The organism is Armatimonadota bacterium (assembly GCA_029907255.1).
Lineage (GTDB): Bacteria > Armatimonadota > UBA5829 > DTJY01 > DTJY01 > JAIMAU01.
The window spans coordinates 115,344-164,764 of sequence record JARYMF010000008.1 but is presented as its reverse complement, the minus strand read 5'-3'; the positions used below and the strand labels follow the sequence as shown (position 1 = coordinate 164,764).

The window sequence follows — 49,421 nt, the reverse complement described above, 5'->3', positions numbered from 1 at the left end:
GAGATTCCCGACCCCCTTGCACCTAAACCATCAGGCGTTTCAGTGATTTTTAGGGGTTCTGTATCCGTTGGAATTTTCATCGAGATACCCAATGCAACCCGCTCTGCCAAGATCACTGGTGTTCGCATCACGGCTGAAAAAGTTGCCGTAACGTTGAAAAACGATGGCAATATTCCCCTTAAAGTAAATGGCACGTTTGAGTTTTACAAACCTGGCGAACAGAATCCAGTTGCTACGGTGCAAATTGGCGGTGAACCACTGCTACCGGAGCCGGTGAATACATGCGAATTCAGCGCTCCCCTACCCAATCCTAACATACTACCGTCTGGCACATATAAAGTCAGAGTAATCATTGACGTTGGTCTTGACTACCTGATGGGAGCCGAGAAAGAACTACAAATCAACAGACCGGCAGACACCGATGGGAGGTAATGCCAACGATTCGAGCTTTTCTTTGCATTACCGCCATCATTGGCGTCATATGTTTTTTTTCACGTGCGGGCAGCCACGCTGAACGCTCATCATGGGAAGTGTTTTACGAAGAGACTGACCTAACTCAAGCAGCCTCTCCTATACCCGTAGCAGGGAGCGTACTTCTAAACTCCACGGGTATTGGCCCACCACTTGGTATTCATACCTCAGTTGAAGGGCAAAGTCTGCTACTTAGAAGTGTGGATGGCAGATTGTGGCAGTGGACTGACGGCGCCGGGGTACTGAGCTGTCGTGATGAAGTAACACCGCTAACCCTTCCCGCGATGAGACAGGGTTTTTGCTTATTTTTGGATCCCCATGCCATCGCAAAACTAAGCGGTCTCGTAGTTACAGTAGATTCTTCCAACAAGCGCGTCACCTTCAGCCGCCCTATATTGCCTATACCTGGACTAAACGAACAAAACGATATCGGCGACGGATGGCGAGCACTTATTATCCCAAAGCCTAGGACCCAACAAAAAAACATGCCCCAAATTACCAAGAATAAACCCTCCAGCATCAATCTACCTCCGACAAAGGAGAAGCTCAATATTGGCGTTGGCATTGGGCACGTGCAAGGCTTTGATTGGGGATTTGAACTGACGGCAAACGGCAAGGTTTGGGGTGGTGAGACAGACTTATGGGCGCTAGTTACCAAAGGAAACCAAGGTACACGGTTGCATAATAGCCATTTCAGATGGCTTGACAAAGAAGGTGGCCGTGGCTTTGAGGGAGGCGACTTGTATAGCGAGATATGGGGTCTAGTGAAAGGAATCCGCTACACTTGGGACGCCGGCGGCAGGTGGCCCTACCTTGGTGCTTATATGAAAACAGAAAAGACAACGAATCCCGAAGCAATAGTAACATACAGAGACGCCGTGCGTTTAAACGAATATGTGCAGCTCAATGGGGAAATAGCGACGGACGAATCGAGATACTTATCAGTTCGATGTGATAAGAATCCATTTGAAGTTTACGCATTCCTACGCCACTTGCCTTCTGGATTTGGTCATTCGTCGGGTATATTTGCATCTTTTCAAATCACACCAACCACATCTATTTTTTATGGTTATAGCTCCTCTACCGATGCCAACGACCAAGAGTCTTTATTCCGAACCCTCGGATTAAGGTTTCCTTTGTTGAAGCGCTGGGCTCTAACACTTGACCGCACAGAACACAAAGTTTTAAACCAGTCTTCAACAGGGCACGGCGTCGGAGTTACGATACCACTTTCAAACAAAGCAAACCTCTTTGTGCGCTACCAAGAAAACTCCTCCAAGGTAGACAGCCTTACGGGTCGAAATCTGGAAATTCACAATTCTGGCAGTAGCTTAATAAGCTCGCTCTCGATGCTGCTAAACCAAAGAGTGCATATTGACTATCAATTAACTAGGCACTCTCAAGGCGGCTGTGCAGCTAATCAGCAACAGCTCATCGCAAGCTTCAGGCTTTCCAAGCAGACCACCCTGCAGACCATAAGCGGATTTCCTAATTTAGCGGATTCTGATCTTCTAAGAGTTCGTCTAGACCATCAGCTTTCAAACGGATTATCTCTAATACTTGACTACGGCCGTTTAAGCCCTTACCAATTTGTAGATAACTTGCGTGGTAAGCGAGGTTTCCTCGTGATGCTCAAGAAGACCTGGCCTACATGGGTTCCAGCACGCGGCGGGGAAGTTGCGGGAACAGTCACCGATCAATTAGGACAACCGCTCGAGAACATCACAGTTCGCCTGGGTCCATATTCCGCCATAACTGACAAACATGGGCGTTATCTTTTTAAATGCGTTCCAACGGGAGCCTACCAAGCAACTGTTGCTGAAGAAAGTGTCCCAGCGGATTATAAACTCACTAGCGCCATACGGGATATTGCAGTCACACGGGAATCGAAGCAAGAATTGGATTTTCACCTTATACCCCTTGGTTGTGTATCAGGCCGAGTGTATCTAGACAAAAATGGCAACGGCAGATTTGACCTTGACGAAGGTTTGCCAGACATACCGGTATGCATTGCCGACCGTGCAACCGCTACAGGTCGGGATGGGGTATTTACTTTTTGCAATCTAGAACCTGGCCGCTATCGCATTCGAATCGCAGTAGAAGCTCTGCCAAAACGATATATTGTGCGTGGCAACGATAGCGTCGAAATCGAACTCAAACCTGATAAATGCGTAACCGATATTGAATTTACCCTTGACGAAAGGGGGAAGCTGGTGCACATCATGCCAGTAGAATGGCATACAGAATTGTAATGATTAGCATTTGTTCCTGTCAAAAACCAACCATAATACAAATTTCCGTTATGCTAAGCCTTGTGCTGAACATAATCATGCTAGGGAGCGTTAACGGCGACAGTGTCAACATAACTCTACCAGCTTCTATAAGTTTTTTAGTTATGAATGCTGAACTTCCTACAATTGGTACTCCAAATCCAACTATTGCCGAATTTAGTGATGCAATCCTTACACCAGGCTGTGGAATTCGCATGAGTATACAAGCCAATTCAGTGAATTTCACTCGTCCAGCTGAAGGCGGTGAATACATACCTGCATCAAAAATAAGCTGGACAACCAGCTCGGCGGTTAATGGAACAGGTTTTTCCGGCACTCTGAGCTCATCGTCATTCACCCCAGTATTTCAGGGAAATGCGGATGCTACATCCGGCAGTGTAGCCATTACTTGGACGCTTGCGGCGCCTGGTAGCAATATTCTCGCGGGCACTCATACGCTGACGACAACCTGGAAAATCGAATCACTTGCACCTTAAAGCTCCACATTGAGGATAAACTGGCGTCGAAACTCCAGCTACCTAGGTACTATCCACCGCGCAAAAGGATTACATTGACAACCTATAAAGCAAGAAAGCCCGCTAAAGCGGGCTTTGGAATCTTGGTAGCGGAGGGCGGACTCGAACCGCCGACGCACCGGGTATGAGCCGGTTCCTCTAACCAACTGAGGTACTCCGCCTTACGTTAGAATTTTAACATTTATTGAGGGGACAGTCAACGTTGCCATATTGAAATTTCACACTTTTTGCTAAGAGGCCGCTTCGGGCAGATCGCCAAAGATTGGCAGATACATACGCCAATGCTCGTTCCGCGCACCTTCAAGATATTTAGTCATGCTTATAAATGGCACATACCTTGGTCGACGCGGCTGTCGGATAAGTGTCATATTAGCTTCCTTAAGAGTTTTGTCGCCCTTCTTGCTATTGCACTTCCGACAACAGCAGACGAGGTTCTCCCACGTAGACTTGCCACCAAGTCGTTTTGGAATCACATGGTCGAGCGTAAGGTCATGGGACTGTTGACCGCAATACTGACAGGTATAGTTGTCACGAGCGAAAATACTTCTTCGCGATAATTTGAGCTCAGGTATAGGACGCTTCACATGATAGCGCAGCTTGACCACGGTCGGCGAGTCAAACGATCCGTTGAGAGTTGTTATAACCTTCGAGTTCGTGTGAAGAACCTCAGCTTTCCCAAGGTAAACAAGAACAATCGCCCGCCTTAGGTTACAAACATTCAGCGGCTCATAATCATTATTTAGAACTAATACCTCGTGACTCATAGCTGCTATTCCATTCAATTGCTTGAAAAGCCAACAGGAACTTTCAAACGAAAAAACCCGCTTAATGCATAGCACAAGCGGGTTCACGTGCAGACATACTCAAGGACTGATTTACGGTATTTCGACAAATTGTCCTCGACAAGCTTCAATCGGCGGCTTCGAATGCCGCTGATTGCGCTGGTGCAAACCACACCTTCTTTTACTAAACAATAATTGGTTTGGTTGTGAACTCCAAACTGCACGCGAAAAGCTCCTTTGCGACTTTCTAGCTTAATTATACCTGCCTTTGCTTCATTTGTCAACTATAATTGCAGGAAGCATAAACGGTAAGATTTCACAAGAAAGTCTTAAAATATCTAAACGTGCCCTGAAATGATGAAATATATTTTTTTCAATAATAGCCACCCCTAGCCAAGTTTGCTTTGTTGCTATGCGTCACCGATAACCCAACAGCTTCAACATCGTCTATCAGCAGCACCAAAACGCCACTTAGGAACCTAGTGTGATTAAATTCCGTAGTAATACTAGAGCTTAAACTAACGCTAGTGAAAAACCAAGGGGTAGCTGCTATATACAAGGGCGCCACTTGCCTTGACACTATATCAGCTCTTCTGTATACTGAGCCACGGCAGCATTCGCTGCCGTTTTTATGGAACCACTCGGAGGTAATGCATGGGAGTTGCAATCAAAATTGAGGGCTACACCAAAACCTACCGCCTTTATATGCCAAAACGCCTTGTCAACGCAGTTGAAAACTTAAACCTAGAGGTTTACGAAGGCGAAATATTTGGCTTTCTAGGCCCCAATGGCGCAGGAAAGACAACTACAATCAAAATGCTTCTTGGTCTCACGTACCCTACAGCCGGGCAAGCATTCGTACTAGGAAAGCCTGCAGGAGATATTGAGACAAAAAAAGAAATAAGCTACCTGCCGGAGAGCCCCTATTTCTACGAATACATGACGGGGCAAGAGGTTCTCGACTTCTATGGCAGGTTATTCGGCCTCGATGCTGATACGCGAAAACGCCGGGTTGAAGAACTCCTCAAAACAGTAGGGCTTTACGCAGATAGGTTCAAACCCTTAAGCCAATATTCAAAAGGCATGCTTCAAAGAATTGGTATAGCCCAAGCACTTGTAAATGACCCCAAGCTACTCTTCTTTGACGAGCCTACATCAGGTCTTGACCCAATTGCACATATGGACATCCGAGACCTGATTTTGAAACTTAAAGAACAAGGAAAGACAGTCTTCCTAAGCTCGCACCAGCTCTCAGATGTCGAGATGGTCTGCGATCGCATCTCAATACTAAACAGAGGCAGGTTGCTCAAAATCGGATATCTTAAAGACCTTCTAGCCCATGGGAAAGTAGAAATTACTGCTCAAGGATTAGGCGAGCAAGCACTCGCAAAGCTACGCGAGGCATATCCGACTTTGCAAACTAACAATGGTTCGATAGTTGTACATGAAGAAGCAGGGCCGAAAGTTGACGACGCCATAGACATGATTCGGCAAATGAATGGTCGGATAATCTCCGTAATTCCGCAGCGTAGGACTCTTGAAGACCTTTTCGTCGAAACAATCAGGGAGGAACGCAGATGAGCATAATGGTTATTGCAAAGGCCACATTTGGAGAAGCATGGAGAAAAAAGATCCTAAACATATTCTTACTGGTGGCCATTGCCCTAATCGCTTTCTCGGTATCATTCGCGTTTTTCTCCGAGCGCGAAGAGATGATAATCATAAAGAGCATGGGACTAGGCGTTATCGCCATCGCTGGCATGTTTATCGCCGTCGTCATGGGCATCAATCTGATTCCGTCGGAGATAGACAAGCGCACTATTTACACGATTTTGTCAAAGCCTGTTAAGCGGCATGAGTTCTTGTTGGGAAAATTCGTCGGCGGTGTTTTGACGCTTTTGGTAAACTTGTCATTGATGACTGTCGTCTTTATGGCGATGGTCGCCTGGAAGATGGGATGGCATGTAGAATGGGCATTGCTCAAAGGCATTCTTATGATATTCTTCCAGGTATTTCTCCTAACATCGTTGGCGATTCTGTTTTCCGTTTTCACAACCCCTGTCGTAAACTTTTTCCTAACATCGGCGATGTATATAATTGGCAGTCTTTCCTCAGTAACACTCTCCCTGAGCAGACTACCTGAGAAAGCGTTAATCGTGAGATGGTTCTTCGCCTTTCTGCATTACGTAGTGCCGAACTTTGCAAACTTCTTCACCCAAAATCCTTTAATCCACCCAGAAGTAGTAATAAAAAACGAACTAACGTACTATGTTGAAAACATTTTATATGCAATCGTATATGCCTCGGTTGTATTAATAATCGCCATACTACTTTTTGAGAGGCGGGAGGTGTGATGACCAAGTGAAGCCAAGCACTAAAATCATCCTCATATGCATTGTCATCATACTTCTGCCTGTAATCGTTAAGCTGCAAATGGTCATAGACCCCCAACGTGCACAATTCCAACCTGGTCGGGGTGTTGCTTCCGTAGTTACCGAATTTGGGTCGAACCCCGTTGTTCTTCCAAGCCAATTTGTATTCGGAACGGTTATTGGCTTCCGCGAAGTCGTAGCAGGACTCCTTTGGGTTCGCGCGAATGACTTCTTTCATACTGGCAATTATGATGCAATTGTTCCACTTAGCCGAATGATTACCTGGCTTGACCCTCATCAGCTTGTTGTATATTCGGTTGGGGCATGGCACTTGGCTTATAACTTTGTAGATTTTGAAGAGCGTGCAGATAGAAGATATCTTTACCCCGGTATGAAGTTCTTGCTTGAAGGAATTCAAAACAATTCCGAGCTCTGGGATCTTTATTTCGAAATGGGCTTTACGATGTACTTTTTGAAAGTTCTCAACTATGACGAAGCGGCATATTGGCTAAAGCAAGCGCAGGAACGCGGGGCACCCGGGCGCGTCCAAAGATGCGTGGCGCACGCACTTGAAAGGGCCGGAAGGATAGATGAAAGCATTGCTCAATGGAAGCATTGCATAGCCGACGCCAAGCGCAGGCTTAAAAAAAATCCAAACGACCCTGACGCATCGTATGATCTAGCTATTTCAAAGAGGAACTACGATAGAATAGTAATCCAACAAATGGAGCGCAGCAAGCTAGCCAACCATCCATTAGCTGTAAACTTTGAGGCGACATTCCGGCGGCTTGGCCCCAAACAGTTTCTCATAAGCGGGCACACGAACCTCCCGGATGGCGCACGAGTGGAAGTCACGTTAACCGATTTCGGCTACAAAGAACCAACCCTAGAAGAGGCAAGCTGGCAAGTTGATCCAAACCAAACCCTTGTTTACGACACCGGAATCCACGGCATAGTCGTGCGTGGCGGAAAATTCTCGCGCGAATATGACTTAAGCAAAGACCCAAAGCAATATCCGCTAAAAGCCAGTAAATACAAACTTAGCATTTTCTTCAATCCACGCAACGCCGCACGCGATATACAAGACATAGTAGGTTGGAGCGGCGAAGGAATTGTTGTAAAGAATTACCCCGACAACTCGGTCAAGGGCCTCCGAAAAATAAAGAAAGTCATTATCCTAAAGCGCGAAGATATAATCTAGCAGGCTGGTAATATTAAGAACGACCTGGTATAATTATTAAAGTGTTTGATCGTGCTAGACGGGGAGCTAGCGGTGCCCTGTACCCGCAATCCGCTATAGCGGGGTCGAATTCCTGCTCGAGGTCTGGCACTTTGAGGTTCGGCCGCCGCAAGCGGCGTTGATGGCCGGGTCCTGCGCAACGGCCGGCTTATGAACCCCGTCAGGTCCGGAAGGAAGCAGCGGTAAGTAAGTTCGCCCGTGTGCCGCAGGGTTTCCTGGCCGGAGTTGGCTACGTGCGGTATCACTTGGGGTGCCTTATCGAAAGCAGGTGCACGATCAAACAAGTTTGGTAATTTGCTTTGCAGTATCCCCAACAAGGATACTGCTATTTTCGTGTCAACTAAGAAACATGGCATACGTCTCACTCTATAGAAAATACAGGTCGCAAACTTTCGAAGAGGTAATGGGGCAGGAGCACATTACCAGGACCCTTCAGAACGCCATCAAACTCGGGAAGATTGGACACGCATATTTATTTTGCGGGACAAGGGGCACTGGGAAGACCACAACAGCTCGCCTGCTTGCCAAGGCTCTCAATTGTGAGAAGGGACCAACTCCAAATCCTTGCAACGAATGTGCCGCATGCAAAAGCATAAATGAGGGAACAGCAATCGATATTATCGAGATGGATGCTGCTTCCAATCGTGGAGTTGACGATGTTGCAAAGATTCGCGAGAACGTAAAATTTCCTCCGATGGCTCTTCGCTACAAGGTTTTTATCATCGATGAGGCACACCAGCTTTCAGGTGACGCAAAAGATGCATTCCTTAAAACATTAGAAGAGCCTCCATCCTATGTCATTTTTGTCCTTGCGACTACCGAGCCCCATAAAATACCGATTACCATCAGATCTAGATGTCAGCAATTTGACTTCCGACGCGGGTCAATTGCAGATATCCGAGCTCGGCTTGCTTATGTAGCAAATAGCGAAGGCATCAAAGCTGAAGATGCAGCCCTTGACCTGATTGCCCTAAATGCAGATGGTTCGTGGCGAGATGGATTAAGCCTAATGGAACAAGTGCTTGCCTATACGGATGGCGAGCTCCGAGTAGATGACGTCTACAAAGTTCTTGGCACGGTTACCCAAGATTTCCTATTCCGAATGGCCGATGTCATCGCCGAAGGAGATGAGCCTGGGGCATTCGAAATGGCAGCGGAGGCAGTGGCATCTGGAAAAGACCTGCGCCAACTTCTCCGCTCTCTTGCTGAGCACTTTCGAAACCTTCTATTCGCTTCAGTAACAAAGGACCAGTATGTGCTCGGCACAAGCAAGGAAGCATCAGAAAAGTTGGCTCAGCAAGCAGCAAAATTCAAAAAGCCCGAATTGATAAGCCTTGTGGAGACATTCTCAGAAGCCGAGCGTGAAGCCCGCTTAAGCGACCAGCACCGTCTCATCACCGAGATGGCTTTTCTAAAAGCAATCAGAATCGCCAATCCTCAGCAAGCTAGAATAGCTGTTCCTGTCCCTGCGCCGAGCGAACCATCCACCCAAACGGCATCACAGCCCGATAGGCGTGAAAAGCCAACATCGGCTCAGCTTGAAATTCGACAAGCAAGACCTGTATCTTCGGCAAAACAAGCAACCGACGAGAAAAAAATACCAGAATTTGATACAATATTGGAAAAATGGAACCAGGTTCTCCAACACATTCGGAGCATAAGTCTGCCGGCGCACGTCCTCTTCAGTGAAAGCAAACCGGTAGCGATACGTGGAAATGCTCTTGTCTTGCACTTTAAACACGAAGGGCACTGCGTATTAATAATGAACGAGAAGGAGAAGCCTGACATTCCATCAAAACGGCGTGTGTTCCAAATGGCTTTTGAACGAGTTTTTGGGACACCGAACATTCCGATAATTTGCGAGACAGCGTCCGAACAAGCGGCTCCTCGGCGGACAATCCCAAAGCCAGAGGAAGAGGAAGACCTGCCGGACCCATTCCAAGAGCCAGCTGCAGCTACTGATGACAACGAAACACTCCGCAGTGTGCTCGATATGTTTGAAGGAGAGCTTGTGGACGACTAACAGGTTTCCTGGAATTTTAGGAGGATACGATGAGCAATCCATTCGCCAACCTAGGGGGACTAGGAAACCTAGGCGGCATGATGAAGCAAATAAAAAAGCTATATGAAGATATCGAAAGAGCCGCTGAGGAACTCAACGAAGAGAGAGTCGAAGCCACATCAGGCGGCGGCATGGTAAAAGTGGTCGCAACTGGAAAGGGCGAAATTGTAGAAGTAAAGATCGACCCTAAAGTTGTAGACCCCGACGACGTTGAGATGCTAGAGGATCTCGTCACAAGCGCCGTCAGAGAGGCGATAAGCAAAGCAAACGAAATAAAAGCGAAAAAGATGGAGGCGGTCACGGGGGGCTTGCCCATTCCAGGCATCATGTAAAACAAAGAGGCCATAGTCTAAATTTGCAATACTCTGTTTTCTGATTTGTTGGTTGAGTAAATAATGTACTACGCAAAACCGCTAGCTAAATTGGTAGGTGCTCTTGAAAAGCTGCCGGGCATAGGACCGAAGTCAGCGCAAAGGCTTGCATTTTACATTCTACAGGCTCCGCCCGACGAAGTCGCTACTCTAGCAGAAGCTATCAAAGAAGTCAAGGAACGTATTACCCAGTGCAAAATATGCTGTAACTTCGCAGATGAAGATATCTGCGATATATGCCGAAGCGACAAGAGAGACAAAACAACTATTTGTGTGGTTGCTGAACCGCGCGATGTCATCGCTATGGAGAAAACAAACGAATTTCGGGGGACTTATCACGTCCTTCAAGGTCTTATTTCGCCAATGGACGGCATTGGCCCCGAGATGCTTCGAATCCGCGAGCTTCAGCAACGGGTCATAGAAAACAACGTTAAAGAAATTATCTTGGCGACAAACCCAACCATCGAGGGTGATACGACAGCAATGTACTTGGCTGGCATCCTAAAACCCATGGGTGTAAAGGTAACCAGAATTGCCCACGGCATGCCGGTTGGAGGTGATTTGGATTACGCAGACCAAGCAACGCTTATTCGCGCCCTCGAGTGGAGACGGGAAATGTAAGATAACAAGTAACGAGTGACGAGTAATCGGCTAATGCCTCACACAATTCGAGGAAAATGCTTCCTTACCCGTCACCCGTCGCTTGTTACAAATAAAAGGGAGGCATCTAAAAATGTCAAAGCTAACCGAGATACGGTGGCACGGCCGAGGTGGGCAAGGTGCCAAAACGGCTGCGCTACTGTTTGGAGAAGCCGTGCTCGGACAAGGAAAATACATGCAAGCATTCCCCGAGTATGGCCCTGAAAGGATGGGAGCACCCGTCCAATCGTTCAACCGAATCAGCGACCAGCCTATCACCTTGCACTGCCACGTCACGTCGCCCGATATCGTAGTTGTGCTCGACCCAACTCTTATCGGCAACATAGACGTGACGCAGGGGCTACCAGAAAACGGAATAATACTGATTAACAGCAGCCTACCGGCTTCCAAGTTTCGTGAGATGCTGAAGCTTAATGGACAAAAGGTTTACACAGTTGATGCTTCAAAAATTGCTCGCGAAACGATCGGTAGGGATATACCCAACACACCGATGATGGGCGCACTTGTAAAAGTTACAGGCCTACTAGACTTTGAAGAAATGCTCAAAGACACACGCAAAAAACTGGAGAAGAAATTCCGCTCAAGGCCTGAAATCATTGAGGGAAATATCAAAGCAATCCAGCGAGCATATGACGAAGTGACGGAAGGTTAGGAGGATAAAATTGGCTACGATTACCAAAGAAAGAATAGCCCTTACGGGCAACGAAGCAGCGGCAATGGCTATGAAGCAGATTAACCCCGATGTGGTTGCTGCTTATCCCATTACTCCGCAAACCGAAGTCATGCAGATATTCGCCAGCTATGTTGCCGATGGACTGGTTAACACTGAGCTAATTACCGTGGAGAGCGAACATAGCGCCATGAGTGCAACAATTGGTGCGGCAACCGCAGGCACTCGCACAATGACTGCTACTTCATCGCAAGGCTTAGCATTAATGTGGGAGATGCTGTATATAGCATCAGGCTTGAGACTACCAATTGTAATGCCAATGGTTAATAGAGCATTAAGCGCTCCTATTAATATTCACTGCGACCATAGCGATTCCATGGGAGCACGCGACTCTGGTTGGATACAGATATTCTCAGAAAATGCACAAGAAGTCTACGACAACCTGTTTCAGGCGGTCAGAATTGCCGAGCATGACGATATACAACTTCCAGTAATGGTCAACTACGATGGCTTTATCATCAGCCATGGGATGGAACCGGTCGAAGTTTACGACGACAAAGACATCAGAGAATTTATCGGCGAATACAAACCGAAGTATGCATTGCTCGATGTGGAACATCCAATTACCGTAGGCTCGCTAGACTTCACTGACTATTACTTCGAGCACAAACGCTCCCAGGCTGAGCCGATGTTCCATGCTCTTCCAATCATTGAAAAAATCGGCGAAGAATTTGGAGAGAAGTTTGGCAGAAAGTATGGCTTATTTGAAGAGTACTACATGGATGACGCAGAGCTGGCAATCGTTGTCCTTGGCTCCACCGCTGGCACAGCGAAGGTCGTTATTAACGAACTGCGCGAGAAGGGCATGAAAGCAGGAATGCTCAAGCTCCGCGTGTTCCGGCCATTCCCTGAGAAGCAGATAGCCGAAATATTGTGCAGAATGAAGGCGGTTGCAGTTCTTGACCGTTCGGACGCCATGGCTGGAACCGGCGGCCCACTTTATGCCGAGATTCGCTCTGCACTCTATGATTGTGAAAAACGTCCTCTGGTTGTGAACTATGTTTACGGGCTAGGTGGCCGAGACATTAACCTCAGCCACATAGCCTCTGTCTATGAGGAACTTGAAGCAATCTCCAAGAATGGCAAGCGCCCCTACAAGGCAATTAACTACCTTGGAGTACGTGAGTAAAGGAGAAAAAATGGCAAATCTAAAAGAACTAGCAAAAAAAGGTGAATTGCTTTCTGGTGGGCATCGCGCGTGCGCCGGATGCACATTCCCTACAATAATACGTCAGGCTTTGGCTGCGACGGATACCCCAGTGGTAGTTGGCGCAGCAACGGGATGTATGTCAGTAGCAACAACCATTTTTCCGTTTAGCGCCTGGAGAGTACCCTTCATTCACAGTGCGTTCGAAAATGTGGCGGCAACAATAAGCGGCGTGGAAGCGGCCTACAGATCACTAAAGAAACAAGGGAAGCTTGACAAAGAAATTCGCTTCATTGCATTCGGCGGCGATGGTGGAACGTATGACATTGGGCTACAGTCGCTATCAGGAGCAATGGAACGCGGACATAGGATGCTTTACATTTGCTATAACAACGAGGCTTACATGAACACAGGTATTCAGCGATCTAGCGCAACGCCCTTGGGTGCGGAAACAACCACATCACCCGTTGGCAAAGCATCCTATGGAAAGAAACAAAGAAGCAAAGACTTGACTGCAATAATGGTTGCACACAACATTCCATATTGCGCCCAGGCTTCGCCAAGTCATTGGAACGACTTTGTTACTAAAGTTCAAAAAGCCCTCAATACGGATGGTCCAACATTTATTAATGTCTTGTCTCCATGTCGTCTTGGATGGGCTTTCCCGCCAGAAAAGGCAATACAGATTGCACGCGACGCGGTAAATTCATGCTACTGGCCTTTATATGAAGTTGAGAATGGAAAATACAGGCTCACCTACAAGCCAAAGGAAAAGCTGCCAATCACAGAGTTCCTAAAAGAGCAGACAAAATTCCGTCATCTTATGAAGCCGGAGAACCAATGGATTATTGAAGAAATCCAGAAAGAGGTTGATACCCAATGGGAAAGGCTGCTCAAGATGGCTGAAAGCGAGTGAGCCAAATCAAGGGGTGATAGGTTATGACGGATGTTCAAAAATCCACATGGCGGACAAAAGTTGGCCTGGCAGAGATGCTAAAAGGCGGCGTTATTATGGATGTAACTAACGCCGAGCAAGCTAAAATTGCCGAAGAAGCCGGCGCAGTTGCAGTTATGGCACTTGAGAGAGTTCCAGCCGACATCCGCCGTGAGGGCGGTGTGGCGCGAATGGCCGACCCCATTAAAATTAAAGAAATCATGGATGCTGTTACCATACCAGTAATGGCAAAAGTGAGGATTGGCCACTTCGTTGAAGCACAGATTCTGGAGGCGCTTGGTGTAGATTACATTGACGAGAGCGAAGTGCTCACGCCGGCTGACGAAATGCACCATATTGATAAGCATCAGTTCAAAGTGCCTTTTGTCTGTGGGTGCCGTGATCTTGCAGAAGCCCTAAGGCGCATCGGCGAAGGGGCGGCAATGATTCGCACCAAGGGTGAAGCTGGCTCTGGAAACATTGTAGAGGCAGTCAGGCACATGCGGTCAGTAATGTCGGAAATCCGCCGGCTACAATCCATGCGCCGTGATGAGATTATGGCATACTCAAAGAGTATGAATGCACCATACGAATTGGTGCTTGAGGTTGCGGAAACAGGCAAGCTCCCTGTACCAAACTTCTCGGCTGGAGGTATAGCAACCCCTGCAGATGCAGCGCTCATGATGCAGCTCGGCGCAGAAGCCATTTTTGTCGGCTCGGGCATTTTTAAGTCAGAAGATCCTGTGAAGCGTGCCAAGGCAATTGTAGACGCAACGACCTACTATGACAAACCCGAGATTCTTGCCGAACTTTCCATGGGCCTAGGCAGCGCAATGCCCGGTCTCGACATTCGGCAGATTCCAGAGAACGAACTCCTTTCAGTTCGAGGTTGGTAGGAGTTGGGTAAAACGCTAACAATCGGTGTCCTCGCACTCCAGGGGGCTTTTCAAAAACATATTGATACCATTAAATTATGCGGCGAGCAGGCAATACCTGTGCGAACGCATGAAGAGCTCGACTCCGTTCAGGGGCTAATAATCCCCGGCGGCGAAAGCACCACCATAGGCAAACTCCTCGCCCGGTATAATCTCGATAAGAAGATTATCGAGGCTACCGGGCGGGGTATGCCAATTTTTGGAACTTGCGCTGGTCTGATATTGCTTGCGAAAGAAATCGTCGGTAGCGATCAACATAGGTTAGGACTGCTCGATGTAACAGTTCTTCGCAATGCATTTGGGCGACAGGTGGACAGCTTTGAAGTGGATTTGGATATCGAAGCACTCGGCAAACCGCCATTCCGTGCAATCTTCATTCGCGCCCCATATGTCGAGAAAGCAAATCCCGGCGTGGAGGTACTTGCGCGATGCAACGAAAAGATTGTTTTTGTAAAGCAAAAAAACCTTCTGGGGGCAGCCTTCCACCCCGAGCTGACCACCGACACCAGGATTCACGAATATTTCATACGTATGGTGCAAGAATCACAGCAGTAGTACCTTTGCCCAAACGAATCCCCTATGTCACTATTGCCGCCATTATCCTTTTATTCTCTGCAGGAATAAATGGAGCAGTTGGTGACGATTTACATCTCATTTGGAAACGACCAATAAAGCCCCCAGTTTCTCTTACAATTGCGCCGGGCGGCAACTATTTCGGCACAGTGGATACCGAAGGAAATGTTCGCTTCTACGATAAAAATGCAAGGCTGATATGGCAAAAGAAAATCGAAGGCGCAACCGATGCCCTTATAGCTCAAAATGGTAGTAGTCTATTAGTATTTACAAAACTTGATCCGACTCGTACAACCGTTCACTATTTTCGACTCAATAACAATTTATACTGGAGGCATGATGTTTCCGGCAGCATATGGTCGGCTGCTGTCTCTCCTAATGGAGACTATGTGGCTGTTGGAACAGGCAAATGTTATCTTTACCTTTACCCACCCTACCCAATCCGTCCGCGGTGGAGGCGATGGCGGCTGGAAGGCATCGTTCATTCGCTAACATTCACTCCTGATAGTCAGCGAATAGTTGCGGGAACTTGGCAAAAATCTACAATCGCATGCTATGACCTCAAAAGTAAGCTACTATGGCGATATGGACATTATAATGACCGCCAGTATGACCTTCAAGTGAGTGCCGATGGAAACACTATCTTAGGGGTTCAACCTGGCTCACAGCATAGACCTGTGACAGAGGTATGCCTATGGAATACGCAAGGCCGCCTGCTTTGGCGGCAGAAAGTTGAGGGATTTGAGCCGTTTGCCCGTGTATCCCCTCGAAGCCAGTATGTTGCGATAAGCTTTACAAAATATTTGAGTCGCTCGCGTTCGCACATGCTAGAACGAAAAATTAAGGTATACAGTGCAAAAGGAAACCTTCTCTGGGAAAAGGGAGGGCTATTTTTCAGCCCACGGCTTGTAGCCATTTCGCCCACAGGCTCATCGGTCATTGCATCTGACGGAAAGTCCAGCCTTTACAATATACAAAGCGATGGAAAGATTCGCTCGAAGCTTACCCTTGGTGGTGTTATTCGAACTTGCATCCCTTCTAATGACTGTCGTCAAATCCTCATCTACTGTGGCGACGGATGGCTCTACCTCGTAGGAGTAAGGTAGTCTCTCCTATTTTATCAAGTGCTTTCTGTAATATTCCACCTACACAAAACAATGAAATGCGGGCAAAGCAGTCTCACGCCACGATTTCTCACTTTTATAAAAGCTCACGCAAGCAGGGACTCGTAGACTGCCAACACTTTTGTTGCCATTTCAGCTGGGGTAAAACGAGCAGAATTTCGAACCGCCGAGACGGAAAAACGCTTATACAACTGCTCATCAATAAGTAATAGCTCTATTTTCTCTGCAAAGTCTTCCACATCGTTTTCAGTAAGCAAGCCCTCTTCTCCGTCATTTATCATTTCCGGAATTCCACCTGCTCGAACAGCCACACAAGGAAGCCCTGCAGCAAGAGCCTCGCATAGCACTAGCCCCTGCGTTTCCGTCGTTGAAGGAAATACAAAAATGTCGCCTGCCGAATAATATTTCGCCACTTCACACCTTGGCATTGCGCCGGCAAATACGACACGGTCAGATGATTTTAGGGATGCAGCAATCTGCTTGGCTTGGGACTCATATGGCCCGCCACCAACAATTAGTAAGTAAAGATCACTATACCTCTGAGCAAGCTTATCGAAAGATTCAAAAATCAACTGTAGGTTTTTCTCCTTAGCAAGCCTTCCAACATAGATAAGCACACGAGCATCTTCAGGAATTCCCAGTTTTTGGCGGATTTGCACCCTTACTTTGGAATCCATCGTCGTATCAAGGGCATTGCCTGTTGGAATAATATATATCGGGGCCTGCACACCAAAGCCTCGAAGCATCTCCATCATTTGTTTTGAAGGAACAATCACCACGTTGCACTGATTGTAGTATCTTCGCATCAAGTTTATTATGAACAATCGCTTTGCCTTCTGAGGAGCAAGCGGAAAGTAATGTACATATTCCGTATATTGCGTATGGCAAGTTGAGACGCAGGGAATTCCCATCTGCTTTGCCAATTTAAGACCCACTTGGCCGAGCATCCAAGGTGTATGCGTATGAATAATATCTGGCTTAAGCTCACGAATCTTTTCTGGAATTCGATTAAACCACGGGATTGGCACTGGGTAGGTTGGGTCTATCCAGGTCCGTATTGCAGGAACACGAAAAACATGCGGGTCTGAGTCCTTGTAGCCGCGATAGGAAGAAGTCACAATGTAAATCTCATGCCCACGTGCTCTTAGCTCCTTTGCTAGCGTTCCAACAGAAACGGCGACCCCATTTAACAAAGGCTCATAGCTCTCACTGAAGATGAAAACCCTCATGCGCAGGCATCCTCCAGCCTGAGCTTGTCTCCGATGGAAACACTGCCTGCACCTGCAGGAAGTTCAATTACATAGGAAGCGCCGTTACATCTTGGTAGAATGTGCCAAGGAGGTACGTTAACGTCCACTCTCAGCACGCGAAGCTCGCGGTCAGCGTAAATTATATCGATTGGGAATCGCATGAAGAAAGTGTGGACTTGACAACATCCGTGCATCAGCAATCCTGAATTTTTTGCCAGAGACCTGCGGCCCATCAATCCGATTAAACGTGAAAGAAAGCCTCTTGCTGATTCAACTCTCTCAGCGACTACTGCGCCATCGGCGTTTGTAATTTTCATAAAGCGACCAAGGTGTTTCAATCTTAATTTTATGCTAGCCGAGATTCCATATAAATGTTTACCAACAGAGCTTAAATTTCCTAAACTTTGCCACCGCTAATCTTCATTTCCAGAAACCTTGCGCGACTCCAAAAACTCCAGCACGTCAGACAGCTTAAAGCGTCGCTGGTTGCCTCCTGTGCGAATATGCTTTAAGATCCCTTTGTTTGTGTAGCGTCGAACGGTCGTTGGACAACAGTTCAGCAAACGAGCTGTTTCCTCAAGCGTAAGTTCAGGATCTAGCAGACGTTCGAGAAGCTGTTCACGCGTTTCTTTGAAAGGCTTGTATGAACGCTGTGCCACTTCTTCGCCAGTCAAGGTAAGATTCGCCATTGCATTTAGTCTTGATTTCGCTGCAATCTTAGTTTTGGGCAGTATTGGCGCAGAAGCATTTGTCTCTGTATATTCTTCCTTAGTAAGTTTAGCTTTAACGCCCTCCACGGCAGGAGCGGTATGGTTTTTATCATTCTCAAGCCCCTCGCTTTTCGCTTCCTTCAGCGCCTGCTCTTGGCGTTCAAGGTACCTTGTCCATTCCTCAAGGCTACGCATATAATCTCAACCCCCCGGTCATACTATAAGCATTGCGTCGCCAAAGCTGAGAAATCTATACTTCAGCCTTTTTGCTTCCTCGTATGCTCGCATTATATTGTCTCGCCCTGCAAAAGCTGAGACAAGTATTAAAAGTGTAGACCTAGGCATGTGAAAGTTTGTTATCAACCCATCAATAACCTTAAACTCATAACCAGGAATGATATAAAGCCCTGTCTCACCCTCCATGGGTTGGATTTTTCGTCTGCCCACAGCCGCACTTTCAAGCGCCCTTGCGGTAGTCGTCCCAACTGCAATTATGCGCCCCTTGGCTGAATTTACCATCTCTGCAGCTTTTGGAGAGACGGAAATCATCTCGCTATGCATCGGATGTTCGGCAATCAGCTCAGTCTTTACCGGTCGAAACGTTGCAACGCCAACATTGAGAGTTACGAACGCTATTTCGACCCCCTTCTCGCGTATCTTCGATATAAGCCGCGGTGTAAAATGGAGACCTGCGGTTGGCGCTGCCGCCGAACCCGGAACCTGCGCGTAAACTGTCTGATATCTTTCTGCTAACCTAAGCCCCTTTTTTATATATGGCGGCAGAGGTACTTCTCCAATCCGCTCGATTGCCTCTCTCACCTCCGGCGCATCGCCAAAATCAAGGATGCGGCCACCTTCCTTTGTCCGGGCAATCACTTCGGCGCTCAAATTATCGCCAAAGTTTACAACCGTGCCAGGCTCAACGCGTCTACCAGGTTTGACTAATGCCTCCCACTTATTTGGGCCGACCTCGTGTAGCAAAAGAACCTCGACCTTGCCGCCTGTTGGCTTAACTCCCCTGAGCCGCTTAGCAGTTACCCTCGTGTTGTTCATCACCAGAAGGTCGCCAGGATTAAGGTACTCAGGAAGATCATAAAAATGTCGGTGTTCGATGCGGCCCGTTTTGCGAAATAATACGAGCAGCCTTGATTTATCCCTCTCCGGCAGGGGCTCCTGAGCGATAAGCTCGGGCGGTAGGTCATAATCAAACTCGCTTATCCGCATGGTCCTGCTACACTTATTTTCTGCTCAACCATGAAAAAACCATGAAAAGCAGTGTCAGCACAATGCTAATCACTATGCTGGTAACAATTGGGAAATAAATCCTTACATTTCCCCACCGAATGGCTATATCACCGGGCAACGGATGACCTCGCCCTCCCGAAACCTTTGACAGCAGGAGAATAACCCCGCCGATTACTATCAACAACACCCCTATAGCAATAATTGTCTTGCCAGCGGATGCAACTCCATTCATTACAAAACCTCTCTCCATAAAAGACATTTGACTAAGCTCTTATGTTATCTTTGCCTTATAGCGCTGAGAAAGGCTGCTAACTCTGCTTTTGCTTCATCCTGCAAAATTGACGCCTGCTCCATATACTGTTTTTTTTCGGTTTCAAGATACAAGACTAGGCTACCAGTTGCTTGAGCTAGAAGACTTGTCGCAAGCACAGCCCTGGGAAGCACCTCCTTTAGATTGTCAGAGCTGTTTTGGCTTGAAATAAACGTCGCAAGTCCCTCTGCCTCTGCATCCGCATCTTTGCATTCTTGGTAATAATCTTCCCTGCTGAGCTTCTGCCGACTATAGTCTTCGGATGCAACTTTCAGCTTCTCTAACAATGCATTGAACCGTTCTTCCAAAACTTGAGCGAGAACCCCATGGCGTTCGGCGGCAGTTGGATTATCACCAAGCGCTACTTCTTTAGCCTTGACTAAATGTTTCAGCGCCTCCGTATACATGCGCTTTGCAGCATATAGTTTGTACAACTTTTCATGCGGCGCGGCATCTTTTTGATTGAGCTCTGCTGCTTCCTCATAAGTCTTTGCCGCCTCGTCAATCTTGCCCTGGTTCCAATAAATATCCCCAAGACTAAGGCGGACTTTAACATTTTGCGGCTCGAGTTGCAAAATTTTTTGGCATTCCGCGGCAGCTTCCTCAAGATTACCTGTTGTTATATAGTACTGGACTAAAGCAGTTATTAGAGATGCATCGTCCTTATTAAAAAGCAACCCCCGGCGGCACTCATCAATTGCTTCATCCACCATTCCAAGTTTCCAATAGAGTTCTGCAAGCTTGACGCGGCTCCCTGAATTCGATGGATTAAGGTTAATTGCTTCTCGCAATTCATGAATGCCGTTAATTAAATCGTTCTTCTGAATATATTCATCTGCTTGCTTTACGTGTTGTTCATATTCAGCCTGAATGTTGCGTGGCTTCGGCTCAGAAATCTTTGGCACCGCCACAACTGGCACATATTCAGGTGGTTTATCGGCAGGTTGAGCTACAGCCCCTCCAAAAGCCATAATGGCAATCTGGGATACAGCAGAGCTTGCCGCCGTCAAAATTGCGTTCTTTCTATTAATATCAGCTATGGAGCCCATCCCTTCGGCAATAAGACTACCAGAGGTAGCAACCCATCTGCCACCAGACGGAATTTTAAGCAGTTCGAGAGCCACATCTACCTGGTTTCCTACAACTGTTCCTCGGCATATAAGAGTATAACCAACGTTAAGCGCACGCCCAATCTCCATTGCCCTCGATGCATCCGAAACCTTCCTAATTGCCTCTGATTTCAACTTTCCCTCGAATACTGCTCTGGTGACGGTTGGCAAATCGGGGTCAAATATAAGCGTGTCAACTTTACCACTTTCCGCCATTAGCTTCGATACCGCAGCTATAACGTCAGGGTCGCTCGGGGAATCTTTCCCATCCACTGTGAGCGTGATTGGGACAATCAACACCAAAGGGCGATTCGGAGCATTGGGTTCTTTAGCAGCAAAACAGGAACTTGATACGATTAAAATCAAAGCCAAAATAATCGCTATTACATTAGACTTCATTTTAGTTATCTTATCGAGCGTGATTTCGACACACCTCTATGCCGGCTTCACAGGAACGAATATTTTTTTGCACTTCGGCGGCATCCCGGCCTGCAGCTTGCTGCTCACGGAAAGACCGAATTGCTTTATTATAGTTGTCTATCGCTTGGCTGTACTCCCCAAGCCTCTGATAGCATAACGCAATTTGCTGATATACTCGCCCTGGATCGGTTGTCTGGTTAAGTGATTCCCGATATGCAGAGATTGCCTCTCTATACTTTCCAGCTCTCTGAAGTTGGACCGCCTTATCTTCAATGTCAATCGGCGGTTCCGGCGCTGGTTCATGGACGATTATAGTGGGCGCTGGCCTTGGGGGTGCTGCAGAAGAAGATGGTTGAGCCTGAGCCTCAGCGCCATCCGTTAGAGGTACTATCACAGGCTGCTCTTTTGAAGTAGCAGCCGTAGTTTTGTTAGAAGGCTGCTGTGTAGACTCTCCGCTCTTTGCCTGATTCTGCTGCTTACTTTCCGTACCAGGAAGCGGCACTGGAGGAATACCTTGCTTAGCAGTCCTTGGCGCCTCAGCCTGCTGACGTTCAATTTCGGGCTTCCTTTCTGCTGTTGATTGACTGGCTGTTTGCTGTTCCGTGGTCTGCTGGATGCCTTGCATCGGATTCATCTGCTGGCCCTGCACCTGGGTTCCAGGCTGGGGAGTTCCCATGAATGGTTGACCAGGCTGACCAGGATAAGCTGTAGATTGCTGAGGTGGACGGCTTTGCGCGTAATGCCGCTTTGTTTCCTTACTGCTTCCGGACGAACCTCTAAGCATGCATAACCCAACGATTAGTATGAATAGGGTTACAGTAGCTGCTGCTATAGAGGGGAAATATGGTCGAAGCTTTTCAAAATACTCTTCACTCTTCTTCGGTTGGACTACTTTACTAACCTTTCCACTCCTTAGCTCTAAAAGCTTCTGTTGGTCTGCTATACTGTTAGGATTTAGAGCTACCACGCGCTCGTACTCTGCAATCGCAAGGCTTATATCGCCACGTTTCTCGTATAACGAACCAAGAAGCGAATGTGCAGACGCGTTGTCGTCGTTTATCGCAAGTGCACCCTGGCACGCGAGTATGGCGTCATCCAACCGTCCGGCCTCGCTGTGCTTATATGCGCTGTATATTAGCTCGCCAATTTTGAGGTGGTCATCTGGCGTTAGCTGTTTTCCCGAAAACAACCTGGTGCCACACTCCCGGCAATACTTGCTATCATCCTCGTTGTTTTTCCCGCAATTTTTACAAATCATATATTTCTCCACGGGAAGTATAAGATTTTAACACAGTTGTTCTGAATTTCGGTTTATCTTAGCTCAAGGAATTACTTTGTTTAGAGGGTACTCTACTAATCCCTCAGCACCTGCACGCCGCAGGGTTGGTATGAGTTCGCGAACTGTTTTCACATCAATTATCGTTTCTACTGCATACCAATTCTCGTCGCTGAGCGGCGAAAGAGTCGGCCGTCTAAGCGCCGGAAGAACGTCAATCACATCCCCTAATCTTTCCTTAGGCACGTTCATTTTCAAGCCTACTAGCTGTTCGGCACTGATTGCGCCTTTCAAAAGCATGGCAAGATTTTCAATTTTCGTGCGCTTCCAAGGGTCTTCCCAAGAAATCTTATTGGCAATCAGGCGTGCAGTTGACTCAAGAATTGTTTCCATTATGCGCAGATTGTGTGCACGCAACGAACTGCCAGTTTCGGTATTTACAACTATTGCATCGGCTAGGTCAGGAACTTTAACCTCGCATGCTCCCCATGAAAACTCGACGTGTGCGGAAATTCCGTGAGTCTCAAGCCACCGCTTGGTGAGGTTGACATATTCGGTGGAGATTCGCTTTCCATTCAAATCTTTGGGGCTGTGAAAATTTGATTCCTCCTGCACTGCCACAACCACACGCAAGGGACGGAAAGTTGCTTTGTTATACGAAAGATCTTCTACCTCCACAACATCTGCACCATTGTCAACAACCCAATCATAGCCAGTAAGCCCTACATCGAGAATGCCATCCTGCACATATCTGGGAATTTCTTGCGGCCGCACAAGAAGAGCATCCAGCTCATTATCATCGCAAGAAGGCATATAGGACCTGCTATTGATGTGGAATTCCCAGCCCGCCTTTCTAAACAAACTTAACGTTGACTCCTGTAAGCTCCCCTTTGGCAGCCCTATTTTGAGTTTCAAGCGTGTCACCTCAATTGTACATTTTAATCGTGTTAGTTCAGTATACAAGAGAAATATAGCTAAGTCAAGGTTTACGCGGCAAAACCTGTACATGCGGTCATAGTCCCGGGTGTTAGACGACTTTGTGAGGACTAATGTTCATCCACATACGAGAGGCTTATGAATACGCCAACTGCAACCGATAATCTAGTTTGGTTGTTGCCAATTAACCTAATGGGGGATGAAATGGAAAAAAATCCTATTTTAGATATAGCAATTGAGTACTTGATTGCTGGCATGGCAGAAAGAGATTTAGAAGAGCGTCAACATTGCCGACGCGTTGAAAAGTTGTGTGCCATGACCGCTGCTGAGATGAATTGGAATTCTGAGGAAATTTCAGACCTCAAATTGGCAGCCTTGCTTCACCACATGGACCGCTCGCTAGTGCCTCAGTCTGCTATCTCGCGCAAAGTAGCAGCTTATCTAACCAGCTTCAACAGAAGAAAAGCCAACCCACACGTCCGATTATTAACACTTGCTGATAGAGCTGATGAAGGTGCTAGCATCATAGCGGTTTCCGACACATTCGACCGCCTGACTTCACTCCAAAGATATCGGAGACCTTTAAATGAAAAAGATGCGCTGGAAATTCTCAAGCGCGATGCTGAAGGCACCGTTGACGAGCGAACTGTAGAGGCTTTCGCGCGGTCATATATGCGCGAACTTCAAAACTGTGAGCAAAAAGCCGCATAGAATCTAATTTTTCTTGTGCTTTGACGCAAGCAGTGGAATAATTGCCCCTTAAACTATTCCACCCATAGCATAGTTGTTTATAGTGCCAAAGTACCTATTTCTTTGTGCCGGCTGGCAAAAGGAACATTTGGTATGCAATCTCCACATTGAGGCTTACATTTGCATGATTCCCATTTGTATCCGGCATGTTGGCAGTCATATTCATGCTTAACTGACCATCAGTTCGAATTAATTGTCCTTTCTCGGCTGAAAAACAAACCGTCGTATCTCCAAGGAATGAACCTTTCATATTACCACCCACAGGCAAAAGAGAACCTCCATTGGCATTCATTGCCATTGGTGATGTCATATCGAAGTCGCCGCCGAAGCATTGCTTAAACACAGCAGTAGTGTATTTGCCAACTTTGAAGTCGGTGCTAAGTAGCTTTCCACTTAGCTTAACGTTATTCAAGCCCTCTATTTTCGGAAAATCCCTAGTCCAAGTATCTCCAATACGAAGTTCCTCTTGCGGAAGGAGTACCATATTTGTGCCCATGCCGCTCGGGCACATTAGTTTCCCGCCAGGTATGAAGCTACCAAGCAATTCATTTGATGACAAACCCTTGACCATGCCGGTCTTCGAGACAACCATGGATATTGGGGGAATTTGCTTGAAAGGCAGCTCACAGGTTTTGCCCATCATCTCCATTCTCAGTGACTCAAATGCCAAAATGATTTCTGCATCACCATCGGATAGCAAACGTTTAGTTTTCTGTTTAAACACGCCCGCCATTTTTACTGGCATGGTGATTGATGCGGCGTTTGGACCGCCCGTCAAATGAATCTTCATATCTGCAACCATTTTATAGCGCAAAAGCTCGCCAGGGACATACTTGTATTCCAGCTTGACAACATCACTGCCATATGCATATCTAGTAATCATACTCAGGGCTAAGCCCATCAAAACAATGAAGATGACTCGCCTAATCGCTTTCATATTTCCTCCTCAAGCGCATTGGATATTAAAAATACATAACCCACCAAATCATTTGTGCCATAAGAGGAATCCAAAATAGAGATGATTTCTAAACGATTAAGAGAGCCTATAAAGAGGGTTAAGGTAGAAAACGAATGTAGTCAATCTCAATGCGTGCATCGCCAGCATCGGTAGGGTCAAACCGCAAGCCGGTTATTATACCACGCCAGGTGGGCAAAGTGCTTAGATTGAGTCTATAAACATGGAACTCACCATTGGGAAAAATTTCAAACCTAATACTCATCGTTTCATTGAAGTTTCTGCCTCGACCAGCCCAGAAAAACTGAGCCTGCTTCCCTCTATCTACCTTCATTCGTATTTCTAGGGTTTTGAACTTTGAGGAATCAATGTTTACTGGTGGCCCATAGAAGGCTGGGTCTGAACCAATGGAAGTAGCAACAAGGCTACCATTCTCGATGCCAGCATCTCGAAGTTCCTGAGATGCGCTCCATCCCACTTCTTCCAATCCATCGAACGTCCAGCTTGTAAGAGGCTTGGGCTTTGCAAATTCATAGGGTCCAAGGCCAACGTCTTGCGGGACAAGGTCAATATGCTCATGCGGTGCGTCGGTGAATACTTCTCGAATCGCGTCCAGGTACCCAAAACCCCATTCCAAATGGGGTTCAATATAGTCGCCCTCGCCAAACTCATTCCACGCTTCGATAAGGACTACCTTTGGCGAAGTTTTATGAGCGCTAAGAAACTCCTTTGCATTTCGTAGCATTTGCGCAAATTTCTCGGGCGTCTTTCCCGTTCTAACGCGGGAGTTTATGCCGTGCCAAGGACGCGAATCCCATCCAGGCTCAGTTACGGGTATGTAAGGTATCTTTGAAAAAGCTGCAATAGCGTTCCAAATATCTCGATATCCAGTCACCATATCATCGTACGGCGCAATGAGCCGTCCCTTATCGCCAGCGCTCGGATAGTTGTAACCGCTGAGGGCATCGTATCCTTCGCTCTCCAATATCTCGATTTGATGTTTGTTGGGCCCAACGCATCCGACAAAGTAGATACCTGGTAAACCCCTCGATCTTGCCAACTCCCTCGATTTTTCAAAAGCCCTTCTTACTCCATCGGAACCCATGTCCTCAGTGAGGCGGTGAGGCGAAAATATGATGACAACAGGTTTTCCATCAATTTTGAAATATTCAGGCAGGCAAAAGTAATTATCAAGCCAGTAATTCGTAACGTTGACCATATCTTCTGCCGAGGAAGTCTTTGGCGGGTTGTGATTTGCCCAAAGCAGGCAAAACTTAATTTTGCTTCTATATTTCGACTTCAGATAGCCGTTATGAAGCGCATGCTCGAGACTCCGACCACCTGCACACCAATACCAATCATAGACGATGAATGTCACACCATGCTCGACCATCCATTTTATGTGCCAGTCGGCAACCTCGGGTTCGCCTTCGCGGTAGTAGCCCAAAACTGGACGCCTTTCAGGATAGTCATCGAGCACTGCCCATCGCTGATAGTTCCACCAGCCGGGATAATAGTACATTCCAATTTCACAGTCACCTCGAACCGGATTAGGCTCGGGGACATAGTCTGCCTTCACCACTTGAACAGGTGGATCCCATCGCAATTTAGACAGCCTACGGGCGAGAATGCCAGAATCATCCTTTATTTCAACCATTGCCCATGAGGTTCTTGGCTTATCAGAGAAAACCGACCACTCATAGACAATCGTACCGCCGGGTTTAAGTGGAGGTACTTGCATTTCAGACAATCCACCTTGTAAGGACAACCCAGCCCCAAGGCTCAGGTTTATTCGCAATTCGCTTGTCGGCTCACCACCAACATTGGTTACTTTTGCACGAAGAGAAGTTGCCGTGCCTGCACGATTGATTGCCTTAGTAAAACCAAAGCTTTCCACTTCCAACTCAGCTGGCCCTAATCTAGTATTACCAACCCCTGCGCAAGCAATTTCGAAAGTAGTTCTAGAACTTGGGCACAGCTCTAGCCCCAGAAGCATGACTTTTCCTTGCCACTCAGGAAGGTTCTCGCATTGAATATTGTACGCATGCCATTTACCGTCACTCTTCAGCTTAAAAGACGCTGACTGCACACCTGGCAATACATCTGTTATCCATTTAGCTACCGCATAGGCATCATTGTTGCATCTTATCATGAAACCTAGCCAGCGCCTTGTATCAGCTTTAATGTTAACCATAGGCGAGAAAAGGAGTGCCTTATCTGTGGTTATTAGCTTCATGCCTGCCGATGAATATGTTACTAATTCGCCGCCTGCCGGAATCCATTGGCTTGATTTTCTAAAATCAAAAAAGGATTCTTCGGTTTCAAGGCCAGTCAGTTCTAGTATACGTATATAGTCAACCTCAAACTGGCAGTCTGAAGGGGGGTCAAAACGCAGATGGATAATCTTGCCTTCTTTTTGCCAAAACGGGAATATGCGGTATACTCGAAAATCGCCTTTTCTAAAAGAGATTGAATTTGCTTTCTCTTGCCGGAACCCTCCATAAGGCTCTTCTGTTGTATTCGTCCAAAAAAGCTCACCTTCACCGTCTACGCTTGTTTTTGCTCTCACCTCAACGTATTGAAATGGAGATGCAGGAATTTCAAAGAGCGGTCCTACGAGTATGGGATCCGCACCTTCGGTTTTGCCAGTAAGACATCCGTTTTTGATTTCTAAGTTCTTAATTTGGGAATTCGGCTTCCATTGGCTAATGGCGGATGGTGAATTAAAATCCCACTCAATAAGGGTTCTAAAGTTTGTATCAGGGTAAGCTTTCGAATGCACAAAGACAGCAGGAATGATGGCGAGAATTAAAGCGATTTTCATTTAACTTCCTCAACCTGATGACTCTTCCCCCTGGGAAGGTGTTTGGAGTCGGAACAGCCTGACTGCGTTTTGGTTGAATATTTTTATCATTGCATCCTTTGAAATATTGCTCGCTCGAATGAGTGCAATCTCAGAAGCAGGGTCGGAAATCGGCAGGTCGCTGCCAAAGAGAATCCTATGCGCCCCAATGCGCGCCACTGCCTCTTCAATTTTTTCAACATCGAACGAACCTGAAGTCTCCATATGCACATTGAGCAACTTTCCTATATTCAATGCCGCCTTCCAGTCCGCTCCGCCCATCGAACCAAACACAAACTGAATCGTTGGAAACTTTGCGGCTATTTCTTTGGCGGCCTCGACTGCCTCTGCATGTGGAACATAAAGCAGCACAGGCTTGACATAACGTCTATATGCATTCAGGATTTCTTCGCAGTCGTCAAATGTTGGGTAGGGGCGAAACGCACCGCTGAATAGCGCTAGTGCCACCATCTTGTGGTTGCCGCCTAAGTTTCTAATTTCCTCAATGGATTCTTCGGGGTAGTTTGGGTTTACTACAATATACCCATAAAGGCGGTTGTTATCCTTGATTGCCTCCAGGAGTTGTGCGTTCCCTTCTCGGAAATTACACGCAACCGCATGGCCAGAAATTAGGATAGCGTTATCTATACGGTATTTGTCCATGGATGCTAATATGCCATTGCTACCAAAAGGTCGCCCTAACAAATCATGCTCAACATAATTTATCCGAATGTCAACAGCCATTATCCGACCTCCAGGATTCGCTTGATATTCCCACCAAGCACAAGCTGCTTCTCGGCATCTGAGAGCTCTGAATTGAGAACACTATTTAGCGAGCTAGCAGTCGAACGCCGTGGAGCACCCGACCCAAAAATTACTCGATTAGCCCCTACTCTTTCAGCCACTACTTTGAGGGCACCAGGAACGTGTAGTTCATGGGTCTCAACCATTACATTCGGTATTTCAAGCATCACGGCAAGCGCCTCAGCTATTGATTCGGCGGAGATTGAACACATAATCACTGCGCCTGGGTAGTCGGTTACAACGCGCGCCAAAGCAGTGGGCTCCCCTGGCTTGCCTGCATCCACCATCACCGCAACTTTGAATGAAGCCAACTGCTTCAGCACTAGTTTGAATGCTGCTGAATCAATAGGCCAGCCTTGCTCTGCCGGAAAGAATCTAAATATGCGAAAACCCTGCGAAACTATTGCACGCATGTCCTCATCAGTACCGAAGTAGCTTTGAGGATTTACTGTGCCCGCAGGGATTAGACGATTATTTGCTGTGGCCGCTCCTTTTGTTATCTTATTCCCCTCTAAGTAATCACAAAAGAGGCCTATAGTTGAAAGAGTGATGCTCGCCCCAATTTTGTATCTCTCCATATCTCTAATCAGGCGTTCAATGGACATATCAAGTTTGTGGATGGGATGAAATCCAAACAGCGTATTCGCATCTATGATTTGGAAGTCCACGATTCGATTCCCCATTTCTTTAATTCGTCTATTGCAGAATAGCCTGTTAAATCAAGGTGTATGGGTGTAACCGAAATTTTGTCATCAGCGATTGCTTTTGTATCGGTGCCTTCTGCAAGCTCATCAATTGACTCGCCACCAAGCCAGTAATATGCTCGGCCGGAGGGGTCAACTCTTTTTTCAAGCTTCCCAGTATACCTTCTTCGCCCTTGCCGAGTTATCTCCACCCCTTGAATATGCTCAGGTGGCTGATTTGGAACATTGACGTTCAGAAGAGTATCGGGAGGAAGGCGATGTTCTAGAATAACTTCTGCCAGAAATGCAGAAAATTCCGCCGCACAGTCAAATGAAACACCTTCTTCATATGATGCAACCGAGACGGCGAACGCTGGTATTCCCATTATCACCGCTTCCATTGCCGCGGAAACCGTGCCTGAGTAGGTCAAATCCCAGCCTAAGTTCGGCCCCCAATTAATTCCCGAGACCACAAGATCTACCTTACCCTCGATGACGTCAAGAAGTCCAAGCGAAACACAATCCGAGGGCGTGCCGTTTGTAGAATACCCATAAGAACCGTCAGGGAGGCGAACCTTGCTTAGACGAAGCGGTTTATGAAGGGTAATCGAGTGCCCAGATGCACTTCTTGGGCGGTCAGGGGCGACGACATACACAGCACCTATGCGGTCGAGCGCCGTCTTGAGCGCAAAAAGGCCTTCCGCATAGATGCCATCGTCATTGGTTATCAAGATTTTTGGCTGAGATTTTCTAATCATGACTCAATAGCAAAGCCCCCGCTCAATAGGACGAGGGCTTGAATAGCCTGTAAACCGCCCGACAGATTATACTATAGCGAACAGATTAAGGCAATAATCAGTTGTCAGCTTGCGTTTTAGTTTTATTGGCATAAAAACTTTCAAATTACCATCTCGTTCTTGCCACGTAGATAATCTTCAACTCAGAGTTTTTTGGTACTTCAACTGGAATCTCGACCGTAGACGCATCTTTCTTAAAATACTTGTGCGAGCTTTCGACTATTCGCCAATCACCCAATAAGTGTTCGACGACCAAGACGCTGACCGGCAAATCTTTATGGTTGCGGATAGTTATTTCGAAGCTTTCCTCCACTTCACGGTCGCTTATTCTACGGAAATTGGTCCGCTTATGTTCGCCCACAATATCAAAGGCATCGCCCAGGTACAGCCGAATTTTCTCGTCCTTGGGCGTATGATCAATTTCATCCTCGCCTACAAAGTGGCGATTTGCATCCGCCTCTTGCTTGTACACACGCACAGTGCCTTTTGGAAGTGGTATGCCCAAATTGTTATCCTTGCTATTGACAAATTCGACAAAAACATTAACTTTCTTATTGGTACTTACATCGTAACTCTCTCCAGGCCGGTAACCCACAGAACCACGCCAACTTCGCCACCAACTTTCCCTTCCATCATAAATGTAAATCTTTTTTGCAGGTACCTCCGCAGCAGAAAGAAGGGAAATCTGTTTGGTTTCTTTATCTCGCACAGTTGTTTTACCCTGCAAGGTATACAAATGGTATTCAAAAAATGCTTTCTCGGTAAATTGCGGCTCTGGCATTGCCAGCTTAACATCATATCCAGCATATGCGCCAACACCCCTAGGGCTTGGGGTAACGCGGTGCACATCACCCGCCATGAGGTTTAACGTGGCGTTTTCATATGTTGCCCCACTTTTGTTGTCAAGAGTCACCCACCCAGTAATGTCAACTTTCTTATCTAAAGCATCAACTACAGCCACATAATCGGCTTTCCAGTTAATCGAGTTGGCTAAATAGGAGATTTCAGTATCATGGTTGCCTGGCTTTGTAGCCTCGATTTTCCATTCAAGCGTTGGACGGGATACAAGCCCTTCGGGAAGCTCTGTTACCTCAACCTCGCCTATTGGATTCAAGATTATACCTTTTTCAGTCCGAATTACCAAACCATTGTACTGAGTCAAGGATCTTGGCTGACCAACGTCATAGCCATACCCCGCAGGCTGCACATCCTGCGTTATAACACTTGCTGGATTTAACAAAATGCCCTCATCGGTGAACATTGTTCCTCCAGAGTACCGTCTTATTTTCACAGGCTTCCCAACCGATTTGTTTAAAATTGTTAGAGGATTAATAAGGTCATAACGATAGTTTTGCTCCCGAACAACCACCGATTCTGGATCCGTAAGTGATTTAAAAGCTACCGTCTCAGGCTGAATCATTGCGGCGACATCAGGAACGAAGACGAAGTTAATCCCCTTTTCCAAAGACATGCGCCGAACTTCCTTCACCAAAGCAAAGTTTTGGTTGTAGATGGTGAGCTCGACGCTTGTCGGCTTGCCGACCCCTTCAGACGAGAAACACGGATAGGCAATTAGCAGAAACAGGATGATTGTGAACACGAGCTTTCTCATTGATGCTCTCCTTTCGATAGTAATGGGAGGATACCAATTGAAACAAGGGCAACAGCTTAGCTTCGGCTGAGTTTGGAAGGCCAAAATGCGATTTTATCCAAAGGCTCACCCTTCGGGAGTATTTTTACCCAATTATACTCTAGAATACAAGACGTTCTGAACAGCAAAAGAGTTTCATTTTTTAAGAATACGGCGAATTGCCCGACGGATGGCAAGCGCAGTTTCCAGCGAAACTCGGAGCCGGCTATCCCGCAAAGCAATCGCTTCTGCTGGGCAAACTTCCTGACAGCAGTAACATCGAATGCAGGTAGAATAGTCCACTGCCAGCTTCTTATCATTGCCATGTATTGCCCCAACGGGACATATCGCAACACATTCCCGGCAACCAGTACACTTGCTTCGAATAAACACCGGCCGCTTAACGAGATGGTTTCGCGCAATGTGGTAAACTGACCTTGGGAGGCGGCTGATGATGTCACCGCGCCCAGGCATTAGAAATCCAGGAATCCGTACTTCCTCAGGCTGGACACCAAGTATTTCGATTTCGGTGCGGTTTGCAGTTCCCACACCCTGCTCGGTGGCCAACCTGAGCATTGGAACCTCCATCGGATCAATGTTCGCTGTAATGCAAGCAACCGCGTCAACGGCCACTGGATCCTCGCCAGCAATGATAAATCCAAAGATTCGCCGCCGCCCTGCGGCCGGCCCCTGGCCATCCATTCCAACAATGCCATCCATAATATTAAGGGCTGGTCGTACTTCCCAAAGCGTATCCACCAAAATCTGAGCGAATACTTCAGGATCTGCTCCAGCTTGGAGATGAAATTCAACCTTACGGCGGCCGGGGATGCAGCCAAAGAGGTTTTTTACCGCACCGGTTAACCGAGTAAGCTCATGGGTTTTGAACTTAGGGACATTAATAAGGACATCTGTTTCTGCGAGGGCATCCGCTATGAGTATTCGCCGGAAGACTTTTGCGTTTGTAATTCGGCGCTCTGTGCCGCTTTTGTTGAACCAAGCAATGCCAGCTTCCGTCCGCCGAATCACATCCATCATGCCCGTAACTTTAAGTAAGTTTTCAAACCCCTCCTGGGTATTAGCACCTACCGACGGGCTATCGCCAACTGTGCATATGCCCCCTGCGGCCGTGGCAAGACTGATAATGGCTTCTACCACTGCGGGATGGGTGCATACTCCAGACTCCGGTGGCCGAGCTGACAAGAGATTAGGCTTAAGCAAAACTTTCTGCCCTTGCCGCACGAATTTCTCCATCCCACCAAGGAGGCTAACCGCTTCCTTTACCGCCCTCAAGACATTTGAAGGTGTATAATCTTCACACTTAACGATTGATACTCTTGCTGACATAGTCGCTACCCTTATTATCTTCTTTTCGTCAACGTTTGACAAACAACCTGCTCCAGCCTTAAGATTGTCATGTAATGCAAACGTTTGCAAGCAGGCGGTGAAAAACAATGGAAGGTCTAAAGGTCTGCGTAATCGGCGCCGGGAGCACATACACGCCAGAACTCATCGAAGGATTCATAAAACGTAAAAAAGAAATGCCAATAGCTCACATCTCCCTTATGGATATTGACGAGCACAAGCTAGAAATCGTTGGCAATCTTGCGATTCGCATGGCCGAAAGGAGCAGTCTTGGCGCTGAAATTGAGTTGACGACGGACCGAAAGAAAGCAATCGAAGGCGCGGCTTTCATTCTGACGCAAATTCGTGTGGGCGGCATTCCGGCAAGGATTAAGGACGAACATATCCCTCTAGAGTTTGGAATTTTGGGTCAAGAAACCACGGGGCCGGGAGGGTTTGCCAAAGCCCTGCGAACAATCCCTGTTATGCTTGATATTGCCCGCGATATCGAAAAACTAGCGCCTGGTGCTTGGCTAATCAATTTCACTAACCCCAGCGGGATTATAACAGAAGCCCTACTTAAGCACTCGAAAGTGAACGTAATTGGCCTATGCAACGTGCCAATAGGGATGATTAAAAGTTTTGCCGCAAAGTTCGAATGCCAACCAGAAGACCTTCATTTAACTTATATAGGCTTAAACCACCTAAGCTGGGTTACTCGAGTGACTATTCGCGGACGGGACGTCACTAAAGAAGCAGTCGAAAAGGCGGCGGCAGGACGTGCACCAGAAGATCAGGAATGGATGCGGCAGTATTGCATGATTCCAAATGGATATCTTCACTACTACTATGCGCGAGACAAAGTTGTTGAGGAACAAAGGAAAGCTGGCAAAACACGCGGAGAAATCGTCGCCGAGGTTGAAAGCAACTTATTAAAAACATACCAGAACCCTAAGCTAAGTAGAAAGCCAAAACTCCTTGAAAAACGAGGTGGCGCCCACTATTCAACTGCTGCAGTATCACTTGCTAGCGCAATCTACAACAACAAGAAGGAACTACATATTGTCAACGTAAGAAACCAGGGAACGATTCAATGCCTGCCATATGACTGTGCAATTGAGGCAAATTGCGTCGTGGACGGCACAGGAGCCCATCCGCTAAGCATAGGAGAAGTTCCTCTTGAGATTCGAGGTCTACTTCAAGCTGTAAAATGCTACGAAGAGCTGACTGTAATAGCAGGGGTTGAGGGGTCGTACACCGCGGCGCTCCAAGCATTGGTCGCACATCCGCTCGTACCATCTTTCGCAGTAGCAAGAGAGCTTCTAGAACGGATTCTAGAAGCGAATAAAGAATATTTGCCGCAATTTAAGGCGATGCGCAAGCGCGCAAAACCATGAGAAAGTTTTCGTTTTGAACTCTAGGAGGGCTTCATGCAATATGTAATAGGTGTTGACGGCGGCGCAACGAAAACGTTTGCGCTTGTCGCCCAAACAGATGGAACAATAGTTGGGTTTGGCAAGTCGGGATGTGGAAGCTATGAGATGGCAGGTATAGAAGCCGCAAAATCAAACATACTTAACGCCATCGAACAGGCGCTTTCCCAAAAGAACACGCCAAGGAATGCAGTGGAACTAGGTTGTTTTGCCCTTGCCGGAGCAGACTTCTATCCCGAGGACTTCGATTTACTTGAGAAGGCAATGCGAGAATTAGGAGTGGCAAAGCAGGTAATAATCCGCAATGACTCAATCGCTGGTTTGCGCGCAGGTACATTCCGCCCTTACGGCGTTTGCATCATCATGGGTACAGGGTTTAATGGTGCAGGGATTGGCAAAGATGGCACGGAGGTTCGCTTCTTCGGTGAAGGATACATTTTTGGCGACCTTGGCGGAGGGGGAGCAATCGCCAGAGATGCGCTTTTTCATGCTATGAGGGCTTATGATGGGCGTGGGAAACCGACTGTCTTAATGCAAAAGGCACTCGAACATTGGGGCGCAAAGGATATGGAGGAGCTCGCCCGAATTCTCTACTACAATAAGGAGTCTCTTAAGAAGATATCCCCATTCTGTCCGAAGGTCTTCGAAGCGGCATTTGATGGCGATGAAGTAGCACAAGGTATTATTCGCAAGTTTGGCGAAGAAGCTGGCATCTCTGCGAATGCCTTAATCCGTAGGCTAGGCTTTGAAAACGAGGAGTTCGAATGTGTTATGGCTGGCAGTGTTTTCAAAGGCAAGGGAACGCTCATGATGGACACAGTACGAAGCATAGTTCTGCCAGTTGCACCTAAGGCACGAGTCATTACTCCGAGATATGAACCTGTTGTTGGTGCCCTAATGCTTGCACTTGAAGCAGTTGGTGTCCAAATCGAAGGCGATGCACAACTCAGATTGGATAATTCGGTTCCCAACGAACTGAAGCGCGAATAGCAAAGTGGCAGAACAGCGGAAAAACAAGCCGATGTTCTGCCACTTTTAACCACTAATTCACCTAGGCTCCGAATTTCTCCTGAACGTTCATTAGATTAGTCAGAATATTCATAACGTCACAGCCGCGAATGCGCCCTATACCGCCGCCAACAACCGAACGCTCGTCGAATGCCTTGACTGAATCCACTCGAACGCCAGGACCCCAAAAGCAAATTGGCGTAGGATCACCAGAATGGTCGCCGGTCGCAACTGGTGTCGAGTGGTCGGCGGTTAGAATTATATAAGTTTGCTCATCCACACTTTCCATAAGCATTCCGACCATTTCATCTATTTTCTCAATAAACTCTTTTTTCACCATCGGCTGATCATCATGGCCTGCAACGTCGGGGCCCTTGACATTACAAAGAACAAAATTATGGTCCTCAAGTGCCTTTAAGATTGTTTTGCCAATCGACATAACATCGCTGTCCAAACCGCCAGTTGCACCTGGAGCTTCAAGGATGTCTAAACCAACGTAGACGGCTATTCCTGCAATCAATCCAGTTTCGACTACGGCAGCACCTTTTAGATGATATTTCTCCCAGAAGCTTTCCAACTTTGGCGCAAGTCCAGCTCCCCTAGGAAGAATGATGTTCGCTGGAGCTTTCCCTTCCGCGATTCGCTGTTTATTCACAGGGTGGTCTTTTAGAATTTCGTGTGACCTGAGAACGAACTCATTAACAATTCTCGCAGTCTTTGCGCTTGCCTGGTCGTTCGGGTCAACTGCTTGCACTTTGTGTACCTTTGCACCAACTTCGTGAGGATCGGCATCGGTAACGCCAGCCCCAAGCCCTGGTCCCCTAAGAACCAAAGCACCGCGGTGAGCGACTGACTCTTTAAAAAAACAAGTGACATCCTCTATCTGCATACCGTTGACCGCAGCCGCAAGCTGGTCTGTGCCGGTTTCAATTCGTCCAGCACGTCTGTCAACTACAACCATATTCTCGTCAACTGTGGAGAAGTTACATCTAAAGGCGATGTCACCGCCTTTCACATCCATGCCAATTCCAGCTGCCTCAAATGGTCCACGACCGGTATAGGACGAATAAGGGTCATATCCAAGTATCGCCAAATGCGAGGTATCGCTACCAGCCCTAATACCAGGTGCAATTGGATCCATTAGCCCGCATTCACCCTGAAGTGCCAGGGTATTCATGTTTACGTTATTTGCTGCTTCAAGAGGTGTTCTAGCGCCCAACTGGGGGACAGGGCGGTCACCCATCCCGTCGCACACTAGGAGAATTGCTTTCAAACCTTCCATTGCTGCCTCCTCGTTCTTTCTCAGTCTTTTCTTACCCGGAAATCCGAAACATGTTACTAGATTTCGAGGTAAGTTGGCAAGGGCTTTTGACGGAGATTGTCACAATTGCCGGTAGTTTACAACCTTGCCTTTTGAAGAACAAAATGCTATACTAAACATTAGCTATTCCCCTCTCGAAAGCAGGACGTTGCGATGTGTGATAAATCCGCCAAAACCATTTTAGGCTTGCTATTTCTCATAGCAGTTTTTTCAGCCACAGGCTTGTTATCGCCTTGTATTTTTGCGCAGAAAAGCAAAGTAAAGCCACACCAATTAACAATACTTTTCACGGGCGACGACCATGGTCAAGTAAAAAGCTGTGGGTGACCACCTCGTGGAGACCTCGGCGGGGTCTCGCATCGTGCCGCATTTTTAAAATCACTTCGAGAACAAGGCCTGGATTTTCTGCTCCTTGATGTTGGTGACGTAATTGCTGGCGTTGGAAGGCACGCAGAAATTAAACAAACATTATACCGCCAAGCACTACCTTACATGGGCTATGATGCAGTCGGAATGGGCGATATGGAAGCTAGATTCGTTAAGGAATCTGGCATCTCTAAAATGTTCGGCGATAACGTCCCGTTAATCACAGCAAACGTTACAGAACTTTCAAACGGCAATCTTCTTGGAGATAAACCTTTCATTGTTAAAACAACGCGTGAAGGCCTGCGGGTTGGGATTACATCGCTACTTGGCGATTCACTTATTCATCCAACCCTCCAAGAAAGGACCGGCATACGTATTCTTCCAATTATTGAAACTGCCCACAAGGTAGTTGAAGATTTACGGAAACAATGCGACCTTGTTGTAATCCTAAGTCACAGCGGCTATGATGGAGCAAAGATGCTTGCCTCTAAAGTCCCCGGCATCGACGTAATCCTTTGCGGCCATAATATAGGCAAGGAAATGGAAACTTTTGAACGCGTTGGAAATACAATATTAATGATTAGCCGATTCAATGGGAAATACATTGGCAAATTAGTTTTAGATATTGACGAGGGCGGAAGTATTAAAAACGCAACCGGCGAATACATTGCTTTAGGCAAGGAGTGCGGCGAGGACGCGGAAATGGAAAAACTTGTCGCAAAACATGATGCTGATCTTAGAGAATACCTCACGCGTGCAAGCCAGACTACTGCGCCAATGGGAAATACAACACCAAAGGTTTATTATGAACATAGAGACCCCCAACCATACGTTTCAGCGCTTAAGTGCAGAGAATGTCATTTGAAACAGTACGAGGCATGGGTAGAAACACCACACGCTAGAGCTTTAGAGACATTGCGGAAAGAACATAAGGAAAATGACCCAGCTTGTACAAGCTGTCACACTACTGGGTTTCAGGTCAACCAAACAAGCTCCTCAATATCATCAAATCGCTTCTGGGGTGTTCAGTGCGAAGCATGCCATGGGCCCGGAGTCATCCATGTGCGGCGGCCTGGCAAACCATTCGGAGCCGTTTTACAATCGCGTTGTACAGAATGTCATGATGCCAACCGCCAGCCAAAGCTCGGCCTCAAAGCGGCACGCGAGGAGATGGCTCGTATATGTAAGGAAGCAGGCAAGTTTCCTGCCAAATGAAACTACAATGATGTAAAAAACGTCATTATATGTGGAAGACTCTGAGCCAAAAGAGGCGTCAAAATGAAATTCCAAAGATTTCAAGCTTTAAAGTTTTTTATCTTGGCGTTAGTTATCGCCGCTGGCGGCTTCCACACCACGCCAACATTTGCTATTGATATCGAAGAAGAAATCAAGATTGGCAAGGAAGCAGCAGCGCAGGTCGAAAAGGAATCAAAGTTTATTACCGACGAAACCTTGGTAAAGCGCGTTCAAGATATCGGCATGGCAATAGCCAAAGTAGCTTGCCAGTTCCAAATAAAGCCAAGCTATGGAAGTAGCGCTCCGGCAAACTTCCAATACTCCTTCAAGATAATAGATGACAAAGATGTAAACGCATTCGCGCTGCCAGGCGGCTTCGTATATATAAACAAAGGACTGCTGGATTATGTCCAGTCAGATGATGAGCTTGCTGCTGTCATTGCCCACGAGATTGCCCATGTTGCGCATCACCATGCTTTGCAATTGAATAAAGCCCAGCAAAAGGCAATGCTAGGAATGATGGCTGCCATTCTAGCAGGCAAGGCAGCAGGGATGGACATCAGCGATACAGTAATGATTGCTAACCTTATTAACACTGCAAAAATGAGCGGCTATGGTCAAAAAGCAGAGCTTGATGCAGACCGCACTGCTGTTGCCTACCTAACAGCCACAAAGTTCAATCCTACTGGCATGCTTACGTTCATGGAACGGCTTGCTCGCGACGAAGGAAGAAAGCCATCAATAAATTGGGGCATATTTGCCACCCACCCACCTGCATATCTGCGTGCACGAGAGATTACTTCCGAGCTTGAGGCTCGCGGAATTAAGATTAATCGTCGTCTCGTTACAAGCTACTTAAGAGTTCAAGTCAAACCAACCGAAGTAAACGGCATTCAAGCAGCCGATGTGAGTATTGGTGATGTTCTTGTAATCCGAACCGCCGACTCTGGTGGCAAGAAGGCAATCACTAGAGCTGAGGAGATAGCGGCAAAGATTGAGACTGCTCTTCTAGCTGGCGCTGGATTGCATGACATCAAACTCGAAGGCGGAGGGCAGTACGTGACTATCAAAGGCAAAGTGATAATTCACCCTTCGGCAGAGGATGCTGAGCTTTCAGGCAAGTCAATTGCGGATGTTACCTCAGATGCCCATAAGGCTCTAAAGAAAGCCCTTTGGATGGAACTGTACAATCAAGCATATTGAGAACCCATAAAAAGGTAAACCGTCGCAAAGAGTAGAATACCCTTATTGTGGTAACGTTAATTTTTTAAAAAATCACCTAGACTTCACTGCCTTTAGAAAAGGCAAGAGAATGTTACGAAAAATATTAATAATTTCAATAGTTTTTATAATTCTGCAAGCATGCACGGTCTCGGCGGAGAAAATACAAGCCACCGATTCCGAAGAACCGCTCGTAACGGTTCAATTCCGAGACACGCCTATAAAATCAGCAATAGAAGTGCTTTTCAGAGGGACAAACCGAGGATACGTTCTTGAAAGCGGAACCAATGGACTAGTTACCTGCTCAATCAAGGACACTCCCTTCGACCAAGCGCTAAACGCCGTCCTCCGCTCCGCAGGCTGCACCCATCGCATCGAAAATGGGGTTTATATTATTTGTCCGAAGAAACAAGAAACTCAAATATATGCTCAACAGGAACCGTGGGTTAAAGAGCAGGAACAATCCAAGCCTAAAACTCGGGTTGTGAAAATTCCCATACAATTTGTTGATTGCTTGGATATCGCCAACATCCTCGGAGTGGAAACGATGCGTCCACGGAATTGGTTTGGCGGAGGTTATCCAAGCAGACACGGCTACTTTGGGGGCGGTTTCACCGGCATTTACATGGGCGGTCCTGGCATTTACGGGGGCTACCCCAGCAGCTATGTTCCGTTCGGCATCGGCTATGGAAACTATATTGAAACGCCAACAGGATATCGTGAACCTAGCGAACAAAACCCGTTTAGCAACCAGGAAATTGATGACGTTGAAGATTAATTGAACTGTGGTACTTAAGCCAAACACAAATGCCTCGTGCAGGATTTTCCACCTACCTCGACGAAATGCTACTATGGTTGGCAAAGCTCAACACTTGAAATACTAAAATTACAAGTTATGCTTAATTTTGTTAATAATTGGGACTTTTATCGAAAGGACAGGCTCACATGAGGAGAACGCTTTACATCCTAGCATTTGTGGTTTTAATTTCCCTTGTGATTGGGGGCTGCGGCAAAAAACAAGCCAAAGAGGAAGGCAAGATTGTAATCGAAGTTGCTTCATTTCAAGGTGGCTTTGGGCTCGACTTTTTTGAGTATGCCGCTCGCGAATACGAAAAACTTCATCCAAATGTAAAAATTAAGGTGTGGGGTAACCCGAGAATTTGGGAACAACTTCGGCCAAGGTTTGTAAAGGGCAACCCACCCGACCTAACATGGCCCGGCTGGGGAATGGACGTATGGGGTCTCGTGGCAGAAGGCAAAGTCCTGGAAATGGACAAGTATTTGGAAACGAAGGCATACGGCCAGAACGTCAAGTGGAAGGACACATTTTACCCTGACTTACTTGAAAAAGGAAAGTACAACGGGCATTATTATATCATTCCCTATAACTTAAATATCACCGGTTGGTGGTATAACGTCAACATGTTTAAGAAACATGGTTGGACTCCGCCCAAGACATACGATGAACTACTTGTTCTCTGCGAAAAGATAAAGAAAGCAGGAATTGCGCCTCTTACTTATCAAGGCAAATATCAAGCCTACACACTTAGAGGCTTCCTTATTCCGTGGGCAATTAGCATCGGCGGACTTCAAGCTTACAAAGACGCACAAAACCTAAAGCCTGGAGCGTGGAACAGCCCAGCATTCCTCAAAGCCGCCGAAATGATAGCGGAGCTTCGCGACAGAGGTTACTTCCAAAAAGGCGCAATGGGAATGAGCCACACAGAAGCGCAAATGGAATTCATCCTCGGTCGAGCCGCTATGATTCCTTGCGGCACATGGTTAGGTTCGGAAATGAAGAACCAAATCCCCCCTGGTTTCAAAATGGACTTCATCAACCCGCCGGTTGTAAAGGGAGGCAAAGGGGATCCCTCTATTGTCTCTGCGGGACCAGAAAGCTGGATAATTCCGAAGGAAGGCAAGCATCACGACATTGCAGCTGACTTCTTCAAATTTATGAGCTCAATAGATATGGCAAAGAAGTTCATCGTTCAAAAGAACACGCTAATGTCCATCAAAGGGGCCGCTGAGCAGGTTAAATTGCCTCCTGATCTTGTGTCGGCTGCAAAATGCATGCGCGAGGCTAAGGCAACGTGGGACATGGACTTTGAGCAATGGTACCCATCAATGAAGGCGGCCACCGAGAGCGCGATGGGTGCACTCCTTAGCGGCGAAATGACGCCAAAACAATGCGTGGATGCCATGGAAGCAGCAGCCGAAAAGGTACGGAAAGACAAATCGATACCAAAACATAAAATTTGATGCGCAAGCGAGACCAACAACTAACGATTATAGCTTTTCTGGCGCCAGCTGTAATCCTATATGCCATTTTCTTTCTCTTTCCCATGGCGCAGGCATTCTATATTGCGCTTTTCCGCTGGCGAGGGCTCTCGACAAACAAAGAGTTCGTTGGGCTGCAGAATTTCCGCACCCTCCTTCTGGAAGATCCAATTTTCTGGAAGGCGCTCAGCCACAACCTAGTATTTTTGGGCATATCGCTCCCCGTAGTTTTAATTGTGGGGCTATTCGTCTCCTATGCCCTGAGCCGCAAGGTATGGGGCGCAAGTATGTACCGAGCCGTGTACCTCTTTCCAAACATGATCTCGGTCGTTGCAGTAGCCGTCCTGTGGTCGTTCGTCTATAATATGCAGTTTGGACTCCTCAACAGCTTCCTAAAAGCAATCGGCCTCGAAAGATATGCAACCGGATGGTTAGGCGAACCCTCAACTGCACTGCCTGCGGTAGTCGTAGTAAGCATTTGGTACAGTCTTGGCTTTTATATCGTGCTCTTCCTGGCTGGAATGCAAAGCATACCTACGTCTTTTTATGAGGCAGCTGCAATAGACGGTGCAACCCACTGGCAGTCATTTCGCCACGTCACAATACCACTGCTCTGGGAAATCTTAAAGCTAGGGGTTATTTACCTTGTCATACATACACTAAATATCTTTGGATTAGTCTACGTTATCACATGTGGTCAGTGTGGCCCGAATTACCACACCGAAACGATGTTGACTTATCTTTATCGGTTAGCATTTACTGAAAGTAATTATGGATATGCTACAGCTTTGGGTGTTGTAGCTTTCTTGTTGATACTCGGTTTCGCACTCATATCACTTCGCCTAATGAAGCGAGAGGCAGTGGAGTTTTAGAATGGGAATTAAGCGTGGTGGGAGTCAGAATAAGCTAAAAAAGATTCTGATTCTGATACCTGTTGAGGTGATTCTTATTGCATATGCCATTATCGTTGTCTACCCAATGATTTGGCTTATCTCTGTTTCGCTGAAGACTTCTTATGAAATTTTTACAAATCCTTGGCTACCAACTCTAAAACCCCAGTGGCAAAACTTTATTGATGCTTGGCAAAGAGCCGAGATTGGGCGGTGTTTCTTTAATAGCGTAATCGTCACCTCAATTTCTATGTTTTTTATCCTGCTTATTGGTTCGATAGCGGCCTATGCCCTTGCCCGCTTTGTCTTTCGAGGGCGAGAGATAGTACATACTGCCTTTATTAGCGGAATGATGTTTCCTGTGTTTCTCGGCATTGTTCCGCTCTACCTCCTACTTAGCCGGTTAAATATGCTCGACAATTATTTTGGATTAATAACCGCTTATGTTGCTTTCTCGTTATCCTTCACCATATTCGTCCTTACTGGTTTCTTTAAAACGCTGCCTTACGAACTTGCAGAAGCCGGCCTAATAGACGGATGCTCGCATTTTTCGGTCTTCTGGCGGATTATGCTTCCCCTTGCCAAACCAGGGCTGATTACGGCTGGAATCTTTAATTTCTTTGGCATTTGGAATGAATATCCGCTAGCACTTGTCATTATAAGCAGCAACGAACTCCGAACTCTGCCTCTTGGAATTGCCAATCTCCTGATGGTTGAACACTATGAGACAAATTGGGGGGTGCTCTTTGCGGGTTTAGTAATCGTAATGATCCCCACACTCATTGTATATCTCTTCTTCCAGCGTCAAATTACCGAAGGCCTCACCGCGGGTGCGTTGAAGGGATAATTGTTTCCTCAAAATAAATAGACAAGCCAAATTCCGAAAAACCTCATAAATTACAGTCTCCCGCCCAAACCAGCCAAAAAAAAGCCCACTGAACTTCCAGTGGGCTTTCTCATGAGGGATGGCTACATGCCGGCAAGAGAACCGGCAATGCATTGGGATGAAGGAGGTATGATTATAGCGCTGCAATCACCTGCCGTTAGTAATCGTCTTCACTATTTAAGACGAAAGAAATAGAAAGGAAGTTCCCAAAAATGAAAACGTTTTCATTTTTTCATAAAAAAATTAATGTGCCCGTCTTGTAGTTGTGGGACGGGCACATGCACAGCAGCTGCCTCTACTGCTGTGAGGTTTGGAAGGAGTAGAGTACATAAAAACATGATGCAAGAACTGTGCCAATCCGACAAAGAAGCTGTATGCCAATAGCTAATGGCTTACAAAGGATTCGCGCGGTCTTAATGAATTAACCGTTTTTAGGCGCTAAAACAAAAAACGAGGTTTAAAATTATTACTAGTAAAGTGCTGCCTCAGGCGACCTACGCTCAGCACTTTTGACAAGGCTAATACCTGTCTTGATGACTTTTTCATCCTCTGATGTAAATCGCCCACTCCAGCTTATAATGCCAATTCCCCTTTTGCTGGCTTCCGAATAAATATACTGCAGGTCTTGAACCTCTGGATTGCCAAAGTTCACGCCACAAAGACCTGGGGTGGAAATCACATGCGGGAATATCTGATAGCCCTTTCCACAGTAATGAATCCAGCCACCGTTAAACTCTGCAAGACAGCGCTCGTTGTAAGGCCGGCAGAACTCCAGGTATGCGGACGACGAAATGTTCGTCGGAGCATCCTCACATATTCGTATGCCGCCTCTTACTTTCATTTGCGAGTGGTAACTCCAGTCATTGCACTCGCCAATTATTTCTTTTTGAGCCTTTGTAAAAGCAATATAAGTTTCGGTAACGACATCAAGCAAGCGGTGAACCAAATCTGGGTTATCATATATCTCGGTATAAATTCGGTGCCCCATGATGAGATGTGCGGTATCAAACGGCCCTTGTGTATCGCAGATAAACACATGCACCGCTTTGCTCAAGTTTGGGTATTGAGAAAGAGTGTCCAGATAGAACTGCTCAGTCTCAAAAACCCTTGTTCCGAGACCTGATGAAAGGTCAGGAACACCCCTATCAAGCGCTTTCATTAATTCCGTCTCAGAAAGAGGCTCGCACCAAGGCATATTGTTCATCGTAAGGGATATTTTGCAACCGAATAATGAAGCAACTGTTCCGACACCATAGTTCGCACGAATGGTATACATTCTATCATCCCTGAGGTTTGCACCTTGCCATACACCAGCGAGCTCATTTATGAGCATCTTCTCCATATCATAAAACGCCTCGGAATATGGATATGTCTCCCAGCCCGGGACATAATCTGGATTCAGTATCGGCAGCCTGTCAACCGCCTTGTATGAGAATGTATCCTCAAGCAACCGCTCTGACTGCCTGATATGATTAATATCTATCAGCGAGTCCAACTTTTCCAGTCGTTTTTGCAAATTGGGTACAGGCATGGGCACCTCTCAAATTTTGAATGGGCGAATTAGGGATTGAAGTGGATAAGAATTCCTTATTCGCCCATTCCAAAACTAGCATTTTAAATGCTGCTTATAGCCGCTTCTAAAATATCCAACCCTTTCATCATCAAGTCTTCAGGTATGACAAGCGGTGGAGCGATGCGAATGACGTTGCCATAGAAACCAATCGGGGCTATTAGGATTAACCCCCGCTTGAATGCTTCCTGGGTGATTCGGCGAGTCATCTCGGCATCTGGAGCTTTGCTCACTTTGTCCTTTACTACCTCAACGCCGACAGCTAAACCCATTCCTCGGACGTCGCCTACCATTTCATATTTTTCCTTCATTTCATTTAGGCGATTGAGCATCTTTTGTCCAAGATCTGCCGCTCTCTCCGCAAGTCCTTCTTCTTCTATAATCTGAATCGCCGTCAAAGCAGCCCTCGAACATAAAGGATTTCCGCCGTTGGTGCTCGACATGCTTCCTGGTTCCAAAACATCGAGTATCCGAGATTCACCGACCAGCGCCGAAATTGGCACTCCGCTTCCAATGCCCTTGCCTAGACATAAGAGGTTAGGCTCAATACCCCAATGCTCATAGGCAAACATCTTCCCTGTGCGTCCAAACGATGATTGAACCTCATCTAATATGAAGAGAATATCACGTTCTTCGCACCACTTCTTTAGCCTCTGCATGTAGTCACCCGGCGGGATAATCGAGCCCGCACCGCCTTGATAGGATTCTGTAATTAACGCTGCCACAGAACCTGTGCTCTCAGTTTCCAGCAAGTGGTCGAGATAGCGCAGGCACGTATAATTGCACTTTGGATATGTTTGCTCGAAGACACATCGGTAGCAATAACAGAACGGCGCATGCAGAATGCCGGGAACCATTGGTCCAAAGTGCCGCTTTACGCCCTGCTTTCCTCCAACGCTCATCGCCATGTATGTTCGCCCATGGAATGCGCCATGGAACGCGATGATCTCATATTTGCCTGTGTATCTTCTTGCGACCTTGATTGCGGCTTCCGTAGCCTCTGCGCCAGTTGATAGGATGAACGCTTTATCTAAATTCGGAGATGTAATCTCCACTAACTTTGCAGCCAACTGAGCCCGCCAAGGGTTCACAAAATCATACGAGTTCATCAATTCGGCAGCTTGCTCTTGGATTGCCTGGACATGATTCGGATGGCAATGGCCCACATTAGTGACAAGCACGCCGGATGTAAAATCAATGAACAGGTTGCCATCCACATCCTCTACAACGGCGCCTTTAGCACTTCGCCACACAGCAGGCACTTGATCCGACATCGAATGTGGCTCGTACTTTCTTGACATTTCAATAAATTTTGAGGCTTTTGGGCCTGGTAGTTCTGTCTTAATGCATGGTACTTCCATTGATAACTCTCCTCGTACTTACCTTTACAACTTGACGACCTCGCCGGTCTCCAAGCTTTTTGCAATTCCCGCACATATGCGGGTTACTTCGCGACCATCTTCACCTGAAGGATACTTCCCAGCTAGTTGTTCAAGGGCGCCACCATTTTTCAAAAACTGCACGTTATAAACAAAATCGGCGATACTCTCAACTCCATAGCCTCGATATATTATTCGCCCCTGCTTGTCTATTTCCTCACGCATGAAGTTGTTGTTCCAGGTGCGCATACCTTCGTCTTCGAAGCATGACCTGTCGCCGCGGTCCTGGCTGTCAACCTCCCACACACCTTTCGTGCCAACTATTCTCATGCCTTGATTCACAATTGCCTCAAATTTTCGAGGAAGTATCCAAGACACATCAAACGAAACAGCTGCGCCATTCTTGAATGCCACAAGTGCACTCACCGAATCATACATATCTATGCCAAACTCGCCAAGGAGCTTTTTCTTGCTACCTTTTGCCCAAACAGATTCACCATCAGACTTTATAATCCACCTCATCAGGTCTATAAAGTGACTGCCTAGAAACCAAAGCGGTGAACCATGTGGCGCCCAATGTGGGAACCAATCAACTGGCACCTCAATTCGGTCTTCCATATAGCAATGGCCATATAGGATGTCCCCCAGCTTCCCCGCACGAACACCCGCCTCGACCGCCATATGGTCGGGATCATATCGCTTATGAAAATCCACCTGCAGAATTACGTTGTTCTTCCTTGCCGCTTCAATCATTTCGTTACAGCCCTCAACTGTGACGTCGAGCGGCTTTTCACATAGAACGTGCTTGCCGCAATTCGCGGCGTACACGGTAATTTCGCGATGAAGGAAGTCGGGAGTCACCACAGTAATTGCGTCAAGGTCCTCCTTCTCTAGCATCTCTTTATAATCGAGATAGCCTTTGACTCCATAGATTGGCTCGTTACGGTCAATCTCCTCCTGCTTGATAGTGGAAAAACCCTTCAGCTCAGCGACGCCATCCATTTCCAGCTGTTTAAAGATTTTTAAATGGACCTCGCCAAACTTTCCTGCCCCCACTACTGCAATCTTTACTGCCATGCTAACCTCCAAAAGAACAAAAAGTTTCTGAACCCCATTCTACCGCAGAGGCTCTTGAAATTTCCGAACCACTAGCGTATCCGTTCTTACTTGCAAAACCCAAGTTCTACTCCGATGCTCAAGATACCAAAGCGTATGTATACCAAACTATAAGGCAATCGTATTTCTCTAAGTTCCGCACCATCGAATAAGAAAATCTGCCAGAATTTTCGCACCAAGCGCTATGTCATCTATTGAGATTTGTTCGTCGAGCGCATGAGCGTAAGGAAATTTTCCTGGGCCGAATACAACCGTGGGCATACCACCTCTATGCCAGAAAAGGCGCGCATCGCACGATGCCGTCATTCCTGTAATATCGGACTTTGCGCCCAATGAAATTGCTGATTGGTAAAGCTCCTGCGCCAGCGGGTGGTCTGGTGGCATGCGGTAAGCCTCGTTATGAAGGCGCGTGAACTCAAGGGTATAGTGGTTGCGAGTCCAATCATCAACGCCTGCTTCGAGCGCAGCTTTGACCTCCGCCTTGATATCTGCTAATCGTTTATTAGGCAGGAAACCGACACCGCCTTCTATCACACAATTGCCTGCCACCATAGAAGGCCACTCGCCACCCTGGATTGTGCCGATATTTACTTTGACATTTGCCGCTGTATCGGGAAACAAAGGATCGCCCCCGGATTCAGCCACAAGCTTTTGTTCGTATTTTTGGAGCACGCGAATCGCATCCATCATTTTCTCAATCGCATTTACGCCGTCGCGCCAACGTCCCATATGAGTGGATCTGCCTTCGATTGCAAGCTTGAACCATACTGCTCCGCGTCCAGCTGGCCTTACGCCGAAGTCGGTTGATTCCATTACGACCACGCCATCAGCCCTCATGCCGTCAAGAATTACCGAAAGTGCGCCATTGCCACCTGCCTCTTCCTCGATTACAAACTGGACCATCACATCGCCGCTAAGCCTTACACCGGCATCTCTTAGAGCTACTAGTGCCTGAATGATTGTAGCTACGTGGCCCTTTGCGTCAACAGCGCCGCGTCCATAAATAACGCCATTCTCAATTCGTGGTTTAAAAAGCTCGTCCGGCCCAGGGACCACGTCCACATGAGTGTTTAAGATAATACTTTTCCCCTTGCCTTTGCCGGGAAGTGTGAAAACGAGATTTGCGCGGCCTTCGTAACCCTTGTGATTTGGCACGAGCGTATAATCGGGGTCCATCTCAATGCCTGGATGTATTGGGACAAGGCGGGGCTCGAAACCAAGTTCGCAAATATAATCAGCAAGGAACCTCTGAACCTCGCCCTCATTGCCAACTGTACTTCGGAAGGAAATGAGATTGGCAAGAAGGTTTGTTGCATTATTCGACCATTGGTCAATTAAAGAGGATATTTTCGCATCCATAAGGCTAGTTCTTCCTCAAAACGATGGCGCTTAGTGGGTCACCACCTTGAAAACTATACCAGCGCTGCTCATCGGTGTCAATGTTTAG

General features: G+C 47.0%; 46 protein-coding genes, 1 tRNA gene and 1 other RNA gene. 25 read left to right on the top strand and 23 right to left on the bottom strand.

Annotated elements, in window-relative coordinates:
- The 3 genes from QHH26_09380 to QHH26_09370 form a co-directional block, all read left to right on the top strand.
- Positions 1-432, top strand: a 432-nt coding sequence (locus tag QHH26_09380) for a hypothetical protein (protein MDH7482165.1), incomplete at its 5' end; no start/stop codon positions are given.
- The gene (locus QHH26_09375) at positions 432-2,723 is read left to right on the top strand and encodes a carboxypeptidase regulatory-like domain-containing protein (GenBank protein MDH7482164.1); all 2,292 of its coding nucleotides are present in this window, start codon (positions 432-434) and stop codon (positions 2,721-2,723) included. The genes QHH26_09380 and QHH26_09375, both read left to right, overlap by 1 nt.
- Before the next feature lie 143 nt (positions 2,724-2,866).
- A complete protein-coding gene (locus tag QHH26_09370; GenBank protein MDH7482163.1) occupies positions 2,867-3,238 on the top strand; it encodes a hypothetical protein in 372 nt (123 codons plus the stop codon).
- A gap of 123 nt (positions 3,239-3,361) precedes the next feature.
- On the opposite strand, the gene QHH26_09365 is transcribed toward QHH26_09370, so the two are convergent.
- The 3 genes from QHH26_09365 to QHH26_09355 form a co-directional block, all read right to left on the bottom strand.
- Positions 3,362-3,438: transfer RNA gene (locus QHH26_09365), tRNA-Met, on the bottom strand.
- A gap of 69 nt (positions 3,439-3,507) precedes the next feature.
- Positions 3,508-4,041, bottom strand: coding sequence for an HNH endonuclease (locus QHH26_09360; protein MDH7482162.1), 534 nt, complete (start codon positions 4,039-4,041; stop codon positions 3,508-3,510).
- A gap of 83 nt (positions 4,042-4,124) precedes the next feature.
- On the bottom strand, positions 4,125-4,283 hold the full coding sequence (locus QHH26_09355) for a hypothetical protein (GenBank protein ID MDH7482161.1): 159 nt from the start codon (positions 4,281-4,283) through the stop codon (positions 4,125-4,127).
- 430 nt (positions 4,284-4,713) lie between these two features.
- Between QHH26_09355 and QHH26_09350 the strand changes: the two genes are divergently transcribed.
- From QHH26_09350 to QHH26_09290, 13 genes are all read left to right on the top strand, one after another.
- On the top strand, positions 4,714-5,640 hold the full coding sequence (locus QHH26_09350) for an ABC transporter ATP-binding protein (protein MDH7482160.1): 927 nt from the start codon (positions 4,714-4,716) through the stop codon (positions 5,638-5,640).
- Positions 5,637-6,413: an ABC transporter permease subunit gene (locus QHH26_09345; GenBank protein ID MDH7482159.1), complete on the top strand. Its 777-nt coding sequence runs from the start codon at positions 5,637-5,639 to the stop codon at positions 6,411-6,413. The genes QHH26_09350 and QHH26_09345 overlap by 4 nt, the downstream gene beginning before the upstream one ends.
- Positions 6,414-6,420: 7 nt before the next feature.
- Entirely contained in the window at positions 6,421-7,632 is a 1,212-nt protein-coding gene (locus QHH26_09340) for a hypothetical protein (protein MDH7482158.1), read from the top strand.
- A 49-nt stretch (positions 7,633-7,681) separates the two neighbouring features.
- Positions 7,682-7,947, top strand: an RNA gene (ffs, locus tag QHH26_09335) — signal recognition particle sRNA large type.
- 73 nt (positions 7,948-8,020) lie between these two features.
- Positions 8,021-9,694, top strand: coding sequence for a DNA polymerase III subunit gamma/tau (gene dnaX / locus QHH26_09330; protein ID MDH7482157.1), 1,674 nt, complete (start codon positions 8,021-8,023; stop codon positions 9,692-9,694).
- 29 nt (positions 9,695-9,723) lie between these two features.
- Positions 9,724-10,065, top strand: a complete 342-nt coding sequence (locus tag QHH26_09325; GenBank protein ID MDH7482156.1) for a YbaB/EbfC family nucleoid-associated protein — start codon at positions 9,724-9,726, stop codon at positions 10,063-10,065.
- Between the two features lie 60 nt (positions 10,066-10,125).
- Positions 10,126-10,725, top strand: a complete 600-nt coding sequence (gene recR, locus QHH26_09320; GenBank protein ID MDH7482155.1) for a recombination mediator RecR — start codon at positions 10,126-10,128, stop codon at positions 10,723-10,725.
- Positions 10,726-10,837: 112 nt separating this feature from the next.
- Entirely contained in the window at positions 10,838-11,416 is a 579-nt protein-coding gene (locus QHH26_09315; GenBank protein ID MDH7482154.1) for a 2-oxoacid:acceptor oxidoreductase family protein, read from the top strand.
- Positions 11,417-11,480: 64 nt separating this feature from the next.
- Complete coding sequence (porA, locus tag QHH26_09310; protein MDH7482153.1) at positions 11,481-12,623, top strand: pyruvate ferredoxin oxidoreductase; 1,143 nt, start codon at positions 11,481-11,483, stop codon at positions 12,621-12,623.
- A 10-nt stretch (positions 12,624-12,633) separates the two neighbouring features.
- A complete protein-coding gene (locus QHH26_09305; protein ID MDH7482152.1) occupies positions 12,634-13,557 on the top strand; it encodes a thiamine pyrophosphate-dependent enzyme in 924 nt (307 codons plus the stop codon).
- 23 nt (positions 13,558-13,580) lie between these two features.
- Positions 13,581-14,471 (top strand): pyridoxal 5'-phosphate synthase lyase subunit PdxS, encoded by an 891-nt coding sequence (pdxS, locus tag QHH26_09300; protein ID MDH7482151.1) that lies wholly within the window; start codon positions 13,581-13,583, stop codon positions 14,469-14,471.
- A 3-nt stretch (positions 14,472-14,474) separates the two neighbouring features.
- Positions 14,475-15,065 (top strand): pyridoxal 5'-phosphate synthase glutaminase subunit PdxT, encoded by a 591-nt coding sequence (pdxT, locus tag QHH26_09295; GenBank protein MDH7482150.1) that lies wholly within the window; start codon positions 14,475-14,477, stop codon positions 15,063-15,065.
- 5 nt (positions 15,066-15,070) lie between these two features.
- Positions 15,071-16,189: a WD40 repeat domain-containing protein gene (locus QHH26_09290; protein MDH7482149.1), complete on the top strand. Its 1,119-nt coding sequence runs from the start codon at positions 15,071-15,073 to the stop codon at positions 16,187-16,189.
- Between the two features lie 104 nt (positions 16,190-16,293).
- On the opposite strand, the gene QHH26_09285 is transcribed toward QHH26_09290, so the two are convergent.
- The 8 genes from QHH26_09285 to hisG all read right to left on the bottom strand — a co-directional run bounded on the left by QHH26_09285 (position 16,294) and on the right by hisG (position 23,457).
- Positions 16,294-17,436 (bottom strand): glycosyltransferase family 4 protein, encoded by a 1,143-nt coding sequence (locus tag QHH26_09285; protein ID MDH7482148.1) that lies wholly within the window; start codon positions 17,434-17,436, stop codon positions 16,294-16,296.
- The gene (locus QHH26_09280) at positions 17,433-17,774 is read right to left on the bottom strand and encodes a DUF192 domain-containing protein (GenBank protein MDH7482147.1); all 342 of its coding nucleotides are present in this window, start codon (positions 17,772-17,774) and stop codon (positions 17,433-17,435) included. The genes QHH26_09285 and QHH26_09280 overlap by 4 nt, the downstream gene beginning before the upstream one ends.
- A gap of 96 nt (positions 17,775-17,870) precedes the next feature.
- Positions 17,871-18,362: a helix-turn-helix domain-containing protein gene (locus QHH26_09275; GenBank protein MDH7482146.1), complete on the bottom strand. Its 492-nt coding sequence runs from the start codon at positions 18,360-18,362 to the stop codon at positions 17,871-17,873.
- 18 nt (positions 18,363-18,380) lie between these two features.
- Positions 18,381-19,391 (bottom strand): tRNA preQ1(34) S-adenosylmethionine ribosyltransferase-isomerase QueA, encoded by a 1,011-nt coding sequence (gene queA, locus QHH26_09270; GenBank protein MDH7482145.1) that lies wholly within the window; start codon positions 19,389-19,391, stop codon positions 18,381-18,383.
- Positions 19,392-19,404: 13 nt separating this feature from the next.
- Entirely contained in the window at positions 19,405-19,644 is a 240-nt protein-coding gene (locus tag QHH26_09265; protein ID MDH7482144.1) for a DUF2905 domain-containing protein, read from the bottom strand.
- 44 nt (positions 19,645-19,688) lie between these two features.
- Positions 19,689-21,230: a tetratricopeptide repeat protein gene (locus QHH26_09260; protein ID MDH7482143.1), complete on the bottom strand. Its 1,542-nt coding sequence runs from the start codon at positions 21,228-21,230 to the stop codon at positions 19,689-19,691.
- 10 nt (positions 21,231-21,240) lie between these two features.
- A complete protein-coding gene (locus QHH26_09255; GenBank protein ID MDH7482142.1) occupies positions 21,241-22,509 on the bottom strand; it encodes a tetratricopeptide repeat protein in 1,269 nt (422 codons plus the stop codon).
- 63 nt (positions 22,510-22,572) lie between these two features.
- Entirely contained in the window at positions 22,573-23,457 is an 885-nt protein-coding gene (gene hisG / locus QHH26_09250) for an ATP phosphoribosyltransferase (protein ID MDH7482141.1), read from the bottom strand.
- 144 nt (positions 23,458-23,601) lie between these two features.
- Between hisG and QHH26_09245 the strand changes: the two genes are divergently transcribed.
- Positions 23,602-24,174: a hypothetical protein gene (locus tag QHH26_09245; protein ID MDH7482140.1), complete on the top strand. Its 573-nt coding sequence runs from the start codon at positions 23,602-23,604 to the stop codon at positions 24,172-24,174.
- 94 nt (positions 24,175-24,268) lie between these two features.
- Here the strand turns inward: QHH26_09245 and QHH26_09240 are convergent, their stop codons facing one another.
- From QHH26_09240 to QHH26_09210, 7 genes are all read right to left on the bottom strand, one after another.
- Positions 24,269-25,150, bottom strand: coding sequence for a hypothetical protein (locus QHH26_09240; protein ID MDH7482139.1), 882 nt, complete (start codon positions 25,148-25,150; stop codon positions 24,269-24,271).
- A gap of 118 nt (positions 25,151-25,268) precedes the next feature.
- A complete protein-coding gene (locus tag QHH26_09235) occupies positions 25,269-27,992 on the bottom strand; it encodes a glycoside hydrolase family 99-like domain-containing protein (GenBank protein MDH7482138.1) in 2,724 nt (907 codons plus the stop codon).
- A 9-nt stretch (positions 27,993-28,001) separates the two neighbouring features.
- On the bottom strand, positions 28,002-28,754 hold the full coding sequence (locus QHH26_09230; protein ID MDH7482137.1) for an amidohydrolase family protein: 753 nt from the start codon (positions 28,752-28,754) through the stop codon (positions 28,002-28,004).
- Positions 28,754-29,482: an amidohydrolase family protein gene (locus QHH26_09225; GenBank protein MDH7482136.1), complete on the bottom strand. Its 729-nt coding sequence runs from the start codon at positions 29,480-29,482 to the stop codon at positions 28,754-28,756. Before QHH26_09225 ends, QHH26_09230 begins: the two co-directional genes overlap by 1 nt.
- The gene (gene surE / locus QHH26_09220; GenBank protein ID MDH7482135.1) at positions 29,464-30,255 is read right to left on the bottom strand and encodes a 5'/3'-nucleotidase SurE; all 792 of its coding nucleotides are present in this window, start codon (positions 30,253-30,255) and stop codon (positions 29,464-29,466) included. The genes QHH26_09225 and surE overlap by 19 nt, the downstream gene beginning before the upstream one ends.
- A 145-nt stretch (positions 30,256-30,400) precedes the next feature.
- Positions 30,401-31,906: a hypothetical protein gene (locus tag QHH26_09215; GenBank protein ID MDH7482134.1), complete on the bottom strand. Its 1,506-nt coding sequence runs from the start codon at positions 31,904-31,906 to the stop codon at positions 30,401-30,403.
- 174 nt (positions 31,907-32,080) lie between these two features.
- Positions 32,081-33,313, bottom strand: coding sequence for a DUF362 domain-containing protein (locus QHH26_09210; protein MDH7482133.1), 1,233 nt, complete (start codon positions 33,311-33,313; stop codon positions 32,081-32,083).
- 65 nt (positions 33,314-33,378) lie between these two features.
- On the opposite strand from QHH26_09210, the gene QHH26_09205 reads away from it, so the two are divergent.
- Together QHH26_09205 and QHH26_09200 are read left to right on the top strand one after the other, a co-directional pair.
- Positions 33,379-34,665: a 6-phospho-beta-glucosidase gene (locus tag QHH26_09205; GenBank protein MDH7482132.1), complete on the top strand. Its 1,287-nt coding sequence runs from the start codon at positions 33,379-33,381 to the stop codon at positions 34,663-34,665.
- Positions 34,666-34,698: 33 nt separating this feature from the next.
- Positions 34,699-35,691, top strand: a complete 993-nt coding sequence (locus QHH26_09200; protein ID MDH7482131.1) for a BadF/BadG/BcrA/BcrD ATPase family protein — start codon at positions 34,699-34,701, stop codon at positions 35,689-35,691.
- A gap of 61 nt (positions 35,692-35,752) precedes the next feature.
- On the opposite strand, the gene QHH26_09195 is transcribed toward QHH26_09200, so the two are convergent.
- Positions 35,753-36,982, bottom strand: a complete 1,230-nt coding sequence (locus tag QHH26_09195) for a 2,3-bisphosphoglycerate-independent phosphoglycerate mutase (protein MDH7482130.1) — start codon at positions 36,980-36,982, stop codon at positions 35,753-35,755.
- A 570-nt stretch (positions 36,983-37,552) separates the two neighbouring features.
- Here QHH26_09195 and QHH26_09190 point away from each other — a divergent pair.
- The 6 genes from QHH26_09190 (at position 37,553) to QHH26_09165 (ending at position 43,870) form a co-directional block, all read left to right on the top strand.
- A complete protein-coding gene (locus tag QHH26_09190; GenBank protein MDH7482129.1) occupies positions 37,553-38,611 on the top strand; it encodes a multiheme c-type cytochrome in 1,059 nt (352 codons plus the stop codon).
- 63 nt (positions 38,612-38,674) lie between these two features.
- Positions 38,675-39,835, top strand: a complete 1,161-nt coding sequence (locus tag QHH26_09185; GenBank protein MDH7482128.1) for a M48 family metalloprotease — start codon at positions 38,675-38,677, stop codon at positions 39,833-39,835.
- Between the two features lie 109 nt (positions 39,836-39,944).
- Positions 39,945-40,631, top strand: coding sequence for a hypothetical protein (locus QHH26_09180; GenBank protein MDH7482127.1), 687 nt, complete (start codon positions 39,945-39,947; stop codon positions 40,629-40,631).
- Positions 40,632-40,798: 167 nt separating this feature from the next.
- Positions 40,799-42,115 (top strand): extracellular solute-binding protein, encoded by a 1,317-nt coding sequence (locus QHH26_09175; GenBank protein ID MDH7482126.1) that lies wholly within the window; start codon positions 40,799-40,801, stop codon positions 42,113-42,115.
- A complete protein-coding gene (locus tag QHH26_09170) occupies positions 42,115-43,005 on the top strand; it encodes a sugar ABC transporter permease (protein ID MDH7482125.1) in 891 nt (296 codons plus the stop codon). Before QHH26_09175 ends, QHH26_09170 begins: the two co-directional genes overlap by 1 nt.
- A 1-nt stretch (position 43,006) precedes the next feature.
- Entirely contained in the window at positions 43,007-43,870 is an 864-nt protein-coding gene (locus tag QHH26_09165; GenBank protein MDH7482124.1) for a carbohydrate ABC transporter permease, read from the top strand.
- 508 nt (positions 43,871-44,378) lie between these two features.
- Here QHH26_09165 and QHH26_09160 read toward each other — a convergent pair.
- From QHH26_09160 to QHH26_09145, 4 genes are all read right to left on the bottom strand, one after another.
- Positions 44,379-45,440: a uroporphyrinogen decarboxylase family protein gene (locus tag QHH26_09160; GenBank protein MDH7482123.1), complete on the bottom strand. Its 1,062-nt coding sequence runs from the start codon at positions 45,438-45,440 to the stop codon at positions 44,379-44,381.
- Between the two features lie 83 nt (positions 45,441-45,523).
- A complete protein-coding gene (locus tag QHH26_09155) occupies positions 45,524-46,840 on the bottom strand; it encodes an aspartate aminotransferase family protein (protein MDH7482122.1) in 1,317 nt (438 codons plus the stop codon).
- Positions 46,841-46,864: 24 nt separating this feature from the next.
- Positions 46,865-47,935, bottom strand: coding sequence for a Gfo/Idh/MocA family oxidoreductase (locus QHH26_09150; protein ID MDH7482121.1), 1,071 nt, complete (start codon positions 47,933-47,935; stop codon positions 46,865-46,867).
- 168 nt (positions 47,936-48,103) lie between these two features.
- Complete coding sequence (locus tag QHH26_09145; GenBank protein MDH7482120.1) at positions 48,104-49,333, bottom strand: ArgE/DapE family deacylase; 1,230 nt, start codon at positions 49,331-49,333, stop codon at positions 48,104-48,106.
- Between the last annotated feature and the right edge of the window lie 88 nt (positions 49,334-49,421).

Bases quoted from the DNA above. Each gene is read 5' to 3' on its own strand.
- QHH26_09375 (MDH7482164.1), top strand. From the start codon at position 432: ATGCCAACGATTCGAGCTTTTCTTTGCATTACCGCCATCATTGGCGTC.
- QHH26_09370 (MDH7482163.1), top strand. From the start codon at position 2,867: ATGAATGCTGAACTTCCTACAATTGGTACTCCAAATCCAACTATTGCC.
- QHH26_09360 (MDH7482162.1), bottom strand. From the start codon at position 4,041: ATGAGTCACGAGGTATTAGTTCTAAATAATGATTATGAGCCGCTGAAT.
- QHH26_09350 (MDH7482160.1), top strand. From the start codon at position 4,714: ATGGGAGTTGCAATCAAAATTGAGGGCTACACCAAAACCTACCGCCTT.
- QHH26_09345 (MDH7482159.1), top strand. From the start codon at position 5,637: ATGAGCATAATGGTTATTGCAAAGGCCACATTTGGAGAAGCATGGAGA.
- dnaX (MDH7482157.1), top strand. From the start codon at position 8,021: ATGGCATACGTCTCACTCTATAGAAAATACAGGTCGCAAACTTTCGAA.
- QHH26_09325 (MDH7482156.1), top strand. From the start codon at position 9,724: ATGAGCAATCCATTCGCCAACCTAGGGGGACTAGGAAACCTAGGCGGC.
- QHH26_09315 (MDH7482154.1), top strand. From the start codon at position 10,838: ATGTCAAAGCTAACCGAGATACGGTGGCACGGCCGAGGTGGGCAAGGT.
- porA (MDH7482153.1), top strand. From the start codon at position 11,481: ATGGCTATGAAGCAGATTAACCCCGATGTGGTTGCTGCTTATCCCATT.
- QHH26_09305 (MDH7482152.1), top strand. From the start codon at position 12,634: ATGGCAAATCTAAAAGAACTAGCAAAAAAAGGTGAATTGCTTTCTGGT.
- pdxS (MDH7482151.1), top strand. From the start codon at position 13,581: ATGACGGATGTTCAAAAATCCACATGGCGGACAAAAGTTGGCCTGGCA.
- QHH26_09285 (MDH7482148.1), bottom strand. From the start codon at position 17,436: ATGAGGGTTTTCATCTTCAGTGAGAGCTATGAGCCTTTGTTAAATGGG.
- QHH26_09280 (MDH7482147.1), bottom strand. From the start codon at position 17,774: ATGAAAATTACAAACGCCGATGGCGCAGTAGTCGCTGAGAGAGTTGAA.
- QHH26_09275 (MDH7482146.1), bottom strand. From the start codon at position 18,362: ATGCGTAGCCTTGAGGAATGGACAAGGTACCTTGAACGCCAAGAGCAG.
- queA (MDH7482145.1), bottom strand. From the start codon at position 19,391: ATGCGGATAAGCGAGTTTGATTATGACCTACCGCCCGAGCTTATCGCT.
- QHH26_09265 (MDH7482144.1), bottom strand. From the start codon at position 19,644: ATGAATGGAGTTGCATCCGCTGGCAAGACAATTATTGCTATAGGGGTG.
- QHH26_09260 (MDH7482143.1), bottom strand. From the start codon at position 21,230: ATGAAGTCTAATGTAATAGCGATTATTTTGGCTTTGATTTTAATCGTA.
- QHH26_09255 (MDH7482142.1), bottom strand. From the start codon at position 22,509: ATGATTTGTAAAAATTGCGGGAAAAACAACGAGGATGATAGCAAGTAT.
- QHH26_09245 (MDH7482140.1), top strand. From the start codon at position 23,602: ATGAATACGCCAACTGCAACCGATAATCTAGTTTGGTTGTTGCCAATT.
- QHH26_09240 (MDH7482139.1), bottom strand. From the start codon at position 25,150: ATGAAAGCGATTAGGCGAGTCATCTTCATTGTTTTGATGGGCTTAGCC.
- QHH26_09235 (MDH7482138.1), bottom strand. From the start codon at position 27,992: ATGAAAATCGCTTTAATTCTCGCCATCATTCCTGCTGTCTTTGTGCAT.
- QHH26_09230 (MDH7482137.1), bottom strand. From the start codon at position 28,754: ATGGCTGTTGACATTCGGATAAATTATGTTGAGCATGATTTGTTAGGG.
- surE (MDH7482135.1), bottom strand. From the start codon at position 30,255: ATGATTAGAAAATCTCAGCCAAAAATCTTGATAACCAATGACGATGGC.
- QHH26_09215 (MDH7482134.1), bottom strand. From the start codon at position 31,906: ATGAGAAAGCTCGTGTTCACAATCATCCTGTTTCTGCTAATTGCCTAT.
- QHH26_09205 (MDH7482132.1), top strand. From the start codon at position 33,379: ATGGAAGGTCTAAAGGTCTGCGTAATCGGCGCCGGGAGCACATACACG.
- QHH26_09200 (MDH7482131.1), top strand. From the start codon at position 34,699: ATGCAATATGTAATAGGTGTTGACGGCGGCGCAACGAAAACGTTTGCG.
- QHH26_09190 (MDH7482129.1), top strand. From the start codon at position 37,553: ATGGAAGCTAGATTCGTTAAGGAATCTGGCATCTCTAAAATGTTCGGC.
- QHH26_09185 (MDH7482128.1), top strand. From the start codon at position 38,675: ATGAAATTCCAAAGATTTCAAGCTTTAAAGTTTTTTATCTTGGCGTTA.
- QHH26_09180 (MDH7482127.1), top strand. From the start codon at position 39,945: ATGTTACGAAAAATATTAATAATTTCAATAGTTTTTATAATTCTGCAA.
- QHH26_09175 (MDH7482126.1), top strand. From the start codon at position 40,799: ATGAGGAGAACGCTTTACATCCTAGCATTTGTGGTTTTAATTTCCCTT.
- QHH26_09170 (MDH7482125.1), top strand. From the start codon at position 42,115: ATGCGCAAGCGAGACCAACAACTAACGATTATAGCTTTTCTGGCGCCA.
- QHH26_09165 (MDH7482124.1), top strand. From the start codon at position 43,007: ATGGGAATTAAGCGTGGTGGGAGTCAGAATAAGCTAAAAAAGATTCTG.
- QHH26_09160 (MDH7482123.1), bottom strand. From the start codon at position 45,440: ATGCCTGTACCCAATTTGCAAAAACGACTGGAAAAGTTGGACTCGCTG.
- QHH26_09155 (MDH7482122.1), bottom strand. From the start codon at position 46,840: ATGGAAGTACCATGCATTAAGACAGAACTACCAGGCCCAAAAGCCTCA.
- QHH26_09150 (MDH7482121.1), bottom strand. From the start codon at position 47,935: ATGGCAGTAAAGATTGCAGTAGTGGGGGCAGGAAAGTTTGGCGAGGTC.
- QHH26_09145 (MDH7482120.1), bottom strand. From the start codon at position 49,333: ATGGATGCGAAAATATCCTCTTTAATTGACCAATGGTCGAATAATGCA.